This window comes from Raineyella sp. (assembly GCF_034933565.1).
Lineage (GTDB): Bacteria > Actinomycetota > Actinomycetes > Propionibacteriales > Propionibacteriaceae > Raineyella.
Map to the genome: position 1 here is coordinate 1 of NZ_JAYFNG010000019.1, position 55,886 is coordinate 55,886.

General features: G+C 71.5%; 53 protein-coding genes, 1 pseudogene and 1 riboswitch (1 of these 55 running past the window's edge). Of the genes and pseudogenes, 19 read left to right on the forward strand and 35 right to left on the reverse strand.

Features of this window, described 5'->3' with window-relative positions; all coding sequences use genetic code 11:
- Positions 1-150: 150 nt before the first annotated feature.
- From VB059_RS06065 to VB059_RS06080, 4 genes are all read right to left on the reverse strand, one after another.
- Positions 151-909, reverse strand: a complete 759-nt coding sequence (locus tag VB059_RS06065) for an SDR family NAD(P)-dependent oxidoreductase (RefSeq protein WP_323421129.1) — start codon at positions 907-909, stop codon at positions 151-153.
- 130 nt (positions 910-1,039) lie between these two features.
- Positions 1,040-2,110: a diacylglycerol/lipid kinase family protein gene (locus tag VB059_RS06070; protein ID WP_323421130.1), complete on the reverse strand. Its 1,071-nt coding sequence runs from the start codon at positions 2,108-2,110 to the stop codon at positions 1,040-1,042.
- Positions 2,031-2,465, reverse strand: a complete 435-nt coding sequence (locus VB059_RS06075) for a MarR family transcriptional regulator (protein ID WP_323421131.1) — start codon at positions 2,463-2,465, stop codon at positions 2,031-2,033. Before VB059_RS06075 ends, VB059_RS06070 begins: the two co-directional genes overlap by 80 nt.
- 72 nt (positions 2,466-2,537) lie before the next feature.
- Positions 2,538-3,344 (reverse strand): SDR family NAD(P)-dependent oxidoreductase, encoded by an 807-nt coding sequence (locus VB059_RS06080; protein ID WP_323421132.1) that lies wholly within the window; start codon positions 3,342-3,344, stop codon positions 2,538-2,540.
- A gap of 172 nt (positions 3,345-3,516) precedes the next feature.
- Here VB059_RS06080 and VB059_RS06085 point away from each other — a divergent pair, with 172 nt between their 5' ends.
- Complete coding sequence (locus tag VB059_RS06085; protein ID WP_323421133.1) at positions 3,517-4,314, forward strand: YoaK family protein; 798 nt, start codon at positions 3,517-3,519, stop codon at positions 4,312-4,314.
- 113 nt (positions 4,315-4,427) lie between these two features.
- Here the strand turns inward: VB059_RS06085 and VB059_RS06090 are convergent, their stop codons facing one another.
- Positions 4,428-5,282: a DNA-formamidopyrimidine glycosylase family protein gene (locus VB059_RS06090; protein ID WP_323421134.1), complete on the reverse strand. Its 855-nt coding sequence runs from the start codon at positions 5,280-5,282 to the stop codon at positions 4,428-4,430.
- A 188-nt stretch (positions 5,283-5,470) separates the two neighbouring features.
- Between VB059_RS06090 and VB059_RS06095 the strand changes: the two genes are divergently transcribed.
- Positions 5,471-6,052, forward strand: a complete 582-nt coding sequence (locus VB059_RS06095) for a protein-L-isoaspartate O-methyltransferase (protein WP_323421135.1) — start codon at positions 5,471-5,473, stop codon at positions 6,050-6,052.
- Positions 6,053-6,191: 139 nt separating this feature from the next.
- The gene (locus VB059_RS06100) at positions 6,192-6,773 is read left to right on the forward strand and encodes an isochorismatase family protein (RefSeq protein WP_323421136.1); all 582 of its coding nucleotides are present in this window, start codon (positions 6,192-6,194) and stop codon (positions 6,771-6,773) included.
- Here the strand turns inward: VB059_RS06100 and VB059_RS06105 are convergent.
- Complete coding sequence (locus VB059_RS06105) at positions 6,736-7,776, reverse strand: tellurite resistance/C4-dicarboxylate transporter family protein (protein ID WP_323421137.1); 1,041 nt, start codon at positions 7,774-7,776, stop codon at positions 6,736-6,738. The two genes, VB059_RS06100 and VB059_RS06105, sit on opposite strands and share 38 nt — an antisense overlap.
- Positions 7,777-8,092: 316 nt before the next feature.
- Between VB059_RS06105 and VB059_RS06110 the strand changes: the two genes are divergently transcribed.
- Complete coding sequence (locus VB059_RS06110; protein WP_323421138.1) at positions 8,093-8,947, forward strand: DUF542 domain-containing protein; 855 nt, start codon at positions 8,093-8,095, stop codon at positions 8,945-8,947.
- A 57-nt stretch (positions 8,948-9,004) separates the two neighbouring features.
- Here VB059_RS06110 and VB059_RS06115 read toward each other — a convergent pair whose 3' ends face one another.
- Positions 9,005-9,526, reverse strand: coding sequence for a flavin reductase family protein (locus VB059_RS06115; protein ID WP_323421139.1), 522 nt, complete (start codon positions 9,524-9,526; stop codon positions 9,005-9,007).
- A gap of 139 nt (positions 9,527-9,665) precedes the next feature.
- On the reverse strand, positions 9,666-10,304 hold the full coding sequence (locus VB059_RS06120; RefSeq protein ID WP_323421282.1) for a peptidyl-tRNA hydrolase: 639 nt from the start codon (positions 10,302-10,304) through the stop codon (positions 9,666-9,668).
- 105 nt (positions 10,305-10,409) lie between these two features.
- Between VB059_RS06120 and VB059_RS06125 the strand changes: the two genes are divergently transcribed.
- A complete protein-coding gene (locus VB059_RS06125) occupies positions 10,410-11,330 on the forward strand; it encodes an NUDIX domain-containing protein (protein ID WP_323421140.1) in 921 nt (306 codons plus the stop codon).
- Here the strand turns inward: VB059_RS06125 and VB059_RS06130 are convergent.
- A complete protein-coding gene (locus VB059_RS06130) occupies positions 11,289-13,973 on the reverse strand; it encodes an AAA family ATPase (protein ID WP_416339510.1) in 2,685 nt (894 codons plus the stop codon). The genes VB059_RS06125 and VB059_RS06130 overlap by 42 nt on opposite strands.
- A gap of 70 nt (positions 13,974-14,043) precedes the next feature.
- Here VB059_RS06130 and VB059_RS06135 point away from each other — a divergent pair, with 70 nt between their 5' ends.
- The gene (locus tag VB059_RS06135; protein WP_323421142.1) at positions 14,044-15,357 is read left to right on the forward strand and encodes a chloride channel protein; all 1,314 of its coding nucleotides are present in this window, start codon (positions 14,044-14,046) and stop codon (positions 15,355-15,357) included.
- 115 nt (positions 15,358-15,472) lie between these two features.
- Here the strand turns inward: VB059_RS06135 and VB059_RS06140 are convergent.
- A pseudogene (locus VB059_RS06140) lies at positions 15,473-15,792 on the reverse strand (HigA family addiction module antitoxin).
- On the reverse strand, positions 15,767-16,048 hold the full coding sequence (locus VB059_RS06145) for a type II toxin-antitoxin system RelE/ParE family toxin (protein ID WP_323421144.1): 282 nt from the start codon (positions 16,046-16,048) through the stop codon (positions 15,767-15,769). The pseudogene VB059_RS06140 and the gene VB059_RS06145 overlap by 26 nt, the downstream one beginning before the upstream one ends.
- Before the next feature lie 629 nt (positions 16,049-16,677).
- On the opposite strand from VB059_RS06145, the gene VB059_RS06150 reads away from it, so the two are divergent.
- Complete coding sequence (locus VB059_RS06150) at positions 16,678-18,015, forward strand: ATP-binding protein (protein WP_323421145.1); 1,338 nt, start codon at positions 16,678-16,680, stop codon at positions 18,013-18,015.
- Positions 18,016-18,017: 2 nt separating this feature from the next.
- Entirely contained in the window at positions 18,018-18,614 is a 597-nt protein-coding gene (locus tag VB059_RS06155) for an RloB family protein (RefSeq protein WP_323421146.1), read from the forward strand.
- Between the two features lie 292 nt (positions 18,615-18,906).
- Here the strand turns inward: VB059_RS06155 and ychF are convergent, their stop codons facing one another.
- The 4 genes from ychF to VB059_RS06175 form a co-directional block, all read right to left on the reverse strand.
- Entirely contained in the window at positions 18,907-19,980 is a 1,074-nt protein-coding gene (gene ychF, locus VB059_RS06160; RefSeq protein WP_323421147.1) for a redox-regulated ATPase YchF, read from the reverse strand.
- Between the two features lie 77 nt (positions 19,981-20,057).
- Positions 20,058-20,594 carry a DivIVA domain-containing protein gene (locus VB059_RS06165; RefSeq protein ID WP_323421148.1) on the reverse strand — a complete coding sequence of 179 codons (537 nt, stop codon included), beginning with the start codon at positions 20,592-20,594 and terminating at the stop codon, positions 20,058-20,060.
- 32 nt (positions 20,595-20,626) lie between these two features.
- The gene (locus VB059_RS06170) at positions 20,627-21,202 is read right to left on the reverse strand and encodes a YceI family protein (protein ID WP_323421149.1); all 576 of its coding nucleotides are present in this window, start codon (positions 21,200-21,202) and stop codon (positions 20,627-20,629) included.
- 118 nt (positions 21,203-21,320) lie between these two features.
- Positions 21,321-22,610 carry a M18 family aminopeptidase gene (locus tag VB059_RS06175; protein ID WP_323421150.1) on the reverse strand — a complete coding sequence of 430 codons (1,290 nt, stop codon included), beginning with the start codon at positions 22,608-22,610 and terminating at the stop codon, positions 21,321-21,323.
- Positions 22,611-22,704: 94 nt separating this feature from the next.
- On the opposite strand from VB059_RS06175, the gene VB059_RS06180 reads away from it, so the two are divergent.
- Complete coding sequence (locus VB059_RS06180) at positions 22,705-23,970, forward strand: DNA recombination protein RmuC (RefSeq protein ID WP_323421151.1); 1,266 nt, start codon at positions 22,705-22,707, stop codon at positions 23,968-23,970.
- A 21-nt stretch (positions 23,971-23,991) separates the two neighbouring features.
- Entirely contained in the window at positions 23,992-25,278 is a 1,287-nt protein-coding gene (ilvA, locus tag VB059_RS06185; protein WP_323421283.1) for a threonine ammonia-lyase IlvA, read from the forward strand.
- 170 nt (positions 25,279-25,448) lie between these two features.
- Here the strand turns inward: ilvA and VB059_RS06190 are convergent, their stop codons facing one another.
- Positions 25,449-26,402, reverse strand: a complete 954-nt coding sequence (locus VB059_RS06190; protein ID WP_323421152.1) for a pirin family protein — start codon at positions 26,400-26,402, stop codon at positions 25,449-25,451.
- Positions 26,403-26,604: 202 nt separating this feature from the next.
- Positions 26,605-27,609 carry a 4-hydroxy-3-methylbut-2-enyl diphosphate reductase gene (locus tag VB059_RS06195; RefSeq protein WP_323421153.1) on the reverse strand — a complete coding sequence of 335 codons (1,005 nt, stop codon included), beginning with the start codon at positions 27,607-27,609 and terminating at the stop codon, positions 26,605-26,607.
- 38 nt (positions 27,610-27,647) lie between these two features.
- On the opposite strand from VB059_RS06195, the gene xseA reads away from it, so the two are divergent.
- Together xseA and VB059_RS06205 are read left to right on the forward strand one after the other, a co-directional pair.
- Positions 27,648-28,919, forward strand: coding sequence for an exodeoxyribonuclease VII large subunit (xseA, locus tag VB059_RS06200; protein ID WP_323421154.1), 1,272 nt, complete (start codon positions 27,648-27,650; stop codon positions 28,917-28,919).
- Positions 28,912-29,148, forward strand: a complete 237-nt coding sequence (locus VB059_RS06205) for an exodeoxyribonuclease VII small subunit (protein WP_323421155.1) — start codon at positions 28,912-28,914, stop codon at positions 29,146-29,148. Before xseA ends, VB059_RS06205 begins: the two co-directional genes overlap by 8 nt.
- 3 nt (positions 29,149-29,151) lie before the next feature.
- On the opposite strand, the gene VB059_RS06210 is transcribed toward VB059_RS06205, so the two are convergent.
- The 5 genes from VB059_RS06210 to VB059_RS06230 all read right to left on the reverse strand — a co-directional run bounded on the left by VB059_RS06210 (position 29,152) and on the right by VB059_RS06230 (position 33,374).
- Positions 29,152-29,748 (reverse strand): DUF4245 domain-containing protein, encoded by a 597-nt coding sequence (locus VB059_RS06210; protein WP_323421156.1) that lies wholly within the window; start codon positions 29,746-29,748, stop codon positions 29,152-29,154.
- A gap of 132 nt (positions 29,749-29,880) precedes the next feature.
- A complete protein-coding gene (gene moeB / locus VB059_RS06215) occupies positions 29,881-31,029 on the reverse strand; it encodes a molybdopterin-synthase adenylyltransferase MoeB (RefSeq protein ID WP_323421157.1) in 1,149 nt (382 codons plus the stop codon).
- Positions 31,026-31,859, reverse strand: coding sequence for a thiazole synthase (locus tag VB059_RS06220; RefSeq protein ID WP_323421158.1), 834 nt, complete (start codon positions 31,857-31,859; stop codon positions 31,026-31,028). Before VB059_RS06220 ends, moeB begins: the two co-directional genes overlap by 4 nt.
- 7 nt (positions 31,860-31,866) lie before the next feature.
- On the reverse strand, positions 31,867-32,100 hold the full coding sequence (gene thiS, locus VB059_RS06225) for a sulfur carrier protein ThiS (RefSeq protein ID WP_323421159.1): 234 nt from the start codon (positions 32,098-32,100) through the stop codon (positions 31,867-31,869).
- Entirely contained in the window at positions 32,097-33,374 is a 1,278-nt protein-coding gene (locus tag VB059_RS06230; protein ID WP_323421160.1) for an FAD-dependent oxidoreductase, read from the reverse strand. Before VB059_RS06230 ends, thiS begins: the two co-directional genes overlap by 4 nt.
- Positions 33,368-33,473: riboswitch (TPP riboswitch) on the reverse strand. Its footprint overlaps the gene before it by 7 nt.
- 18 nt (positions 33,474-33,491) lie before the next feature.
- Between VB059_RS06230 and thiE the strand changes: the two genes are divergently transcribed.
- Entirely contained in the window at positions 33,492-34,172 is a 681-nt protein-coding gene (gene thiE / locus VB059_RS06235; RefSeq protein WP_323421284.1) for a thiamine phosphate synthase, read from the forward strand.
- A 26-nt stretch (positions 34,173-34,198) separates the two neighbouring features.
- On the opposite strand, the gene VB059_RS06240 is transcribed toward thiE, so the two are convergent.
- The 3 genes from VB059_RS06240 to VB059_RS06250 all read right to left on the reverse strand — a co-directional run bounded on the left by VB059_RS06240 (position 34,199) and on the right by VB059_RS06250 (position 37,513).
- Entirely contained in the window at positions 34,199-34,882 is a 684-nt protein-coding gene (locus tag VB059_RS06240) for a transglycosylase SLT domain-containing protein (RefSeq protein ID WP_323421161.1), read from the reverse strand.
- A 183-nt stretch (positions 34,883-35,065) separates the two neighbouring features.
- Entirely contained in the window at positions 35,066-36,376 is a 1,311-nt protein-coding gene (locus tag VB059_RS06245) for a PhoH family protein (RefSeq protein WP_323421162.1), read from the reverse strand.
- A 327-nt stretch (positions 36,377-36,703) separates the two neighbouring features.
- On the reverse strand, positions 36,704-37,513 hold the full coding sequence (locus tag VB059_RS06250; RefSeq protein ID WP_323421163.1) for an isoprenyl transferase: 810 nt from the start codon (positions 37,511-37,513) through the stop codon (positions 36,704-36,706).
- A gap of 115 nt (positions 37,514-37,628) precedes the next feature.
- Here VB059_RS06250 and trhA point away from each other — a divergent pair, with 115 nt between their 5' ends.
- On the forward strand, positions 37,629-38,306 hold the full coding sequence (gene trhA, locus VB059_RS06255; protein WP_323421164.1) for a PAQR family membrane homeostasis protein TrhA: 678 nt from the start codon (positions 37,629-37,631) through the stop codon (positions 38,304-38,306).
- A gap of 123 nt (positions 38,307-38,429) precedes the next feature.
- Here the strand turns inward: trhA and glgX are convergent, their stop codons facing one another.
- The 4 genes from glgX to VB059_RS06275 all read right to left on the reverse strand — a co-directional run bounded on the left by glgX (position 38,430) and on the right by VB059_RS06275 (position 44,855).
- Positions 38,430-40,634, reverse strand: a complete 2,205-nt coding sequence (gene glgX / locus VB059_RS06260; protein ID WP_323421165.1) for a glycogen debranching protein GlgX — start codon at positions 40,632-40,634, stop codon at positions 38,430-38,432.
- Between the two features lie 99 nt (positions 40,635-40,733).
- On the reverse strand, positions 40,734-42,551 hold the full coding sequence (locus VB059_RS06265) for a thioredoxin domain-containing protein (protein WP_323421166.1): 1,818 nt from the start codon (positions 42,549-42,551) through the stop codon (positions 40,734-40,736).
- A gap of 211 nt (positions 42,552-42,762) precedes the next feature.
- Positions 42,763-44,172: a DUF2786 domain-containing protein gene (locus VB059_RS06270; protein WP_323421167.1), complete on the reverse strand. Its 1,410-nt coding sequence runs from the start codon at positions 44,170-44,172 to the stop codon at positions 42,763-42,765.
- Positions 44,169-44,855 (reverse strand): hypothetical protein, encoded by a 687-nt coding sequence (locus tag VB059_RS06275; protein WP_323421168.1) that lies wholly within the window; start codon positions 44,853-44,855, stop codon positions 44,169-44,171. The genes VB059_RS06270 and VB059_RS06275 overlap by 4 nt, the downstream gene beginning before the upstream one ends.
- 178 nt (positions 44,856-45,033) lie before the next feature.
- On the opposite strand from VB059_RS06275, the gene VB059_RS06280 reads away from it, so the two are divergent.
- The gene (locus VB059_RS06280) at positions 45,034-45,921 is read left to right on the forward strand and encodes an alpha/beta hydrolase (protein ID WP_323421169.1); all 888 of its coding nucleotides are present in this window, start codon (positions 45,034-45,036) and stop codon (positions 45,919-45,921) included.
- A 122-nt stretch (positions 45,922-46,043) separates the two neighbouring features.
- Here VB059_RS06280 and VB059_RS06285 read toward each other — a convergent pair whose 3' ends face one another.
- Complete coding sequence (locus VB059_RS06285) at positions 46,044-46,784, reverse strand: amino acid ABC transporter ATP-binding protein (protein WP_323421285.1); 741 nt, start codon at positions 46,782-46,784, stop codon at positions 46,044-46,046.
- A gap of 77 nt (positions 46,785-46,861) precedes the next feature.
- The gene (locus VB059_RS06290; RefSeq protein WP_323421170.1) at positions 46,862-48,280 is read right to left on the reverse strand and encodes an ABC transporter substrate-binding protein/permease; all 1,419 of its coding nucleotides are present in this window, start codon (positions 48,278-48,280) and stop codon (positions 46,862-46,864) included.
- A gap of 280 nt (positions 48,281-48,560) precedes the next feature.
- On the opposite strand from VB059_RS06290, the gene VB059_RS06295 reads away from it, so the two are divergent.
- Entirely contained in the window at positions 48,561-49,298 is a 738-nt protein-coding gene (locus VB059_RS06295; protein WP_323421171.1) for a DUF72 domain-containing protein, read from the forward strand.
- Positions 49,299-49,324: 26 nt separating this feature from the next.
- Here the strand turns inward: VB059_RS06295 and VB059_RS06300 are convergent, their stop codons facing one another.
- Together VB059_RS06300 and mca are read right to left on the reverse strand one after the other, a co-directional pair.
- Entirely contained in the window at positions 49,325-49,618 is a 294-nt protein-coding gene (locus VB059_RS06300) for a hypothetical protein (RefSeq protein ID WP_323421172.1), read from the reverse strand.
- A gap of 10 nt (positions 49,619-49,628) precedes the next feature.
- Complete coding sequence (gene mca / locus VB059_RS06305) at positions 49,629-50,588, reverse strand: mycothiol conjugate amidase Mca (protein WP_323421173.1); 960 nt, start codon at positions 50,586-50,588, stop codon at positions 49,629-49,631.
- A gap of 301 nt (positions 50,589-50,889) precedes the next feature.
- Between mca and VB059_RS06310 the strand changes: the two genes are divergently transcribed.
- Entirely contained in the window at positions 50,890-51,321 is a 432-nt protein-coding gene (locus tag VB059_RS06310) for a DUF4307 domain-containing protein (protein ID WP_323421174.1), read from the forward strand.
- Between the two features lie 80 nt (positions 51,322-51,401).
- The gene (gene greA, locus VB059_RS06315) at positions 51,402-51,905 is read left to right on the forward strand and encodes a transcription elongation factor GreA (protein ID WP_323421175.1); all 504 of its coding nucleotides are present in this window, start codon (positions 51,402-51,404) and stop codon (positions 51,903-51,905) included.
- 103 nt (positions 51,906-52,008) lie between these two features.
- Here the strand turns inward: greA and VB059_RS06320 are convergent, their stop codons facing one another.
- Positions 52,009-53,172, reverse strand: a complete 1,164-nt coding sequence (locus VB059_RS06320) for a hypothetical protein (protein ID WP_323421176.1) — start codon at positions 53,170-53,172, stop codon at positions 52,009-52,011.
- 87 nt (positions 53,173-53,259) lie between these two features.
- On the reverse strand, positions 53,260-54,642 hold the full coding sequence (locus VB059_RS06325; protein ID WP_323421177.1) for an AI-2E family transporter: 1,383 nt from the start codon (positions 54,640-54,642) through the stop codon (positions 53,260-53,262).
- 236 nt (positions 54,643-54,878) lie between these two features.
- Here VB059_RS06325 and VB059_RS06330 point away from each other — a divergent pair, with 236 nt between their 5' ends.
- Positions 54,879-55,886 carry the 5' portion of an MFS transporter gene (locus VB059_RS06330; protein WP_323421178.1) on the forward strand. 222 nt of this gene lie beyond the right edge of the window, so the window shows 1,008 of its 1,230 coding nt (coding positions 1-1,008); its start codon is at positions 54,879-54,881; its stop codon lies beyond the right edge, outside the window.

The following is a 55,886-nucleotide window of genomic DNA, read 5'->3' on the forward strand; positions in this document are numbered from 1 at the left end:
CCCCCGGCGCCGTCCGTCGTTCTGTGGTCCGCGCTCCTGCGTCGTTCCCCGGCCCCTCCGCCGAACCGCTGTCGCCCGAGTTGTTCCGGCCATCGTCCGGCCGGCCTTCCGGCGTCGGTCCGGCTCAGGGTCGGTGGCGCCTCGGCCGGCTCAGATGACGCTCCAGCCGCCGTCACACATCAGCACGGTGCCGGTGATGTTGGAGGCATCGTCGCTCAGCAGGAAGGTGATGGCGGCCGCGAGTTGGTCGGCGGTCGCCGTCGGGGCCATCATCGCGCCGAGCAACGGAGCGATCACCTCGGTGAAGCCGGTCGTGTCCATCCGGGTCCGGATGTTGGTGGCGACACCGCCGGGCGCGACGCTGTTGCAGCGGATCCCCTTGCGTGCGTAGAAGAGCGAGGTGGACTTCGTCAGACCGATGACCGCGTGCTTCGAGGCGGTGTACGCGACGCCGGCGGCCGAGCCTCGGATGCCGGCCTCCGAGGAGATGTTGACGATGGCACCCGACCCGCGGGCCAGCATCACCGGGATCGCGGCGCGACTCATCCGCATCATCGAGGTCACGTTCACGTCGAAGACCCGCTGCCAGGTGTCGTCGTCGATCTCGGCGACGGTGAGGAAGTCGTCCATGATGCCGGCGTTGTTGACCAGCCCCCACAGTTCGGGGCCGGCCTCGGCGACCACCCGGTCGACGACCGCCTGGTCGGTGATCGATCCCACGACATAGCGGAACCCGGGGCTGCCGAGCTCCTCGGCGACGTCCTTGAGCCGCTCCTCGGACAGGTCGACCCCGACGACGTACGCCCCCTCGGCGACCGACCGGGTGGCGGTGGCCCTCCCGATGCCGGATCCGGCACCGGTCACGATGATGGTCCGACCGGCGAAGCGATCGGTGATGACGGCGGACATGACAACCTCCCGTGCGAATGTGAGCACGCTGCCCGACAACCACACGGCCGGTACGTCGTACCGCCTGCTGCGACCCGCTTGCGATGACCTGCCTGTGACGACCCGGCCGCGACGACGCACCGTCTGCTACTCAGTGTAGGACGCCGGTCTCCGTGGCGGACGCGATCCGCGGCACGCCGATGCCGTGCCGGACGGTCAGGGCTCCCGGCAGCAGACCGACCTCGAGATCGAGGACGTCGCGGACCACGTCACCGTCCAGCTGGACCGGCAGCGGCGCCGCCGACGTCACCCGGGCCCGGGCCGTCCGCCCGTACGTGAGGGCCGGGCCCCGGCACGGCCGGCCGGACAGCCCGCTGCGGGCCACCACCAGCCAGTCGAGCGGACTGCGCAACGGCAGCTCGAGGGTCTCCAGCATCCCGTCGTCGGGCACCGCCGCGGGGAACACCGCGATCCCGCCGGGGACCCGGGGCAGGTTGCCGAACAGGACGGTCCAGGTCCGCGCCTTGCGCGGGCAGCCGTCCAGGTCGACGGTGAGGGGCAGCGGGCGGCGCAGCACGTGCCGGATCCCGGCGGCGAAGTAGGCCAGCCAGCCCAGCCAGCGCTTGAGACGTACGCCGGTGGCGGCGACCGTCTGCGCGTCACGGCCGATCCCGGCCATCACCAGGAAGGCCGACTCGACCGGCCCCCTGTGTCCGGTACGCATCCGGGCCAGCCCGACGTCCATCCGCAGTTCCGCACCGGTCAGCGCGAGCGCGACGGCGCGCCGTACGTCCCGACGCGGCAGCGCCAGGTTGCGGGCGACGATGTTGGCGGTCCCGGTCGGGATGATGCCGAGCGGGACACCGGTGCCGGCCAGCACCCGGGCGACCTCACGGACCGTGCCGTCCCCACCCGCGACGACGACGAGGTCCACCTGCGCGGCGAGCAGCCGCCGGGCCTGGTCCGCCCCCGGGGAGTCGACGGTCGTGGTGAGGACGGTCGGGGCAGGCGCGTCCACGTCGGCGAGGGCAGCAGTGAGCTCCTGGCGGGCACGGGCCGCCCGGCGTCCGTGGGGATTGAGGACCAGCCCGACCCGTGGCGCGGCCCCCGGATCACCTGCCGGGCGCGTGGGCCCGGCCGGCTCAGTCACTCCGGGGCAGACCTGCGGCCAGGTTGTCGCACATCCGCCGCAGGGTGTCGACCGTGGTCCGGTAGTCCGCATCACTGATGTCGCGGCCGAGGTCCTCCCGGACCCGCTCGACGTGTCCGTGGACCTCGTCGTGCACCGACACCCCGGCCGGAGTGAGCGAGAGCAGGCCGCCGTCGTCGCCGATCCAGCCGCGGCCGTCGAGGGCCTCCAGGGCGTCCTCGAGGGAATCGTCCTCGTCGCAGCGGAAGGCCCCCAGGGTCTCGCGCAGACTCGCGACACTCCGGGCGCCCCAGGTCAGGGTGCTGAGCACCTGCCACTGTCGCCGGGTCACATCGTCGTCGTGAAGGGCCTGCTCGAACGCCTGGTTGATCAGGGAGTCGAGATGCTTGGCCCAGTAGCCGATCGGCCGCTCCTGCTGTTCCCGCATACCCTCACGGTAGTCGCCCGGACCGGTCGCCGACCATGACTTCGGCGTCGCGGTCGGATCCGCGCCGATCCGTCAGCGAGGCATCCGGCGCCACACCGCCCGGGGCACGTACGGTGCGACCGAGAACATCACCCGCAACTGCCAGGGGATCCACAGGTCCACCCCGCTCCCCCGGGCGAGGCGCGCGACGACCGCGTCGGCCACCCGGTCGGGGGTGCTGGCGAAGATCGCCGGGGCCATCCCGGCGGTCATCCGGCCGATCACGAAGCCCGGGCGGGCGATGACGAGGTGGACCCCGGTGCCGTGCAGCGCATCGGCCAGTCCGGAGGCGAAGCCGTCGAGACCGGCCTTGGCGGAGCCGTAGACGTAGTTGGCGCGGCGCACCCGGACCCCGGCGACGGACGAGAAGGCGACCAGGGCGCCGGACCGGCGCGCCCGCATCCGGTCGGCGAGCACGGTCAGCAGGCTCGCCTGGGCGACGAAGTCGGTGTGCAGGATCCGCACCACCTCGCCGGCGTCGGACTCGGCACGGGTCTGGTCGCCGAGGATCCCGAACGCCAGCACCGCGACCCCGATCGGACCGGCTTCGCGTTCGATCCGGTCGACCAGGCCCGGATGGGCGGCCGTGTCGTCGGCGTCGAAGTCGACGATCCGTACGTCGGCGGCACCGGCGTCCAGGCACTGCTGTCGTGGATCGCTCAGGTCGCCGGGCCGGGCGGCCAGCACGACCGTACGTCCCGGGGCGAGACGCCGGGCGACGGCCAGCCCGATCTCGCTGCGGCCGCCGAAGACGACCAGGCAGCCGGCCGGGACGGACGTGGCGGCCGGGACCGGTGTGCCGGCGGTGTCGGACGGGGGCTCGGTGTCGGCTCGATCCATCCGGGCAGCCTACGCCCGCGCTCTGCCACCCCGGTGGCACGCACGGCTGTTCCTGTCCGGGGCCGACCGACACAGTGCCGACCTCTGCCAGCCAGGTGGCACGCGGGACTGTTGCGACCGCGGTCCAGGGGCGAAGATGTCCTCGCACATCGGCATCGGGAGGAGGTCCCACGTGCGCACCAGAATGGCCGACTATCTGCTCGAGGTGGCCGGCGCCCGGCGGACCCCCGAGCTCAACCGCCACCTCGCCCTGCTGCTGGCGTTGGTGGCCGGCATCCTCAACTCGGTGGGCTTCGTGGCGGTCAGTGTCTACACCTCGCACATGACCGGGCTCACCGCCACGGTCGCCGACGCGATCGTGCTGTGGCGCCCGGCGGTGGTGCTGAGCGGTGTGATCGCCATCGCCTCGTTCGTGGCCGGGGCGATGGGCTGCGCGCTGATCTTCAACTGGGGCCGGCGCCGTGGGCTGCACAGCCGCTACGCGAATGTGCTGCTGGTCGAGGGCGGGATGATGCTGCTGTTCGGGCTGCTGGCCGAGGCGCTCACCTGGGAGTACCGCCACCTGGTGTTCATCGCGGTGCTCTGCTTCACGATGGGCCTGCAGAACGCCACCATCACCAAGATCTCCGGTGCCACGATCCGGACCACGCACGTCACCGGCATGGTCACCGACATCGGCATCGAACTCGGCAAGATGGCCTACCGCAACCGGCTCGCCGATGCGGATCCGGTCGTCGGGGACCGGACCAAGCTGACCATGCACGCCTCGCTGGTCGGGTTGTTCTTCCTCGGTGGGATGATCGGCGCAGCGGGCTACCTGTGGATCGGTTTCGTCTTCCTGGTGCCGACCGCGCTGGTGCTGCTGGTGGCGACGTACCGCCCGCTCGCCGACGACGTCCGGACCGCCCTCCTCGCCCGTCGCCGCGCCGGAGCAGCGGATCTGAGCAGCGGTCCTGATCGCCGCCGCTGATCAGCGGGGCGTGACCAGCGGTCCTGATCAGTGGACCCGGCTGCCGATCGGTCCTGAGCAGCGGACCCGACGTTCCTGTGCCGCCCCGGGGACTCCGCGGCCGGCGCCTCGGCTCACTTCAGCAGCCGGTCCATCCGCCGGTCGCTGAGCCGGCGTCCACCGGTCTGGCAGGACGGACAGTACTGCAGCGACTTCTCGGCGAACGACACCTCGGCGATGTCGGTGCCGCACACCGGGCAGGGCAGGCCGGTGCGGGCGTGCACCCGGTAGCCGGCGTGCTTGACGTCCTTGATCCGGTCCAGGCGCTGGCCCGCCAGCGCCGCCGCGGCGCGCCCGAGCACCTCGGCGATCGCCGCGTGCAGCCGGGTGACCTCCTCGGCGTCGAGGGTCCTGGCGGTGGCGTACGGGGACAGTCGCGCGGCATGCAGGATGTCGTCGGAGAACCCGTTGCCGAGGCCGGCCATCACCGACTGCTGGGTCAGCACGGTCTTCAGCCGCGACGAGGAGCCGGCCAGGATCGCGGCCAGGTCCTCGACGGACAGCCCACCCGCCTCCGGCCCGAGGGTCGCGATCTCGGGCAGTGACTCCGGGTCGGCGGTGACGTACGCGGCGACCCCCTTCTTGGTGCCGGCCTCGGTCACGTCGAACGACGCCCCGTCGTCCAGCACGACACGCAGGGCCAATGGGCTGCGGCCGGGCCGCACCGGGGTCTTCGGGTTCGTCGTGTGCCAGCGCAGCCAACCGGCCCGGGCGAGGTGCACCGCCAGGTGGAGGTCCTCGCAGCCGATCAGCAGGAACTTGCCGCGCCGGCCGACCTCGGTGATCCGCTTGCCGGCCAGGGCACTGAGCGGCGGCTCCGCCGTCTTCAGCACGGAGAACGAGGCGAGGTCGACGCGCTCGATCACCCGGCCCGCGGCGTGATCACGCAGTAAGGCGGCAGCGGCATCCAGCTCGGGAGCTTCCGGCATGCGGCCATTATGTCCCAGGGGATCGTGTCCCGGGCGTCACCGGAAGCCACCCCGGTCACCGGATGCCACCCCGGTCACGGCAGGCAGGTGGTGATCGGACGACCGGCTGTTGTCCGGCCCCGACAGTCGCCCGTACGCTGGTCGTGAGGACCCGGCGCCACGCCGGGCAACGACCCGGAGCGGATCTCGTGAGCAAGCCGGCAACGGTCTCCGACATCATGCGGGTGATGCGGGAACTCGGCCGCACCCCGTTCCTTCCCGAGGGTGCGCAACCGTACGCGGACGTCGACCTGCCGCTGCCGATCGGGCATGGCCAGACGAACTCCCAGCCGTCCACCGTGGTGGCGATGCTCGAGCTGCTGGAGGTCGGCGCCGGCATGCGGGTGCTCGATGTGGGGGCCGGTTCGGGCTGGACCACCGCGATCCTGGCCCGTCTGGTCGGCCCGGCCGGCCGGGTGCTCGGCGTGGAGCGGATCGCCGATCTCACCCGACGGGCCACCACGACCCTGGCGGGGCTGGATCTGCCCTGGGCCGAGATCCGTCAGGCGGTGCCCGGCGTCCTCGGCCTGCCCGACGAGGGACCGTACGACCGGATCCTCGTCTCGGCGGAGGCGTCGGAGATCCCCGGCGACCTGGTCGAGCAGCTGGCCCCGGGCGGCATCATGGTCATCCCCGTCCGCTCGGTGATGCACCGGGTGTGCCGCAGCCCGACCGGGACGGTCGAGGACTCCAGGCACGGGCTCTACTCCTTCGTACCGCTGATCCGGTAGTCGTCTCTCCGCACCACCGTTCCGGTAGCACCTCGCGCACCGCCGATCCGGTGGCACCCGCGCCGCTGATCCGCCAGCACCCCGCGTACCCAGATCCGGTGACGGCCTGCCATCCGGCGGCCCGACCTACACTCCAGGTATGTCAGCCACGGCGTTCCTCATCGTCGACGCCCAGAACGATTTCACCGAGGGCGGTTCCCTCGGCGTGGCCGGTGCCACGGCGGCGTACGAGCACATGCGGGCCCACCTGGCGGCGCATGCCGCCGACTATGCCGTCCTGGTCACCACCCAGGACTGGCACATCGACCCCGGCGCGCACTGGTCCACGACGCCCGACTACGTCGACAGCTGGCCGGTGCACTGCCGGGCCGACAGCCGGGGCGCGGAGCTGGCGCCGCTGGTCGAGAGCATGCTCGCCGAGCACCCCGACCTGCCGCGGCTGCAGGTCCGCAAGGGTCAGCACCGGGCGGCCTACTCCGGGTTCGAGGGCACCGTCCCCGGCACGGACCGACCGCTGGCCGCGGCCCTGCGGGAGCACGGCATCACCGACCTGACCGTGGTCGGGGTCGCCACCGACCACTGCGTCCGGGCCACCGTCCTCGACGCGCTGACCGAGGGGTTCGACGTCACCGTCCTGACCGACCAGATCGCCGCGGTCGACCCGACGCGCGGCAGCTCGGCCCTCAGCGAGATGGCACGGGCCGGCGCCGTACTGCGCTGACCCACGACGCCACCATCGCCACGAACGCGGCGCTCCACGCCGCGACGGCCACCCACATCCAGGTCGTGCCGATCCACTCCACGATCGGCAGCCGGTCGGCCCGGCCGAGGTACATCCCGGCCACCCCGTACATCCCGAGCGGGAAGACGATGCTCCACCAGGCGGGGGTGTAGTGCAGCGGGTCGCGGTGCACCACGTGGCGCCAGACGCCCGCCCCGACGAGGGCCGGGATCAGCCAGGTGGCGAAGCACCACATCAGCACCGCCAGCCCCGCGACCAGGCCACGGACCGCGTCCACCATCGGGGCGCTGTCCATCTCGACGATCCGTGCCCCGGCGACCACCGTGATGGCGACCGCCCCCATGGAGATCCAGTAGGCCGGATCCATCTCGTGCGGCTCCAGCGGGTAGACCAGCAGTCGCAGCGACAGGAACAGCGCGGTCGCCGCGTACAGCATGACGCCCACCGACCAGGACAGCACCGCCACGATCGCCAGCCACTGCCGGGCGGCGGGGAAGTGCGGTTCGAGGGTCGCGGACGCGACCGCGACCGACTGGCTGGCGACCACCCAGACCAGCCACGACCCATTGGCGGAGCGGATGATCGGCCGCTGCGGGTTGCCGAGCACGACCGCTGCGGGGACGGCGTAGCCGAGGATCGCCCAGACGGTCGCCGCCACCGCGAGCAGCACGGCCCCCGGCCCCACCGGACCGTGGCCGGCGATCGCGACGGCGAGCACATCGGTGGCGGCCACGAAGGTGAAGAACTGGAAACCGGTGCGCGGGTTGCGGACGTCCGCGGCCATCGCCGACCGGTGCCGGGCCAGCCGGACCAGATTGAGGGCCACCAGCGTCACGTACGCCACCGACGCGAGCCCCAGCAGCAGGAGCGAGGCGACCGCCCAGCCGCGCTGGGCACAGCCGACCGAGACGATGCCGCTGGCCATCACCAGGGCGAAGTACCCCGGTGAGAGATGCTCGAGCGGGGAGGCCTGGCCGGTCATCACGGCTCCTTCCGGGCGGAGGTGCGGACACTCCGGCGGCTGCTGGGCCGACCGGATGTGAGTCATCGTGGCACACCGGGACCGTGCCCATGGCCGAGCCCGGCGGCTGTGCCGTGTGGGCGTCGCGGACCGCGGCCGAATGGGCGTCACGGACCGCGGCCGAGTGGGCGTCACGGAGCACAGTCGGGGCACGACGAAGCGCGCTTGACGTACGTCAAGGACCACGACGGGGCAGGTCCGTACGGTCGAGGGTGTCCGGACGCCGATGATGCGGACCGGGCACCTCCCCCGACCTGATCGCAGAAACGGATGGACCATGACCGTCACCCGCACCACCGACCCCGACAGCCCTCGCACGACCCCCGCCGACAGTCACCCGGCCGCCGGGCCCGGACCGACGACCATCGCCCGGACCGGACCGGCCGCCGACCGGATCGATGTCCGGGCCACTCTGGCGGATCTCGTCACCGCCGACACCCGGCGGGCCCACGTGCTGGAAGAACTCGGCCTGGACTACTGCTGCCACGGGGGCCGTACGCTCGCCGGCGCGGTGAAGCAGGCCGGGCTGGACCTCGACGAGGTGACCGCCGCCCTGGCCTCCCCCTCCCCCGAGCCGGCATCGCCGGCGACCACACCCGGTGACACCGGTGACGGGGCGGCCGGCAGGCCCGATGCCCTGTCCGCGCTGGCCCAGGACATCGTCGACACCCACCACGCCTACCTGTGGGAGGAGCTGCCGCGGCTGCGTGCCCTGGCCGAGAAGGTCGCCCGGGTGCACCGCGAGCATCATCCCGAGCTGGCGCGGGTGCTGGAGCTCTACCGCGCCGCACAGGCGGACCTCGAGCCCCACCTGACCCGCGAGGAGCAGGTGATCTTCCCGGCGATCACCCGGCTGGAGCTGACCGGCGAGACGATGACGTCCCAGGGCCCGCTGGGTCCGCTGGTCAGGGCCCTGCTCAAGGAGCACAACGTGGTCGGGGGCATCTTCCAGGAGCTCCACGCGATCACCGGCGGCTACCGCACCCCGGCGGACGGGTGCGTCTCCTACGAGAAGCTGTACACGGGGCTGGCGGCGATGGAACGTGACCTGCACCTGCACATCCACCAGGAGAACAACGTGCTCCTGCCGGCCACACTCGAGCGGCTCGCCGCGGTCGGCGCGTCCGCCTGACCCCGCCGGGCCTGACCCCGCCGGGCCGCACCGATCACGCCCGGTCGCGTGGGCTGCTCAGCCCAGCCGGGTGTCCTCGCCGAGCCGGTGATAGGTCCGGTCGACGTACACCAACGGCCAGGTGTGCTGCCCCAGTCCGGCGGTGAGGGCCCGGACCACCACGAGGAGGCTGTTGCCGACGTGGACGCGCTGCTCGATCCGGCCCTGGACCCAGCCGGTGGAGCCGGTCAGCACCACGTCCCCGGTCGGCAGCACCCGGATCTCCGGGCCCGCGAACCGGTCCTGTGTCCGGGAGGCGAACCGGTCGGCCACGGCGGCCTGGTCGGCCGAGAGCACATTGACCACGACGCTGTCGGCGATCTCGATCACCGGCAGTGCCGAGGAGTGCGCGTTGACGGAGAAGGCCAGGTAGGCCGGGTCGACCGACAGCGAGATCACCGAGGTGGCGGTGAAGCCGATCGGGCCGTCCGGCCCGAGGGCGGTGACGACCGCGACCCCGCCCGCATGACGCCGGAAGACCGCCTTGAAGTCCTCGACGCTCACACCGTCGTCCCGCGCACCCTCCTCAAGACCTGTCACGGGTCGTTCCTTTCCTCGGTCGCGGCTGTCCCACCCTCGAGCAACGGTAGCGGTCACCTGTGACCGGGCGGCCGCTGGTCGTCGGCGCGCCTCCGCCCGCCCGGGCCAACAGGCCCAGTGGGCCCGGTCGAGGTCGGGGTCAGCGGGCCCAGTGGGCCCGGGTCGTCTCGGTCGGGCCGTCGAGCTCGGTGAATCCGGCGTCGACCACGCTGACGGGCCGGCGGGTGGCGGCCCAGGTGACGGCGTCGGGATGCTCCACCCGTACCCGGAAGCCGTCGCTGCGCCAGCGCTCCCGGGCCGACCGGTCCATCAGGTCCCAGGCCAGCTGGGCGGCATGACCGCACTGGGCGGTGAGTTTGCCGCTCGTCATCGCGATCAGCGGGCTGACCTCGATCGTCACGACGGCGGCGTCGCTGAGGCTCTCCCCCTCAGTCCCGAACTGCGTGCCGGACACCTGGAGCCGGGCCAGCAGCTTGGGCACTGTCCGCACCGGGGCCGGGACGTACGCCCGCACCGCGGCGGTGGCGAAGCCGTCCGGTCCCGGCTGGCAGACGGTCACCCCGTCGAGGGCCTGCGCGTCGTCCCAGCGCTTGCCGTCGGCGCGGCGGACCAGCTTGCGGATCCGGTCGTCGGACCAGTACGCGGTGGCGTCGTGCCAGGCTCCGCCGGGCTCACAGCGTTCATCGGCGAGCAGCGCCACGACGGCGCGGGCGCCGGCCTCGGCCACGTCGATCTCCCGCGTCGGCCGGTGCCGGTCGCGGCGTACGACGAGCTGCATGGCCCACGGATCGTCCTCGGGATCTGTCACGCCCGGCGAGCCTACCCGGCGCGAGCGGCCCGCCCCGACGGTTGACCCGGCTCGCCGGCCGACTAGGGTGCGCACATGTCCCCCGCTGTCCCCGACCCCGCCCGGGCCGGCCGAGCCGACCTCCCGCCCGATCTCCGTCGGCGTCGCCTGCCCGGGGACGGCTGGGTGCAGTGCGGCTGCGGTCAGAAGCACTGGGGCCTGTACGGCGCCGCCGGCCTGCTCGTCTGGCGCCGGACCGACGGCGGGCGCCAAATGGTGCTGCAGCACCGGGCGGACTGGACCCACCACGGCGGCACCTGGGGCATCCCGGGAGGGGCGCTCACCGGCACGGAGTCGGCGGTCGCCGGCGGCCTGCGCGAGGCGGTCGAGGAGGCCGGACTGGTGACCTCGGCGGTCCGGGTCCGCGCCGACCGGGTGCTGACCCACCCCGACTGGTCGTACACCACGGTGGTGGCCGAGGCGGTCGCGGCGTGGCAGCCCTCGGTGACCGACGCGGAGAGCCACGAACTGGCCTGGATCGACCTCGCCGCGGTGGACCGCTACCCGTTGTTGCCCGCCTTCGCGGCCGCCCTGCCGGAGCTGCGGACGATGCTGCGCCGGCTGGTCGTGGTGGTCGACGCCGCCAATGTGGTCGGCTCACGACCCGACGGATGGTGGCAGGACCGCCACGGCGCGACGGTCAGGCTGCGCGACCATCTCGCCGGTCTGGTCGGCAGCGGCCTTGCGGCCGAGGACCTCGACCTGCCCGGGGCGACCTGGTGTCCGGAGTTCGTCCTGGTCACCGAGGGCCGGGCCCGCACTGTCGAGGCGGCCGCCCCGGGCGTCCGGGTGGTCGCGGCGGAGGGCGCCGGGGACGACGCGATCGTGGCTGTCGTGGCCGGGCTCGCCGCCGATCCCGACATCGTGCTGCGGGTGGCCACCGCCGACCGGGAACTCGGCTCGCGGGTCGCCGTCTCAGGCGCGCGGACGATCTCCCCGCGGCTGGTCCGCCACTGACGCAGCTGCCCCCACAGGTCCGCCCAGATGCCGCGCCAGGTAGTGCCCGGTGATGCTGGCCGGGTGGTGGGCGACCTCGTCGGGGGTGCCGACCGCGACGATCCGCCCGCCGGCGTCGCCCCCGCCCGGGCCCATGTCGATCACGTAGTCGGCGTTGGCGATCAGGTCCAGGTCGTGCTCGATGACGATGACACTGGCGCCCCTGTCGGTGAGCCGCTGCAGCACCTCGAGCAGCGTCCGGACGTCCAGCGGGTGCAGCCCGACACTGGGCTCGTCGAGGACGAAGACCGCGCCGGACTGGTCGCGGTGCAGCTCGGTCGCGAGTTTGAGCCGCTGGGCCTCCCCGCCGGACAGCGCCGGGGTGCCCTCGCCCAGGGTCAGGTAGCCGAGCCCGAGGTCGGCCAGCGCGGTGAGTCGGCGATGCACCCGCGGGAGGTCGCCGACCGCCTCGAGGGCCTGCCGGACGGTGTGCCCGAGGAGGTCCGGCAGGGCGATCCCGCCACGGCGGATCTCGTACGCCCGCGGGGCGTAGCGCCTCCCGTCGCAGTCCGGGCACGGGATGTCGATGTCGGGCAGGAACTGCACGTCGAGCGAGACCTGTCCGGTGCCCTCGCAGCGCGGACAGGCCAGTGAGCCGGTGTTGTAGGAGAAGTCGGAGGCGGTCAGCCCGAGCCGGGCCGCGTCGTCTGTGGCGGCGTACGCCTTGCGCAGGTCGTCGTACGCCCCGCAGTAGGTGGCGACGGTGGAGCGTACGTTCGCCCCGATCGGGGTGGCATCGACGATGTGCACCCGCGAGACCCCCTCGGCCTCGAGCACCCTGACGTGCTGGGGCAGCCGGGCCCTCGCGCCATTGCCCCTCGCACCGCCGGGACCCACGACGCCGGGACCCGCCCCGCCGGCGCGCACCCGACGCGACCTCGGGCCGGTGAGCCTCGCGTTCCCCGGTCCGCCGGCCCGGGCGACGAGGGCGGGGACGAGCGACTCCAGCACCAGGGTGGTCTTGCCCGAGCCGGACACCCCGGTGACCGCGACCAGGCGTCCCCTCGGGATGTCCACCGTCAGCGGGTGGACGGTGTGCAGGGCCCCGGCCTCCAGGTGGATCCGTCCGGCCGCGAAGAGGTCCGTCTCGGCGGCGCGGGCCCGGGTGATCACCGGCTCGTCCCCGGTCAGGAAGCCCGCCAGCAGCGAGTCCGGCGACCGCTGCACCTCGGCGACCGGCCCCTGGGCCAGGATCGTGCCGCCCTCGGTCCCCGAGCCGGGGCCGATCTCCACCAGCCAGGACGCCTCGCGCAGGATCTGGACGTCGTGATCGACGAACACGACCGAGTTGCCGTCGGTGAGCAGGTCACCCATCACCCCGAGCAGACCGTCGACGTTGGCCGGATGCAGCCCGATCGACGGCTCGTCCAGCACGTACAGCACGCCCGTGGTCTCGTTGCGGACGGCGCGGGCCAGCTGGACCCGCTGCAGTTCTCCGGTGGAGAGCGTGCCGCCGGCCCGGTCGAGGGTGAGGTAGCCCAGCCCGAGCTGGATCAGCCGACGGGCCATCCCGAGCAGGGTGGCGACCAGGGCGTCGGCCATCGGCGCCATCCCGGCCGGGAGGGTGGCGGTCACGGTCGGTGCCCAGGCGACCACCTCGTCGAGGCTGAGGGCGGTGACCTCGGCGAGGTTGCGGCCGCCGATCGTGGGCGTCCGCGCCGCCACCGACAGCCGGGTGCCGTGGCAGTCGGGACAGGTGCCGGTGGTGAGGAACTTGTCGATCCGCTGCACGGCGCGCTCGTCCTTCGCGGTCCGCAGCGCCTCCTCGACGGTGAGCCGGGCGTTGCGGAGGGTGAAGTCGAGCTCGACGAAGCGGCCGGTCTTCGTGGTGACGGTGATGTGGCGCTTCTCCTCCGGCCCGTGCAGGACGATGTCGCGCTCCCGCGCGGTGAGCTCGTCGAACGGCACGTCGGTGCGCACCCCGAACTCGGCGACGACCTGGGGCATCACCTTGAAGCCGATCATCTGCCAGGAGGCGACCGCACCCTCGTCGATCGACTTCGTGGTGTCGGGCACCAGGGTGGCCTCGTCGACGGAGCGTACGACGCCGGTGCCGGTGCAGGAGGGGCAGGCGCCACCGGAGTTGAACGCCAGCGCCTCGGCCCCGGGAGGTGTCACCGTGGCGCCGCAGGTCGGGCAGGTGATCGGGGTCTCGGCCGCCACGTCGAGCGTGGGGGCGATCCGGTGCCCGTTGGGGCACCGGTGGGCGGCGAGCCGGGAGAACCTCAGCCGCAGCACGTTGAGCAGTTCGGTCGAGGTGCCGAAGGTGGAGCGGACCCCCGGGACGCCGGGGCGCTGGCGCAGCGCCAGCGCCGCGGGCACGTGCTGTACGGAGTCGACCGCGGCCCGCGGGGCGTGCGCCATCCGGCGGCGGGTGTAGGTCGACAGTGCCTCGATGTAGCGGCGCGACCCCTCGGCGTACAGCACCCCGAGGGCCAGCGACGACTTGCCGGAGCCGGAGACGCCGGCGATGCCGACGAGCTGTTGGAGTGGGATGTCGACATCGATCCCCTTGAGGTTGTGCACCCGCGCGCCGCGGACGGCGATGTGATCAGTGGCCCGGTTCACACCCAGCAGGCTAGTCCGCTGCACGGCGTCGCCCATCTGACCGCGGTGTCGCAGGAGACGTGGCTGCGCACCGTAACCTGGGTGACCGACTCAGGAGGAGGGGCCGATGGCCGAGACCCAAGGGGAGGCCGCAAGCGCAGGGATGAGCGGAGCAGCATACCTCCGGCTCGTCCTGCTGGGCGCGCTGATCGGGATACCGGCCGCGCTGGTGGCGGCGCTGTTCCTGGCGATGCTGCACGAACTCGAGCACTTACTGTGGGACGTGCTGCCGCAGGCTCTCGGCGCACCGTCACCCCCGTGGTACCTCGTGATCGGACTCCCGATCGTGGGCGCCGTACTGGTCTGGGCGGCACGCACATTGCTCCCCGGCGACGGCGGCCATCGGCCGCTCGAGGGTTTCGGCCGCGGCCCGACGCCGCTCGAGTTCGCGCCGGGCATCGTGCTGGCCGCCGTCGGCTCCCTTGCCTTCGGCGCCGTCCTCGGGCCGGAGGCGCCGCTGGTCGCGCTCGGGTCGGTCGTCGGCGTCGCGGTCACGCGACTGTTCAGGCTGAGGCAGCGAGAGGCGGCCGTGCTCGGCACGGCTGGTTCGTTCTCGGCGATCTCGGCGCTGTTCGGCGGGCCCCTGGTGGCGGGGATGCTCCTGCTGGAGAGCGGCCTGGCGATGGGCACCGCGCTGTTGCCGGCCCTCCTGCCGGGGTTGGTGGCGGCAGCGGTCGGCTACGTCCTGTTCATCGGGCTGGACGGCTGGGGCGGTCTCAGTGCGACGGCCCTTGACGTGCAGGGACTGCCGATGTACGCGGGGACGCACCTCCTCGACCTCGCCGTGGCGGTGGGCGTCGGCGTCGTCGCGGCGCTGATCGTCGCCGCGGTACGCCTCCTGGCGGCACGGCTCGAGGGCTTCGGACGCGGGCGCCACGGCATGGTGAGGTTGCTGCTGCTCGGCGGTCTGGCGATCGGGCTGTTGGCACAACTGGCCCAGGCACTCGGGGGCAATGTGCAGGATGTGCTGTTCTCGGGTCAGACGTCGGTGCCCGACATCATCAACCAGAGCTCCATCGGCGTCGTTGTCGGCGTCCTGGTCACCAAGGCGCTGGCCTATGCCGTCTGCCTCGGTTCCGGATTCCGCGGCGGCCCGGTCTTCCCGGCGATCTTCCTGGGTGTCGGGGTCGCGACGCTGGCCGTCATCGGGTTGGGCGTGTCCCCGACGCTCGCGGTCGCCGTCGGGACGGCCGCCGGGATGGCCGCCGGGACCCGGCTGCTGTTCTCCTCCGTGCTGCTGGCGGCGCTGCTCGTCGGACGCCAAGGGCTCGACGCCGTGCCCGCGGCCGTCCTCGCGGCAGCCGCCGCGTGGATCACGGTCGCAGCACTCGACCGTCGCAAGCCCTCCCCCGGAAGATCCGCCCAGCGCAAGCCACACTGACCGCGGTGACAGCTCGCGGCTCGATCAGCGTCAGCATGACGTCCGGGCCCCACCGGAGCCGATTCGCCTCGTCAGAGCCCGTCGGCACGATGCAGGAATCAACCGGCGTCGACGGTCATGCAGTCTGCAGCGGCGTGATTGCAGCGACCGCGTCCCGCAGAGCGCGGCGCTCAAGTCGCAGCTCGTGGTTCGACTGCAGATTCATCCAGAACTCCTCGGACGTGCCGAAGTACCGGGCCAGGCGGATCGCCGTGTCCGCCGTGATTCCCCGCTTGCCATGCACGATCTCGTTGATCCGTCGCGGCGGTACGCCGATCGACACCGCCAGCTTGTTCTGCGTGATCCCGAACCCCTCGATGAAGTCCTGCATCAGATCTCCCCGGGATGGATCGGCTCGATCAGGTCGGAATCAGTGATAATCGACGAGTCCGACATCTTCGGCACCTCCTTCTCTCCAGACGAAGCAGATCCGCCACTGCGCGTTCACCCGGACGCTGTGCTGGCCATGACGATCGCCGACCAGTCGCCCCAAGCGGTTCCCCGGCGGGACCCGGAGGTCCTCGACATCCCTCACCGCATGGATCAGCTCGAGCTTCCGTAGCGTCGCGCGCTGCACCGTCCGATCAACACCTTTGACGTACTGCTCATGCCAGATGCGTTCAGTGTCCTTGCTGCCGAACGATCCGATCACACGACCATCGCATAACGGAGTGCGTCAATAACGCCGGACGTTAAATCGGAAATCGACCGCATTATGGCGCGTAACAACGTCTGCGCCGCGGACTCCGCAGCACCCTCGGGGTATCCATCCATCACATGACCCTTTGCTTCCAGACTTGACAGACCTGCAAGGAGAGTATTGATGTCGAGGCGCAAGAAGCAGGGGGCCTCGAGCGGGGGCGCAGCGCTTGGCCCGGCAGCAGCCCTACGGATAGGGGCGCGGCGGAGGTCATCGATGTCGACTCGAGTGAGGATGTCGACGTCACGTCGCCCTGAGGGAGATCGTATCGACCCACAAACCAGTGCAGCTCGGTCTCACACAGGTGCGTGGCGACCAACCCTGTCTCGACACCACAGCAGGGCACCTACGTCCGAGCAGCCCACTGCACGAGGGAGCAGGGCGCTGCATGATGACGAGGAGTTGATCGTGCTGGACAGCAATCAGCACACAACACAGAACCCTGTGGACGCAGGTCTCTGGGGCTCGCTCCACGCATCAGCCTCAACTCGCAAAGCACCCAGCATCGCATTGCTTTCCCAACCTGCCAACTTGCTCGAAAAACGTAAGAACGACTGTATTGAGCATGCTAGGGTCGCCATATGCTTCTTCTTAGCTTCACGGTGCGCAACCACAAGAGCATCCGGGACGAGATCACGGTCGATCTCGCGCGGCCGTCGCTGCGGACCCTTCGACCACGAGACGACGACTGGGGTGCTGTGACGTACCCGATCGCGGGGATCTTCGGCGGCAACGCGACCGGCAAGTCCGCTGTTCTGGATGCGCTCCGCTACACTTTTACGGCGATCAGTCTGTCTGCCACGGCCTGGCAGGCGTCGAAGTCGATGCACCGGGCACCGTTCCTGCTCGACGGAACCGCGCGCACCTCGTCGAGCATCTACGAGCTCGACTTTATCCACGACGGACGCCGTCATCTGTACGGCTTTGAGGTTGACCACGACGGGGTCAAGCGCGAGTGGCTGCGCGACGTACCGAGCTCGAGGTGGCGAACGCTGCTGGATCGCAACCGGAACACGGGCAGGCTAACGTTCCACCAGAGCCTACGCGCAAAGATCGAGGTGACCGGGCGTGAACTCGTGCTCAGCCGGGCGCTATTGCTGCCTGACTCGCCCTTATACCCGGTGGCTCATGATCTGGCCTCCGGCTTCGACTGCGTCCTAGTGAAGGACTCCCATCGCGAGGCGCGCCTGTCGAGCATCGCGGACTCGCTTGCAGAGGGGACCATCACCTTCACTGACCTCGAAGCCCTCCTCCAAGTCGCCGACATTGGCGTCGCGAAGGTCAGCATCGAGGAGACCAACATCCCCGAGCGCGTGCGCCGTGCCCTCGGCCGACTCCTCCGCGACTTGCGCGAAGAGGAGGACACGCCCCGTGCCCCTGCCACCGACGAAGACGATGACGGACTCAGCGACCTGAACGACGACCTGCTCGCTCAGGTGGTACGGCATCTGGTCTTTACCCATCGCGGCACTGCCGACAAGTGCCCCGAGTTCTCCATCCAAGATGAGAGTGACGGGACGATCGCCTGGCTCGCCATCGCGGTGCCGGCATTGGAGGCGCTGCGCGAGGGAGGGCTGCTCCTTGTCGACGAGATTGACGCGAGCCTGCATCCCCATTTACTCGAGGTCCTGCTGGGCGCGTTCGCAGATCCGCTGGTCAACACCCGGCAGGCGCAGCTCATCTTCACAAGCCACGAATCTTACGTCCTCTCGCCACTGAGCGAGGTGAAGCTGGAGCCTGAGCAGGTCTGGCTCACTGACAAGACCTACGAAGGGGTCACCGAGCTGACCTGCCTCGCCGATTTCCCGAAGCACCCCGACGCGAATGTAGAGCGGCGGTATCTCACCGGCCGGTATGGCGGGACGCCGCGGCTCTCGCCGAGCACGCTGGCCGCGCTCGTTGGCTCCGAGGAGCACTGAGGGTGGCAGCACGCACGCAAAGCAGGCGCACCAGCAGGCCCAAGAGACAGCCCGCCCGGCGCATCCTCGTGGTCACCGAGGGAACGCGGACGGAACCCCAGTACGTCGAGGGCCTGAATCGCTATCTGCGCAACGCGGGCGCGACAGCTGTCGTGAAAGCGGTCGCCGTGGGCAAGGACCCCATGAAGGTCGTCCGGAAGTGCATCGAGATCCGCGACAAGGCGGCGAGCAACGAGAAAGATTACGACGTCTGCGTCTGCCTCGTCGATGTCGACCAGCACGATGCGTTGCCGGCTGCCTGCCAGCTCGCCGCCCGCGAGTCGATCCTGCTGCTCGTGTCGAACCTCAAATTCGAAGCATGGCTGCGGTGGCACGTCGAGGACAAGCGCTCTACGCTGAGCACCACGCAGCTTGACGAGCTCACCGAGAAGCTGGGGCTGGTGACAAAGAAGATGCTCGCACCGACCTTCCCATTCCACGCCGTACACAGCGCATGTGAGATCGCTCGCCGAGCCGACCCCGAACTGGAATCCGGGAGGATAGGACCCGATCCCTCCTCGGCTATGCCGATCCTCGTGGATCTCATGCTGGGGCGGTGAGGGTGAGAAGATCATTGAGGCCGCGCCGTAGAACCTGAGCTTGCCTCGACCGGTGACCCTTTCCTGAGAACCCCGTTGCCTTGCCACCGGGAATCGATCCTGGCCCGTGTGACGCACGTCCGGCATCTCGCAGGAGCTGCCCTGCAGAGCCCGTCGTCGACAACCTGAACCGCTCGTCGGCGAATGTCACGATTAGAGACAGTCCGAATTGCGAATCAGCGCCGCGGCCTGACGGGTCCCTTACAGGTCAGCTTCTACCCAAGGCACAAAATACCGAGTCGGACGGGGTCTACTACACATTAAATCTAAATTCAACGACATCGCCGTCCTGCATGATGTAGTCCTTGCCCTCCAGGCGGAGCTTGCCGTGGGCCTTGGCCTCGGCCTCGGAGCCGTACGCCACCAGGTCGTCGAACGAGACGATCTGGGCCTTGATGAAGCCCTTCTCGAAGTCGGTGTGGATGACGCCGGCGGCCTGCGGCGCGGTCCAGCCCTGGTGGATGGTCCACGCGCGGGCCTCCTTGGGTCCGACGGTCAGGTAGGACTGCAGGCCGAGGGTGGCGAAGCCGACGCGGGCCAGCACGTCCAGGCCGGGCTCCACGACCCCCATCTCGGCGAGGAACTCGCGGGCCTCGTCCTCGTCCATCTCGACCAGTTCGGACTCGAACTTGGCGTCGAGGAAGATAGCCTCGGCCGGGGCCACCAGCGCCCGCATCCTGGTCTTCATGTCCTCGTCGCCCAGCTCGTCCTGGTCGCAGTTGAAGACATAGATGAACGGCTTGGCGGTGAGCAGGAAGAGTTCGCGCAGCGGCTCGAGGTCGAGCCCGGCGGCGTACACGCCCTGGCCCTCGGACAGCGTCTCGTAGGCCTTCTGCCAGGCCTCGTACCTGGGCTTGGACTCCTTCTTGATCCGCGCCTCCTTCTCGAGGCGCGGCAGGGCCTTCTCCAGCGTCTGGAGGTCGGCGAGGATCAGCTCGGTGGTGATCGTGTCGATGTCGTTGCCGGGGTTGATCGCTCCGTCGACGTGGGTGACGTCCGGGTCGTCGAACACCCGGGTCACCTGGCAGATCGCGTCCGCCTCACGGATGTTGGCGAGGAACGCGTTGCCCATCCCCTCACCCTGTGAGGCGCCCTTCACGATGCCCGCGATGTCGACGAAGGAGACGGTCGCCGGCAGGATCCGCTCGGAGCCGTACATGTCGGCGAGGACCTTCAGCCGCGGGTCCGGCACCCCCACCACACCGACGTTCGGCTCGATCGTCGCGAACGGGTAGTTCGCGGCGAGGACGTTGTTGCGGGTCAGCGCGTTGAACAGCGTTGACTTGCCCGCGTTGGGAAGACCGACGATTCCGATGGTGAGTGCCACGAGAGGTCAGTCTAGCCGAGAGGCATCGCGCCCTCGGCCGCCCGGAACCGGGCGGCCGGGTCACCCCTCGGAGCCGGTCAGTCGCGGCTCGCGGCGTCCCAGGCAGCCCCGTGCGCGTCGCGGCTGGCCAGGTCGTGCAGCCGGTCGAGCTGGCTGTTGAGCTGGTCCAGGACGCCCTTCATCTGGTCGTGCGTCACCCGGGCGTACGTCCGTACATAGTCGACCAGGTCGACGTCGGCCGCGTCGGCGACCCGCTGGCGGGCCTCCACCTCCGCGTCGGCCATCAGCTGGTCGGCCATCTGCTGGGCCTGGGTGAGGATGGCCTCGGCCTGGCCACCCGCCGGCGCGCTCGGCTCGACGACCGGAGCCGGGGCGTACGTGACCACCGGGGCGGGCGCGAATCCCTCCGGCGGCATCCCGCGGGTGGACTCGAGCTCGGCGCGCAGGTCGCGGTTGGTCTGCACCAGCCGGGCGTTCTCGTCCTGCAGGTCCTCGATCAGGTCGGCGAGATCGGCGAGGTAGTCGCTCACCTCGGTCGTCTCGAAGCCCCGCATCCGGACGCTGAATTCCTTGCGGCGGATGTTCTGCGGTGCCAGGTTTTCGCTGGTGGCCATCGTCTCCTCCTTCGCTGATCAGCTCGGCGTGGTCACTGATCGGCGCCCGCGGCGGGCCCGCTCTTGATGGCGCTGATCTCGAAATCGAGCTCGATCTTCTCCGAGACGAGCACACCACCGGTGTCGAGCGGCATGTTCCACTCCAGCCCGAAGTCACGGCGGTTCATCCGGCGCCTGCCGGCGAACCCGGCGCGGGTGCCGGCGCCGAAGGGATCCTCGGCGACGCCGATGACGTCGACCGGGACCACCACCGTCTTGGTGATGTCGCGGATGGTCAGCTCGCCGGTGACCATGAACGCCATGTCGTCGACCTCCTCCATGGAGGTGCTGACGAAGGTGATGTACGGGTACTTCTCGACATCGAAGAAATCAGCGCTGCGCAGATGCTCGTCACGCTGCGCGTTGCGGGTGTTCACGCTGGCCACGCCGATCCGTACCGCCACGGACGACAGCTCGGGACGATCCGCGTCGGCGTGGATCTTCACCTCGATGTCGTCGAACGCCCCACTGACCTTCGCCACCATGGCGTGGCGCGCCGTGAAACGGATCGTGGAGTGGGCGGGATCTGCCTCCCAATCGCCGCTCCAGGACGGATCGTAGTCGCTCATGCACACTCCAGATCGATGGTCACGGAGCCCCTCTGCGTACTCCCGGGGGCCGGGTGAGGCGAGACTAGCATGAGGGGTTCCCACCGCCCGTCCTTGCCCGGTGCAGCCTGATCACGTGTCAGGCGCCGGCCCAGTAGGCCGCCAGCACCCGTCGCAGCGCGTACGGATCGGCCGCACCACACATCTCCCGGGCGGAGTGCATCGACAGGATCGGCGCCCCGACGTCGACGGTGAGGATGCCCAGCCGCGTCGCCGTGATCGGCCCGATCGTCGACCCGCACGGCACCCCGTTGTGGGAGACGAAGACCTGCCCCTTCACCCCGGCGGCGCGGCACGCCCGACTCCACAGCGCCGCCCCCACCGCATCGGTGGAGTAGCGCTGGGCGGCGTTGACCTTCAGCAACGGGCCACCGTTGAGCACCGGCAGGTGGGCCGGGTCGTGCCGATCGGCGTAGTTCGGGTGGACCGCATGTCCCCCGTCGCTCGACATCACGCTGGAGCGGGCGTACATCCGGTGCAGACCGTCGACGTCGGCGCCCAGGGCGTGGCCGGTCCGGACCAGCACGTCCTCGAGGATCGGCCCGGCGGCGCCGGACCGGGTGTCCGACCCGACCTCCTCGTGGTCGAAGCAGGCCAGCACCTGGACATCGCCGGACGCCGACGGGACGTCGAGCAGGGCGGTGACCCCGGCGTGGACGCTGAGCAGATTGTCCATCCGGCCGCAGGCGTAGAACTCCCCCTCCGCACCGAACGCCGCAGGCGGTTGCACGTCGAACGTACGCAGGTCGAAGCCGGCGATCTCGTACGCCGCCAGCCCCGCCAGCCCGGCGACGTGACCGAGCACCGAGGCCCCCGGCCGACCGACCGACCAGACCGGGCGCAGATGCTGCTGCGGGTCGAGGACCAGCCCGTCATTGACCTTGCGGTCCAGATGGATGGCGAGCTGCGGGATCCGCATCAGCGGCCCGGTCCGCACCAGCCGCTCCTCGCCGGCCACCGTCACCAGCCGTCCGGCCAGGCCCAGCTCGCGGTCCAGCCAGGAGTTGCGCAGCATGCCGCCGTACACCTCGACGTTGACCAGCTGGTAATCCAGCACCGCGCTGTCGGGCGCCGGCTTGACCTGGAAGGCCGGGGAGTCGGTGTGTGCCCCGACGATCCGGAACCCGCAGTCCGGCCCGGCCCCCGCGGGGACCCGCCAGGCCACGACGGCCCCGCCGCGGACCAGGTAATGGCCTCCGGGCGTCACGTCCCAGGCCTCGGTCTCGTCCTGCCGGGCGAATCCCGCCACATCGAGCCGGCGCACCACCTCGGCCACGGCATGGAACGGGCCGGGCGCCGCCTGCACGAAGTGACCGAAGTCGTCGAGGTGGGCAAGCGCGTGCGCGTCGGGGAGCAGGGTCGTCGGCATGGACCCCATTCAACCCCTCCGGTGTGACAGCCCGATCGGGCCCCTCCAGGGCTGTCCCCGGGGTGATGTCAGTGGGCCCGATCAGACTGGTGCCATGATCACGACGGGCCCCGACCCCACTTCCCTCGTCCTCGGCATCGTCATCGGCATGCTGGCCGGTGTCCTGCTCACCCTGGCCGCTGGTCGGCTGTTCTCCCGCCGGGCACCGCACCACGGCGATGACGACGTGCTGTTCCAACGGTTCCGGGCGATGTCCGCCGATGCGCTGGAGCGCCAGGCGCTGAGCGCCGACCGGGCCGCCGACCAACGGATGTCCGCGACCGTCGAGGTCCTCCAGCCGCTCGAGCAGTCGCTGCACCGGCTGGAGCAGCGCCTCACCGATGTCGAGAAGGAACGCGTCGCGATGACCACCGACCTGCGCCACCAGGTGTCGGAGGTCCGCCTGACCGGGGAGCAGCTGCGTCGGGAGACCGCGGCGCTGGCCACCGCGCTGCGCAAGCCGCAGGTCCGCGGCGCCTGGGGAGAGACCCAACTGCAGCGGATCGTCGAGATCAGCGGGATGGTCGAGCACTGCGACGTCGACCTGCAGGTCTCTATCCCCACCAAGGACGGCACCCTGCGGCCCGACATGCGGGTCAACCTCGCCGGCGGACGCAACGTCTTCGTCGACTCGAAGGTGCCGCTGGCGGCGTTCCTCGACGCGATGGAGACCGACGACGAGGACGGCCGCGACGATCTGCTCGGCACCTTCGCCCGCCACGTCCGGACCCACATCGACCAGCTGGGCGCCAAGCGGTACTGGCGGTTGGCCGGTCTCAGCCCGGAGTTCGTCGTGCTGTTCCTACCCTCCGACGCGTTCCTCGCCGCCGCCCTGCAGCACGCCCCCGACCTGCACGAGTACGCCGCCGCCCGCGACGTCGTGCTCGCCACCCCGGCGACACTGATCGCGATGCTGAGGACCATCCAGCACAGCTGGCGCCAGGTCGCCCTGGCCGCCTCGACCGCGGAGGTGTACGCGATCGCCCGCGAACTGTACGAGCGGCTGGCGACGTTCGGTGATCACGTGGACCGGATCGGCCGTGGGCTGGGCAACGCGGTGCGCTCGTACAACGCGGCGGTCGGCTCACTGGAGAGCCGGGTGCTGGTGAGCGCCCGCCGGATGCGTGACCTGCAGGTGTCGCGGGACGAGCTGTCCGCCCCCTCGGTGGTGGACGACCCGTTGCGCGCGCCCAGTGCGGCGGAGCTGCTGAACGGGTCGAGGGCCGATGCGGTCGGGGCCCGGGCGGCGGACTCCGGGGCCGACCGGCAGCCCGACCCGTACGGAACAGCTACGGACCTGCTGAACGACGAGGCGAGCTGAGGGCAGAATGGCCCGGTGACCATGGAGATACCGCCGGCCTTCCAGTGGAACGGCGTCCGCGTCGCCGCTGACGCGGTGGAAGAGGCCAGCAAGCGGCTGAGCGGTGTCGTCCGCCGCACCCCGCTGCAGCGCAACGAGCGGCTCAGCAACCGCACCGGTGCCGATGTGTGGGTGAAGCGTGAGGACCTGCAACCGGTCCGCTCCTACAAGCTGCGCGGGGCGTACTACCTGATCAGCGGGCTGAGTGAGGCCGAACGGGCCGCCGGGGTGATCTGTGCCAGTGCGGGCAACCACGGCCAAGGAGTCGCGTTCGCCTGTCGGGCCCTCGGCATCCGGGGCCGGATCGTCTGCCCGACCGGCACGCCACGCCAGAAGCGCGACCGGATGGCGGAGATCGGCGGCGACATGGTCGACGTCGTGCTCACCGGGCGGACGTACGACGAGGCGGCCGCCTTCGCCACCGCGGAGGCGGCCCGGACCGGCGCCACCCTCGTGCCCGCTTTCGACGACCCGCGGACAGTGATCGGCCAGGGCACCGTGGCCCAGGAGATCGTCGAACAACTCGGCTCGGCCCCCGACATCCTGCTCGTCCCCGTCGGGGGCGGCGGACTGCTCGCCGGGATCCTCACCTGGATGCGGGAGCGCGCACCGCACACCCGGGTGATCGCCGTCGAGCCGACCGGCGCGGCGAGTCTGGCGGCCGCCCTCGCAGCCGGCGGGCCGGTCGACCTGGAGCACCTCGACACGTTCGTCGACGGCACCGCGGTCCGCCGGGTCGGTGACTGCCCGTACGCGGTCGCAGCACGGCAGCGCCCGATGACGGTCAACGTGCCGGAGGGCGCGGTCTGCTCGGAGATGCTGGAGATGTACCAGGTGGACGGCATCATCGCCGAGCCTGCCGGGGCACTGGCGACCGCCGCCCTGCGCACCGGTGTGATGGTGGGCCAGGACCAGACCGTGGTCGCCATCGTGTCCGGCGGCAACAATGACGTCTCCCGCTACGCCGAGGTGATCGAGCGCTCCCTGGTCTGGGAGGGACGCAAGCACTACTTCCTGGTCAACTTCTCCCAGGAGCCCGGGGCGCTGCGGTCGTTCCTCGATGAGGTGCTCGGCCCGGACGATGACATCGTGCTGTTCGAGTACGTCAAGCGCAACGACCGTGAGCTGGGGCCTGCCCTGGTGGGCATCGAGCTCAGCGAGCCGACCGACCTGGCGGCCCTGCTGGCCCGGATGGACGCTTCCCCGGTCGAGTGCGAACGGCTCACCGCGAACAGCCCGGCCTACCGCTTCCTGGTCGCCGGCGGCTGATACCGGGCCGGCGGGGAGATACCGGGCCGCCGGGGAGACACCGCGCCGCCGGGGCCGTGCGGCCACCGAACGGAACGAATCTGCGGCGCCGACACCCACCGGTTACGGCTCGACCCCCGTCGCGGCTCGATCGCCGCCGTGTCGCGGCCCCGTCAGGGCCCCGCTACCGCTCAGCCGCGGGGGCGCAGGTGGACCGGCGGCAGCAGGGGCGCCGGGATCGGCGACTCCCGGTCGGTGAGCGCCGTGACCGGGCCGTACTGGCGCGGGTTGGTGCCCTCTCCGTCGCTGTGCCCGATCGCCGCCTGCCAGTTCGCCCGGTAGTTGGCGATCTCGGCGTGGGTGCGGCCGAGGAAGTTCCACCACATGATGATCTGCTCCCCGAACGGCGCCCCGCCGATCAGCACGATGCGGGTCGGCCGCGGGCCGGGCTCCTCCCGACGCAGCACGATCCGGGCACGTCCCGGCGCCAGGTAACCCAGCTCGTCGACGTCGATCCGCTCGCCGTCGACGCTGATCGCACCGGAGTCGGCGAGCAGCCCGTACTCCCAGTCGGGGTCGAGGTCGAGCGCCAGCTCACCCTCACCGAGGACGATCTCGGCGCCGACCAGCGGGCTGAACGTGCCGACGGGTGAGGACGCACCGGCCAGCCGCCCGAGGAAGACACTCAGCCGGTGGCCGTCGACCTCGACCGGGTCGGGCTCGTAGTGGTCGAACCGCGGGGCGGTCAAGCGGTCCGCGGCCGGCAGCGCCGTCCACAGCTGCACGCCGTGCAGCTCCGGGCTGTCCTGCGTCGAGTACTCCGAGTGGTTGATCCCCCGCCCTGCGGTCATCAGGTTGAGCTGTCCGGGACGGACCACCATCCGCGTCCCGAGCGAGTCGCGATGCTCGACCTTACCGGAGAACAGCCAGGTGACGGTCTGCAGCGCCGTGTGCGGGTGCGGGGCCACGCGCATCCCGCCGTGCTCGGCCGGATCCTCCGGGCCGAAGTGGTCCAGGAAGCACCACGCGCCGATCAGCGACCGGTGTCGGTCCGGCAACGTCCGCCGGACCCGCAGTCCGCCGGTGGGGGCCAGCACCGCGTCACGAGGACGGACGATCTGGACCGGTGCGGGCTCCACTGTCATGGCCACTCCCTGGGCTGTGCGATCGACGGGGATCCGGTGGCACCGCTGCCGATGAACCGGTCGCACCGAAGATCCGGTGCGACCGGCGACGGTGATCGGGCCGTTCCGGTGGCGTACGCACCGCCGGCCGGGGCCCGCGGTGCAGCTCCGGCGTCAGGTGCGGCTCCGACACTACCGGGATCCGCGGGCCCCGGGTGTGGACTCAGCCGCGGGTGCCGCGGCGCGACGTCCGCAGCTCGTGGGGCAGCGCGAAGGTGAGGTTCTCCTCGACCAGTTGCTCCTGCTCGGCCGGCGGGAAGCCCTGCTCCTGCAGGTAGGCCAGCACACCCTCGACCAGGCTCTCCGGCACCGAGGCGCCCGAGGTCACGCCGACCGACGACACCCCCGCCAGCCAGGCGGGATCGATCTCTTCGGCCTGGTCGATCCGGTGGGCCGACGTCGCGCCCGCTTCCAGGGCGACCTCGACGAGCCGGACCGAGTTGGAGGAGTTGGCCGAGCCGACGACGATGACGAGGTCGGAGTGGGCGGCGATCTGCTTCACCGCCGACTGCCGGTTCTGGGTGGCGTAGCAGATGTCGTCACTGGGCGGGTCGATCAGGTGCGGGAACTTGGCCCGCAGCCGGTCCACCGTCTCCATCGTCTCGTCGACGCTCAGGGTCGTCTGGGACAGCCAGGCGACCCGGTCCGGGTCGGCCACGGCGAGCTCGTCGACGTCGGCGGGGTGCTCGACCAGGGTGATGTGGTCGGGCGCCTCGCCCGAGGTGCCCTCGACCTCCTCGTGGCCGCTGTGGCCGATGAGCAGGATCTGGACGCCCTGGTTCGCGAACCGCTTCGCCTCGTGATGCACCTTCGTCACCAGCGGGCAGGTCGCGTCGATGGTCCGCAGCCCTCTCGCCTCGGCCTCCGCTTTCACCACCGGGGACACCCCGTGCGCGGAGAAGATCACCAGCGAGCCGTCGGGCACCTCGTCGAGCTCGTCGACGAACACCGCGCCGCGCTCCGACAGCGTCTCGACGACATGCTTGTTGTGGACGATCTGCTTGCGGACGTAGATCGGGGCCCCGTGGATGTCCAGCGCCTTCTCCACCGTCTGGACCGCACGATCGACGCCGGCGCAATAGCCGCGCGGCGCCGCCACCACGACCCGCTTCACCGCCGCCGGCTGCGAAGCGGCGCTGGTGGGATCGGATCCGGAGGGAGTCGTCATGGCAGCCAGTGTAGGCGGGCCGTCGTAGGGTGAGCCTCGTGCCTGCCGACCGGAAGATCACCTCCACCCCGGAGAACCCGCAGCCCCTGCGCGCCATCGCGCAGGCCGTACGGAACTGGGTGGAGCGGTTGGGCGAGGTGTGGGTCGAGGCCCAGGTGATCGAGCTCAACCGACACCGCAACGGCACCGTCTATCTGACCCTGCGCGACCTCACCGAGGAGGTCTCGGTGCAGGCCAGCTGCCCGGTGCGGACGCTGGACATCGCCGGGCCGGTCACCGCCAACACCACCGTCGTGACCCGGGTCCGGCCCCGCTACTGGTACAAGAACGGCCGCCTCACGTACGAGCTGCTCGAGATCCGCCCGTCCGGGGAGGGCCGGCTGCTCGCCCACCTCGAACAGTTGAAGCGGCTGCTGCAGGCCGAGGGGCTGTTCGACCCGGTCCACAAGCGGCCGTTGCCGTTCCTGCCCCATTGCGTCGGGCTGGTCACCGGCGCCGACTCGGCTGCCGAGCGCGACGTCCTGGAGAACATGCGCCGCCGGTGGCCCGCGGTCGAGGTGGCCGTGCGTCACACCCCGGTGCAGGGACCCCAGGCCGCCACCGCCGTGATCGGTGCGCTCGCCGACCTGGACGCCGACCCTGCCGTCGACGTGATCATCATCGCCCGCGGCGGCGGCTCGCTGGAGGACCTGCTGCCGTTCAGCGACGAAGGGCTGGTGCGCGCCGTCGCCCGGGCCCGTACGCCCGTGGTCAGCGCCATCGGGCACGAGCCCGACCAGCCCATCCTCGACCTGGTCGCCGACCTACGCGCCTCCACCCCCACCGACGCCGCCAAGCGGGTGGTGCCCGACGCCGCGACCGAGCTGGGGCACCTGCACACCGTGCGCGGCCGGCTGGACCGGGCGATGGAACGTACGGTCGCGACCCGCGCCGACGAACTGGCAGCACTGCGGTCCCGCCCGGTGCTGCGAGCCCCGACCGGCACCCTCGACCTGCACGCGGAGCGTCTCATCGCGCTGCGCCACCGGGCGCTGCGCGCGGTCGACAACCGGCTGCGCGCCGAGGAGAACGGCCTGCGCGCGGCCCGCGAGCACGGGCGTGCACTGTCGCCGCGCTCGACACTGGAGCGCGGATACGCCATCCTGCTCGACGCCGACGACCGGCCCGTCACCTCGACGCGCGAGGTCGACGAGGGGGACGGCCTGGTGGCCCGGTTGGCGGACGGCAGCATGGTGGTCCAGGTCGTCGAGATCGACGGCCGCCAGGACGGTTTCGAGGACGGGTACAAGGAGGGAGGCTTCGATGAGTGAGGCCCGGACGGGTGACCAGCAGGGTCATGGACTGAGCTACGAACAGGCGCGCGACCAGCTGGTCGAGATCGTGCAGAAGCTGGAGTCCGGCGGCGCCTCGCTGTCGGAGTCGCTCGCCCTCTGGGAGCGCGGCGAGCAGCTGGCCGACATCTGCCAGTCGTGGCTGGACGGCGCACGCTCGAGGATCGAGGCCGCCCGCGACCGCCGGACACCGCCTCCCGGGCAGTAGCGGTCAGTGCGTGCCGAGGGAGGAGGCCATCGCCTCCAGCCCCTCGTACGGCGCATCCGCGGTCACCGCGAGGATGTAGCCGTTCTCACGGAGCGCCAGTACGCGGGTGCGACCGTCGGGTGAGACCCACCGCTCCCACTGCTTGCCCTCGACCGTCGAGGTGCCGTCCGGGCTGCCGTCGCGGCTGAGACGGCGGATCACCCGGCCGGGATCATCGTCGGACTCGTTCACCGCGTAGTAGGTCTTCGACTGGTCGAGGCCGCCCCACAACCATTCGTCGGTCGACGAGGCCCCGTCGCCGGAGCGCGAGGAGGCGCCCTTGGGCACCCAGGACGCCTGGGTGACGACCCAGCCGCCCTCGCCGGTGGGCAGGTTGACCGGGGCGTAGACCGGGTACGGGGCCTCGGCCCGGGCCTGGGCGATCATCGGGGTGGGGTCGACCGGCTGGACCGGGTAATCGGACAGGTTGTTCGTGTAGAGCCAGGTGATCAGCAGGATCGGCACCATGACCACGCCCAGCGAGAGGAGCATGTCGCGCATCGTCCGGGACTTCCTGGTCTTCTGCACGCGCAGCTGCGGGGTGACGGTGGGATCAGCCATGCGCCCCATCATCACAGATCACCCAAGAGGCGCCACAGTCGTCCGGCGCCGTGTGCCGTCATGCGCGCCGCCCGCCACACACCGCAGCGCCCGCTCCGCCGCAGCGCTCCGCCGCAGCGCCGGGGTCACCGGTCAGTAGACCGGCCCGCCGTGCTCGCGGCTCCAGGCCAACACGCCCCCGGTGAGGTTGCGCAGCCGCACCCCGTCCGGGGCATCCTGCTGCAGCAGCGCGACCGCCTCGGCGGACCGGCGACCCGACTTGCAGTAGACGACCACGTCCTGCGCCCCGTCGAGCAGGTCGGCCACCGCCTCCCAACCGCCGGCGCGCACCTCGGCGAGGGGCATCCAGACGTCGTCGGGCACGGTGACGACCTGGCGTTCCCAGTCGTCGCGGACATCGAGCAGGACCGGTGCGGTCCCCTCGGCCCGGGCGGCGGCGAGCTCGGTGACGGTGGTGGAGTCCACCCGCGGACAGGCCGTGTCGGCGCACGCCTCGACCGCCTCGGCCAGCGAGGTGACCGGCGGGCGGTCCGGATCAGGCACCAGCCGCAGGGTGTGCTGGTCGGCCCGCAGGGCGTCATGGACGAGCACCCGGCCGACCAGCGGCTCCCCCAGACCACAGATCAGCTTGATCGCCTCGGTGGCCATCGCCGACCCGATCGATCCGCACAACGCGCCGAAGACGCCGCCCTCGGCACAGGACGGCACCGAGCCGGCCGGCGGGATGTCGGGGAACAGGTCGCGCAGCATCGGCCCCTCGCCGGGCCAGAACACGCTGACCTGTCCCTGGAACCGGAAGATCGTCCCCCAGACCAACGGAGTGCCGGTGAGTTCGGCGGCGTCGTTGGACAGGTAGCGGGTGGCGAAGTTGTCCGCCCCGTCGAGGACCAGGTCGTACGCCCCGAACAGCTCAACAGCGTTGTCGCCGTCGAGCCGGTCCACGTACGCCTCGACACGCAGTGCCGGGTCGAGGCGGAGCAGGGCGTCGCGGGCGGACTCGGCCTTGGGCCGGCCGAGGTCCTCGGTGCGGTGCAGCACCTGGCGCTGCAGGTTGGACAGATCGACGACGTCGTCGTCGATCACGCCGAGCGTCCCGACACCGGCGGCGGCCAGGTAGAGCAGGGTCGGCGCACCGAGCCCGCCGGCGCCGATCACCAGCACCCGGGCCGCCCGCAGCCGACGCTGCCCCTCGACCCCGACGCCGGGCAGGGTGAGGTGGCGGGCGTAGCGGCCCGCCTCGGCCGCCGTCAGTGGTGCGCCCGGCTCGACCAGTGGCCTCACAACGCGTCCTCCTCGCGGGCTCCGGTGATCATCCCCTCCAGCGGACTGGAGGCCAGCGCCAGCGTACGTCGCGGGATCCGCCCGGCCAATCGGGCCCGCAGGCCGGCGTCGACGGCCGACCGCATCGCCCTCGCCATTCCCACCGCATCCTGGGCCCGGGTGACCGCGGTGGCGAGCAGCACCGCGTCACAGCCCAGTTCCATCGCCAGGCAGGCGTCGGAGGCCGTGCCGATGCCGGCGTCCAGGACGACGGGCACCTGTGCCCGGGAGACGATCAGGGCGATGTTGTGCGGGTTGAGGATGCCCAGGCCGGTGCCGATCGGCGCCCCGGCCGGCATCACTGCAGCCACCCCGACGTCCTCCAGACGGCGGGCCAGCACCGGGTCGTCATTGGTGTAGGCGAGCACCACGAACCCGCGACCGACGAGGTCCTCCGCGGCGCGGGCGAGCTCGACCGGGTCGGGCAGCAGGGTGTCCTCGTCGGCGATGACCTCGAGCTTGACCCAGTCGGTCTCCAGCGCCTCGCGGGCGAGTTCGGCGGTCAGGACGGCGTCGCGGGCGGTGTAGCAGCCGGCGGTGTTGGGCAGCGCGCGGATGCCGAGCCGGTCGAGCAGCGCGAAGACGGACTCCCGCCCCTGCGGCCCGTAGCGGCGCATCGCGACGGTGGTGAGCTCGGTGCCGGAGGCGACCAGGGCCTTCTCCAGGGTGGCCAGGGAGGTGGCGCCGCCGGTGCCCATCACCAGCCGGGAGCCGAACGACGTGCCGGCGATGACGAGCGGGGCGGGCTGGGCGGTGGAACCGCCGGCAGGACTGCTGGTCGGGATGCTCATGGTGCTCCTAGCCGCCCTGGACGGCGGTGACGATGTCGATCCGGTCGCCCTCGGTGACCGGGGTGGCGGCCCAGCGGCCACGCGGCAGGACGGCCAGATCGACCGCCACGGCCATGCCGAGCCGGCCCCCGTCGAGCGGGCGGCCGTCCGGACCGAGCGGGCGGCCGGTGCGGGTGGCGACGAGGTCGAGAACGGTCTCCCCCGCCGCGGGTGCGTACGGCTCGCCGTTGACGGTGGTCATCGGGCCATCACCCGGGCGAAGCGGCGCGGATCCACCGCGGCGGCGGTCTCGGGCTCGATCTCCCGGCCGGCGACCAGATCCGCGCCGAGGCGGGCACCGAGGGCACTCAGCAGGATGCCGTGCCGGAAGTAGCCGGTGGACACGGTCAGGCCGGGGGCGACCCGGCCGATCAGCGGGACATCGTCGGGGGTGCCGGGGCGGGCCCGGGCAGTGACCTCCAGCACCTCGCACTCGAGCACCCCGGGGACGAGACGCTGGGCGTCGCGGAGCAACTGGTGCACCCCGCCGACGCTGGGGCCGGCCAGCCCGTCCTCCCGCGAGGTCGCCCCGATGACCAGGGTGCCGTCCTCGCGAGGCACCAGGTACACCGGGACTCCGTGGACCAGCCCGCGGACCGTACGGGTGACCAGCGGCCGGAGGCGCTCGGGCACGCGGACCCGCAGGATGTCCCCCCAGACCGGGCGCAACGGCAGGTCGAGCCCCTCGGGCAACCCGTCGAGCCCACCGGAGGCCAGCCCGGCGGCGACGAGGACCTCGTCGGCGGCCAGGGTGGTGCCGTCGGCGAGGCGTACGCCGACCACGCGCCGACCGTCCCGGGCTTCCCCGGCATCCGCGTTGTCCCTGGCGTCTGCACTGTCCGGAGCATCTGCACTGTCTCGGGCTTCCCCGCTCCGGCGCAGGCCGCTGACCTGCTGGCGGACCACCGTGCCGCGCTGCTCGAGCACCTCGAGGATGGCGGCCATGATCCGGCGGGGGTCGACCTGGTGGTCGTCGGGGATCCGGACCGCCCCGACCACTCCCGGTCCGAGTGCCGGCTCGAGCTGCCGGGCGGTGGCCGAGGAGATCTCCTCGAGGTCCATGCCCAGGCGTCGCTGCAACCCCGTGAGGTCGGCGAGCGCGCGCCGGTCGGCGGCGTCCCCGGCGCAGACCAGCGTCTCGGTGGTGAGATGACCGACCGGACGGCCCACGCCGGCCGCGACCCGGCCGGCGAGCAGCGGCCACAGCTGGGCGGCCGACACCATCAATCCGTAGAGCGTCGGCTGGTCCCAGACCACCTCGGACGCGGGGGCCAGCATGCCGGCGGCGGCGAAGCTCGCCCCCGACATCGGCTCGGGGTCACAGACGGTGACGTCCCAGCCGGCCTCGAGGAGTTCCCACGCGGTGGTCAGGCCGATGATGCCGGCGCCCACGATGATCACGGAGCCCGGCCGGTGTCCCGGGCCCGGCTGGGGTGCCGGGCCCGACCGGGGCCCGGAGATACGCTGCTCGACCACGAGCATTCCTTTCCTACGGCGGCATGATCCGCATCAGGTGCAGCGGTCGGCACGAAGCCCTCTCAGCCCTCACCTCGTGGGGCTCCCGCAGAATTGCTCTCCTACTATAGGCGCGTGATGCCGACGCGGACCCCCTCCCCCCTGCCCGAGCCGACGGTCCGGGCCCACCGGCTGGCGGCCCTGGACGCCGCACGGCTCTACCTGTGCACCGACGCCCGCTCCGAGCAGGGCGACCTGGAGACGTTCCTGCACGCTGCCTACGACGGTGGGGTGGACATCATCCAGCTGCGGGACAAGCGCCTCGAGGCGCGTGACGAGATCGCGGCCCTGGAGCTGCTCGGCCGGGTCGCCGCCGAGCACGACAGGCTGTTCGCGGTGAACGACCGGGCCGACATCGCACTGCTCGTCGGCGCCGACGTGCTCCACGTCGGACAGGGCGACCTCACCACCGAGCAGGCCCGGACGGTGCTGGGGCCGGAGGTGCTGATCGGACGCTCGACGCACACCCTCGACCAGGCCCGGGAGGCGGCCGGAGATGCCGGGCTGGACTACTTCTGTGTCGGCCCGGTGTGGGCGACCCCCACGAAGCCGGGCCGTACGGCGGTCGGGCTCGACCTGGTCGCCGATGCGGCCGGGATCGGCGACAAACCGTGGTTCGCGATCGGCGGGATCGACCTCGAGCGGGTGCCGCAGGTACGGGCCGCCGGGGCGGAGCGGATCGTCGTGGTCCGCGCCATCACGCAGGCCCCGCGGCCGCGGGAGGCGGCGACGCTGCTGCGGAACGCCCTGTTGGGGTGACCGACGACGTTGGGGTGACCGTCGACTCAGTACCAGCCGTGGGAGGACTTGAACGACCAGGCCTGGCACGGGGTGCCGTAGCGCTCCTTGACGTAGCCCAGTCCCCAGCGGATCTGGGTGACGGGATTGGTGCGCCAGTCGGAGCCGGCGGAGGCCATCTTGGAGCCGGGCAGGGCCTGCGGGATGCCGTACGCCCCCGATGACGGGTTGGTGGCCGACGGGTTCCACTCCGACTCGCGCATGATGATCTGGTCGTAGCACTGCCACTGGGCCGCTCCCCAGCCGAACTCCGCCTGGGCGATCTGCTGGGCGACGGCGCGGGGTGCCCCGGAGTACGATCCGCTCCCGGACGAGGCCTGCTGGGCTGCCTTGTCCGCCGCCGCCTTGTCGGCGGCAGCCCTGGCCGCGTCGCTCAGGGTCTGCTGGTTGGCACTGATCGCGGCAGCCAGTTGCTGTTGCTGCTGGGCCCGGTCCCCGGCGATCTGGTCGAGGGCGGGCCGCTCGAGGTCACGGGAGACCTGGTCGACGCGGGCCGCGAGATCCTCGGCCGACGGGGTCGCGGCAGTGCTGGCTGCGACGCTGGCCGCCGGGGCGGGCTCGGCCTCGAGCGAGGCCTGGCGGTGGAGCACCAGGGGTGTCACGGCGACGGCCAGGGCCAGGACACCGGACGTGGCGGTGGTCATCAGCAGGGGGACACGACGTACGTTCATCGTGATCATCCTGTGACATTTACCCAACCGTTATCAAATCGGCGTGGCTCCGTACGGCACCCAGGGGCCCAGCCGCCCCGGCCTCGGCCCGACCCCGGCCCCGGCCCCGACCCCGACCCCGACCACCCTGTCCGATCGCCCCGCGGACCGGTCCCCGACCGGCTCCGGCCCGGGTTCAGCGCCTCACAGCAACGGATCCTCGAGCAGGTCGGTGACCAGCGCGGCGATCGGCGATCGCTCCGAGCGGGTCAGCCGGACGTGGGCGAACAACGGGTGGCCCTTGAGCTTCTCCACCACCGCCACGATCCCGTCATGGCGCCCGACCCGGAGGTTGTCGCGCTGGGCCACGTCGTGGGTGAGGACGACCCGGGAGTTCTGCCCGACCCGGCTCAGCACGGTGAGCAGGACGTTGCGCTCCAGCGACTGGGCCTCGTCGACGATGACGAAGGCATCGTGCAGTGAGCGGCCGCGGATATGGGTCAGCGGGAGCACCTCCAGCAGGCCGCGGTCGAGCACCTCGTCGATGACATGCCGGTGGGCCACGGCACCGAGGGTGTCGAAGACGGCCTGGGCCCAGGGCGCCATCTTCTCGCCCTCGGCGCCCGGCAGGTAGCCCAGTTCCTGCCCGCCCACCGCGTACAGGGGACGGAAGACGATCACCTTCTCGTGCTGCTCGCGCTCCAGCACCGCCTCCAGGCCGGCACCGAGGGCCAAGGCCGACTTGCCGGTGCCGGCGCGCCCACCGAGTGAGACGATCCCCACACTCGGGTCGAGGAGCAGGTCGAGGGCGATCTTCTGCTCGGCGGAGCGGCCGTGGATGCCGAACGCCTGCACCTCCGAGCGGACCAGGCGGACCTGCTTGCCGGCGGTGACCCGGCCGAGCGCCGACGAGCCGGCGCCCGACAGCACCAGCCCGGTGTGGCACGGCAGATCACGGGCGGCGTCCAGGTCGATGACACCCTCCGCGTAGAGCCGCGACAGGTCGCCGGCGCCGACCGCCAGCTCGGCCATCCCGGTCCAGCCGGTGTCGGTGACCAGCTCGTTGCGGTACTCGTCGGCCTCCAGGCCCACCGCCGAGGCCTTGACCCGCAGCGGGATGTCCTTGGTGACCAGGGCGACGTCGGCCCCCTCGGCCTGGTAGTTGATCGCGACGGCCAGGATCCGTGAGTCGTTGTCGCCGAGCTGGAACCCGACCGGCAGGCGCGCCGGGTCGGTGTGGTTGAGCTCGACGTGGAGCGTGCCGCCCCGGTCGTTGATCGGCACCGGGGCGTTGAGATGACCGTGCATCACCCGCAGGTCGTCCAGGAAGCGCAGCGCCGCCCGGGCGAAGTAGCCGAGTTCGGGGTGGTGGCGTTTGGCCTCCAGTTCGGTGATCACCACGATCGGCACGACGACGTTGTGCTCGTCGAAACGGGAGAGAGCCCGCGGATCACTGAGCAGCACCGAGGTGTCGATCACGTACGTACGACGCCCGGTAGAAGTCTTCTCCTGCACGATGCTTCCTTCCGGCACGACCGCGCGTCAGCGACGCCCGGCCATGCGCGCTACGTGGATGGCCGGAATGCGGCGGTGCCTTCGGAAAGGTCCCGCATCGATGGTCCGCAGGGGGTCATCAATGTTCCTTCCGGACGGGTGGCTTCTCCTCCACCCGTGACCCCAACCTAGCCACGCCGAGCAAGCTCGACAGCATGTCGACGGCACGTCACGAGGAATTCACCCGGTGGCGGGCCGGCGCCCACCCACGCGTCACCTGCCCCTCGTCGAACCGGGGTGCAGGCCGCGACCCGAGGCGACGATCAACGATCGGGACGGACGGCCCGATCAGCGGCCGTAGCGGCGTTCACGCTGGGCGTACGACCGCAGTGCGCGGATGAAGTCGACCTTGCGGAAGTCGGGCCACAGGGCTTCGCAGAAGTAGAACTCGCTGTGCGCCGACTGCCACATCAGGAAGCCGGACAGGCGCTGCTCACCCGAGGTGCGGATGATCAGGTCGGGGTCGGGCTGGCCCGCGGTGTAGAGGTGCTCGGCGATCTCATCGATGTCCAGGGTCTCGGCGACCTCCTCGATGGTGTGCCCCTGGCCGGCCTTCTCCCGGAGCAGGTCCCGGACCGCGTCGAGCAGCTCGTGGCGCCCGCCGTACGACACCGCCACGTTGATGTGCATCCCGTCGGAGTCGCGGGTCGCCTGCTCCGCGGCCCGCAGCCGCTCGGCGACCCTCGCCGGCAGCAGATCGAGCGCTCCCACCGGCTGCACCCGCCAGCGTCCGGTGGCCGCCATGTCCTCCACCAGGTCGGCGATCACCTCCAGCAGCGGTTCCAGCTCGCCGGCGTCCGCGCGCCGCAGGTTGTCGGTCGACAGCACCCAGAGGGTGACGATCGAGATGCCGAGCTCGTCACACCACTCGACGAATTCCTTCAGCTTGGCGGCGCCCGCCCGGTAGCCGGTGACCAGCGGCTGCCCCGGCGCGTTGGCCCGGGCCCATCGGCGGTTGCCGTCGGCGAGGACAGCGACATGCTGGGGTAGGGCAGTCGGATCGAGCTCCGCAGTCAGCCGGTGCTCATAGGTCGAGTACAGCAGAGTGGCGGGGTGCAGTCGATCGACGAGCTCGCGGAGGCTGTCGAGTCGGGACATGGGTCAAGACTAACGACGTCCGCCGGGCCGGCTGCTTCGCCATCACCCACCCGCCGACTAGAGTAACTTACGGATCCGTAGCCTACGGTTCCGTCACCTTCGCGAAAGGCCCCTGATGGCTGGACCACAACTCACCCGGCCCGTCGACTTCGACGGCCCGGTGAAGCCTCGGGTGCGCGGCTGGATCCACACCGTGATGGCGCCGGTGATGCTGCTGACCGGGATCGGACTGCTGATCTGGGCACCCACCGTGCCGCTGCGGGCCGCCGTGGCCGTGTACACCTTCTCGGCCCTCGAACTGTTCGGCTGCTCGGCGCTCTACCACCGGTTCTACTGGAGCCCGGGCGCCACCGCGACGCTGCGCCGGCTGGACCACTCCAACATCTTCGTCTTCATCGCCGGCACGTACACCCCCCTCGGCGTGGCCATGCTGCACGGCACCGACCGGATCGTGCTGCTCTGCCTGGTCTGGGGTACGGCTGTGCTCGGGGTGCTGTTCCGGGTGTTCTGGCTCGGTGCGCCGCGCTGGCTCTACACCGTGCTGTACATCGCGATGGGCTGGGTCGCGGTGTGGTGGCTGCCGACGTTCTGGCGGGTCGGCGGTCCCGGGGTGGTCGTGATGCTGCTGGCCGGCGGTCTGGTCTACACCGCCGGTGCGGTGGTGTACGCCCGCAAGCGCCCCGATCCGAGCCCGGAGTGGTTCGGCTACCACGAGATCTTCCACGCCGCCACGGCCGTCGCCGCGATCTGCCACGCGGTGGCGATCGGGCTCGCCATCGGCGCGAGCGTCTGACCGCAGCGCGGGGAACACCTGACGGCAGCACAGGGAACACCTGACCGCAGCGCGGGGCAAGCGCCCGGCCACGCCCGGGACGGGCGCCGGACGGCCCCGGTGCGCCCGGCCACCGTCCGCTGACTACTCGGTGACGTCGCGCGGCCGACGGAGCACCACCACGGACCTGCCCGTCACGGTGAACTCGTCGCCCGGCCCCATGGTCACCCGCTCCCCCGCGACTCCGCCGCCGATGCGAGTGCTGACGTCGCGGGTGCCACCGGTGTGGATGCTGACGTCGCGGCCGATGGTGTCGGCACCGGTGAGGTCGCGACTGGTGTCGAGCTCTACCACCCAGCCGTCGCGGTGCCCCTCGGGCAGGGTGAAGGCGATGTCCTCGTCGTGGGCGTTGAAGGCGACCAGGAAGGAGTCATCGATCACCTGCCGGCCCTGCCGGTCCGGCTCCGGGATCGCCTCACCGTTCAGCGACACCATCACCGACCGGGCGTGCTCCTTGTCCCAGTCCTCGTCGGCCATGTGCTCACCGGTGGGGCGGTACCAGGCGATCTCGCCGAGCGCCCCCTCCCGGTGCCCGCCGCTGCCGAGGAACCGCCGGCGGTGGAAGACCGGGTGGTCGCGGCGGAGGGCGACCACCCGCCGGGTGAAGGTGAGCAGCTCCTTGCGCAGGTCGCTCGGGGCCCAGTCCACCCAGCTGATCTCGTTGTCCTGGCAGTAGACGTTGTTGTTGCCCTCCTGGGTGCGGCCCAGTTCGTCGCCGTGGGCGATCATCGGCACCCCCTGGGACAGCAGCAGGGTGGTGAGGAAGTTGCGCTCCTGGCGGGTGCGCAGGGCCCGGATGGCGGGGTCGTCCGTAGGCCCCTCCACCCCGCAGTTCCACGATCGGTTGTGGCTCTCGCCGTCGGCGCCACCCTCGCCGTTGGCCTCGTTGTGCTTGTGGTCGTACGTGACGAGGTCGCGAAGGGTGAACCCGTCGTGGGCGACGACGAAGTTGATCGAGGCGATCGGCTTGCGCCCGGAGAGCTCGTACAGATCGGAGGAGCCGGTCAGCCGGGAGGCGAACTCCGCCAGGGTCGCCGGCTCCCCGCGCCAGAAGTCGCGGACAGTGTCACGGTACTTGCCGTTCCACTCGGTCCACAGCGGCGGGAAGTTGCCGACCTGGTAGCCCCCGTCGCCGACGTCCCACGGCTCGGCGATCAGCTTCACCTGGCTGACGATCGGGTCCTGCTGGACCAGGTCGAAGAAGGCCGACAGGCGCGAGACCTCGTGGAACTGCCTGGCCAGCGAGGAGGCGAGGTCGAACCGGAACCCGTCGACGTGCATCTCGGTGACCCAGTAGCGCAGCGAGTCCATGATCAGCTGCAGCACGTGCGGCTCGCGCATCAGCAGGCTGTTGCCGGTGCCGGTGGTGTCGAAGTAGTAGCGCATGTCGTTGTCGACGAGCCGGTAGTAGTTCTTGTTGTCGATGCCGCGCAGGCACAGGGTCGGGCCGAGATGGTTGCCCTCGGCGGTGTGGTTGTAGACCACGTCGAGGATCACCTCGATGTTCGCGGCGTGCAGGGCACGCACCATCACCTTGAACTCCTGCACCTGCTGGCCGCGCTGCCCGGTCGAGGCGTACGCGTTGTGCGGGGCGAAGAACCCGATGGTGTTGTAGCCCCAGTAGTTCGACAGCCCGCGCTCGACCAGGTGCGGGTCCTGGACGAACTGGTGCACCGGCATCAGCTCGATGGCGGTCACCCCCAGGGCGGTGAGATGCTCGATCATCACCGGGTGGGCGATCGCGGCGTACGTGCCGCGGATCTCCTCGGGGATGCCCGGGTGGGTGCGGGTGAGGCCCCGGACGTGGGCCTCGTAGATGACGGTGTCGTGGTACTCCGTGTTCGGGTGGCGATCGTTGGCCCAGTCGAAGAACGGATTGGTGACGACCGACAGCATGGTGTGGCCGAGCGAGTCGTCGTCGTTGAACGATTCCGGGTCGTCGAACCGGTAGGAGAACAGCGACTCGTCCCCGTCGATCTGGCCGACGATCGCCTTGGCGTACGGGTCGAGCAGCAGCTTGGCCGGGTTGCACCGGTGCCCTGCCGCCGGGTCGTACGGGCCGTGCACCCGGAAGCCGTAGAGCTGGCCGGGCTGGAGGCGCGGGATGTAGAGGTGGTGGACGTAGCCGTCCGACTCGGGCATCGGGATCCGCGTCTCGGCGCCGTCGTCGTCGATCAGGCACAGCTCGACCTGGCCGGGCTCGGCCACCTGGGAGAAGATCGCGAAGTTCACCCCCGCACCGTCGTACGTCGCTCCCAGCGGATAGCTGTGACCTGGCCAGACCTGCATGGGGACCTCCTGGTGGTGTCCGGCTCTCGATGTCGGCGCCCGGTGGTGACCGGGGCGGGTCCGGTGGTGACCGGAGCGGGCGATGGGTGGCCAGGCGGGTCAGACCAGCCGACTCACCGTGTCGGCCAGCGCCATGCCGGCGAACCGGGGGGCGCTGCGCAGCAGCGGGCCCTGGGTCCGCGCCGCACGGTCCGCGCGGGCGTCGTACGACTCCTCCCCGGTCACCCGGGTGAGCTGGCGCAGCGCCGCCACCATCGCGGCCACGCCGGACGGGGTGGCGTTGTCGTCGAGGGCGCGCGGGCGCATCCACAGGCCGGCGGCGTCGTCCGCGGTGTCCCACCAGCCGCCGTCGCCGGCGGCGAAGTGTTCCTCGGCAATCGCCACCAGGGCCCGGGCCCGGTCGGTCCAGACCGGCTCGCCGGTGACCTCGGCGAGCAGCCCGCAGGCCTCCGCCAGGGCGCCGTGGTCATCGAGGGTGGCGGGGGCCTCGGAGACCACCCCGTCGCGGCTCACCCGGCGCAGCCGGCCGTCGACGAGGTGGACGTCCCAGACCACCTCTGCGGCCCGGCGCGCGGCCTGCAACCAGGCCGGCCGGTCCAGCCACCGGGAGGCCCGGACGAGCCCGGAGACCATCCAGCCGTTCCAGCAGGCGACGACCTTGTCGTCGCGCGCGGGTGCGGCCCGGTGCTCCCGCACCTCGCCCAGCACCGCCCGGGCCCGGTGGTAGAGCCGGACGCCGCCAGGACCGAGCTCCTGGGGATCGGCCCGCAGTTGCAGGGTCGAGGCGTAGCCCTCGAAGCTGCCGGGGTCGGTGACCCGGAACATCGTCAGCACGTCGCGGAACTCGGCGTCGCCAATCACCTGCTGGATCTGCGCCGGGTTCCAGATGTAGTACTCGCCCTCGCTGGACTGGCCGAGGGGGTCGGGTGAATCCGCGTCCAGGGCGGCCGCGAAGGCACCGTCGGGGGTGGTCATCTCCCGCACCAGCCAGTCGACCAGGTCGTCGGCCACCCGGGTGAACAGTGCCGCCCGGGGCCCCTCGGTGAGCGTGGCGGCATGGGCGTACGCGGGCAGCAGCAGCGCATTGTCGTAGAGCATCTTCTCGAAGTGCGGCACGACCCACTGGGCGTCGACGCTGTAGCGGTGGAAGCCGCCGCCGATCTGGTCGCACAGGCCACCCCGGGCCATCGCCTCCAACGAGTCGAGGGCCATGTCGGCCGCCTGTTCGCGGACGTGGGAGGGCAGCGAGCCGGCCTGCGAGATCCGCAGCAATGCCTCGAGCACCATCGCCGTGGGGAATTTCGGGGCCCGGCCGAATCCGCCGTCGATCGGGTCGTAGTCGGGCAGCAGTCGCTCCCAGGCCACGTCGACGTCCTCGGCCCCGAGGGTCGCGGGGATCATCGCCGGGGTCAGGACGGTGCTGCTCTCGACGTGGTCGACCACCTCGTGGGCCGCCTCGATGATGGTGTCGCGCTGCTCGGTCCAGGCCCTGGCCACGGCGTCCAGCAGCTGGCGCAGACTCGGCTGGCCCTGACGTGGCTCCGGCGGGTAGTACGTGCCGGCCTGGAACGGCTCGCCGTCGGGGGTACAGAAGACCGTCATCGGCCAGCCACCCTGCCCGCTGAGTGCCTGGGTGGCGTTCATGTAGACGGCGTCGACGTCGGGACGTTCCTCACGGTCGACCTTGATCGCGACGAAGTGCTCGTTGATCAGCCGCGCGGTGACCTGGTCCTCGAAGGATTCGTGGGCCATCACGTGGCACCAGTGACAGGAGGCGTACCCGACCGACAGCAGGATCGGTACGTCACGGCGCCGGGCCTCCTCGAAAGCCTCCGCACCCCACGGCCACCAGTCCACCGGGTTGGTCGAGTGCTGCACCAGGTACGGGCTGATCGCGCCGGCCAGTCTGTTCGCCATGCCACCCAGCCTACTGGCGGTCCGCCAACTGGCGGTCCAGCTGCTCGGCGGTACAGCTACGGGCGACTTGACTCCCGGCGGCCCGGCTCCGGGCAACTTGACCCCCGGCGGCCCGGCTACGGCGATCCGGCTCCCGGCAGCCCAGCGACTGGCGGGTCCAGGGGCTGGCCGGCCCGGCAGCAGTTGCGACGTCCCGGCCGGCCCGGGTGCCCTATCGGGACAACTCGCCATGTGCCCTCCCGACGGCGGCCCGCCGGCCCGCTTCCCGACCGGCCCGGGCACCACCCTCCGACCAGGTGGTCGGCCCGCGGTCGCCGCCGCGCCACCTCCCGGGCCGAAGCCGGTCACAGACCTGCTGGTGGAAGGCCCGCACCTGCTCGCGCTTGGCCGCCAGGACCACCGCGGTGCTGTGCAGATCCTTACCCGGACCGGGGCCGGTCGGATCCGGACCGGGCCCGGTCGAGCGGGTGCCGGCGTCGGTTGCCCGGCCGGCCGCTGTGGCGGTCGGGGCGGTGGCGCTTTCTTCGGCGCGGCGCCGGGAATCCTGGAGCCGTTCGGCGATCGAGCTGATGAACCCCTCGTAGAAGGAGGTCTTCGCGGTCGACCAGTGCACCGGTTGCTCGTCGAGGCGGTGGCCGTCCCAGCGGTCGGTGGTCTCCCGCTTCCAGTCCCCGGTGGCCATCCACCGGGTCGCGGAGGCGACCATCTGGGCCCGCAGCGACTCGTACAGGGCGATCGTCATGGCGATGTCGGACGGCATCCCGTGGGCGTACATCCGGGTGGAGTTGCCGGCGAGCAGGAACTCGACGTCGTTGGCCCGGGCGACCGCCATGAACAGGGTGCAGTAGTGCCGCAGCCAGCGCTGACCGGGCCGGCCGATCACGACGCTCTGCTCCTCGGGGAGCTCGGCGCCCGCCGCCACCCCGTCGGCACGGTCGCGGGCCTGCAGCAGGGCGATGTCGATCGCGTGCCGGGTGGCGAGCTCCTGGGCCCGGCTGATGAACGTCTCGGCTTCCGCCCGGTGCGTCGTCGTCTCCGCCTGGCGCAGGATCGCCGCGATCCGGTCGCGCCAGACGGCCTGTTCGGGGGCGGCACGGTCGGTCGCCAGCGCAAGACCGAACAGGCGGGCCTGGACGGGGAATCCCAGCAGATCGAGGGCATGGGTCAGTCGCAGCCGGAACGATGCCCCGTGCGGGCCACCCTCCCGCCTGCCGCCCACGGCGACGAGGTGGTGCGCCAGCTCGTGGACGACGACGATGCCACGCAGCGCCCAGGCCCCGCCGATCTCAGCAGTCGGCACCGCGATCTCCATCAGCGTCGCCCGGTACTCCGCCTGCTTGGGTCCCTGACGGGCCCGGACCCCGACGCGCGGCACCCCGAGACGATCACAGGCGGCGTCGCAGAACCGGGCCACCTCCTTGACGTCGCGGAACAGCGGATCGCGCTCCGGCAGCCAGGTCGTCCCCTCGAGCCGTACGCTCCCGTCCTCCACCCAGCGGATCAGCCGGTCCTCAGCGGCGTACAGCGCAGTGGTCTCCTCGGCCCACTCCGGCGGCTCGGGGCCGGCCTGCTGCAGGCTCCGGAGGAGCGTGTCCGGGCCTGTCATCGATCCCGTGCTCATCGTTCGATCCCCCTGTGTCGCCATCGGGCCCAGGCTCCCCAGACCCGTTCCAGACCGGCCGGGACCCCCGGCACCGGTTCGTCGTCCCGCCACGACCCGTCCGGGTCGACCTCGGGCAGCTGCGCGACCAGGTCCCGGGCCCGGTCCAGGGTCGCCAGGTACGGCCCCCGATCGAAGACCAGCCGATCGGGCAGGCCCCGGACCGGCTCGGCCCGCCCGGTCCCGCCGTTCTCCCACCGGAAGTCGGTCCAGGTGATCGTACGGTCCGCCACGCCCACCCGGGCGGTGAGCCAGCCGCAGGCGATGTCGTCGTCGTACGGACAGACCAGCAGCGGCACCCGCCCGGGCGCCAGGTAGCGGATCGGGGCGAACCCGTCGGGCAGCCGCAGGTCCTCGGTCCGGCCGGCCAACTCGTCCAGCACGGGCGAGGTGCGCAGCAGCCACCAGGCCTGCAGCGGAGTGACCAGCCCGGCGCCGTGGGCGACCACCTCGTCCAGCGGGTGACCGTCCACCAGCAGCGCGACGTAGTGCGCGATCGCCACCTCCCGCCCGGCGCCGCGGCGCCTGCTCCACCCTCCGGAGCGGGGCGGGTCACCGCCGGCCCGGCGCGCGGTGCGACCGGTGTCGCAGCCGGCCGGGCGCACCGTGCGGACGGCGGGGCGGAGGGTCAGGGAGTTCGTCACGCACGCCATTGTGCCGGGCGGCTCTGACATCGCCCGCCGGACGGACCTGGGACCGACCCGGGGAGACGTCCCGGGGAGGCGTGCCTGGGAGACGGACCTGGGAAACGGTCCCAGGAGATGCCTCGGGAGACGGCCCGGGAAGGCTCCCGAGAGCGGTCCGCGGAGTAGCGTCGGGGCCATGAGCCAGCTGCCGTTGTGGGACGGGCCGGTGCACGACATCCCCGAGGGGATCGACACCCTGGTCGAGTCGATGAACGGGACCCGGCTGTGCCTCCAGGTGTTCGGCACCCCCGATGCCCCGCTCCAGGTGCAGTTGGAGGGCCGCGGCGCCCAATTGGTCAGCCTGTCGCGGCAGTTCTGCGTGGACCTGGCGGCCCGCGGGTTCCGGGTGGTCCGGGTCGACAACCGGGATGCCGGGCGGTCACAGAAGTTCCCGGACCGCCCGTACGATCTGACCGCGATGGCCGACGACGTGGCCGGGCTGATCGAGGTCTTCGGCGGGGAACCCGCAACGGTCTGCGGCCGGTCCCTCGGTGGGATGGTCGCCCAGCTCGTGGCGCTGGCCCATCCGGCCCTCACCGGGGCACTCGGCCTGTTCTACACCGCGCCGCGCAGTGACCGGACGGTGTCGGCGGGTGAGCCGGCCGCAGCACCCGGGGAGGCGGAGTGGGTGGAGGACTTCGTCAACGCGGTGCTGCCGCTGGCCGGCTCGTTGTACCCGTACGACCCGCGGGAGCTGATCCGGCTCGGTCACCGGCTCTACGCCCGCGACCACGACCCGCTCGGCGAGCACCGGCAGAACCTGGCGATGGCCCGCACACCGGACTGGTCCGCTCGACTGGCCGAGGTCGCCGTCCCCACCGCAATCCTGCACGGCGACGAGGACGAGGTGATCCCGCTGTCCGCGGCCGAGGACCTGCATCGGCTGATCCCCCGCAGCACGTTGCGGGTGCTGTGGGGGATGGGCCACGGCCAGCCGCCGCAGCTCGACGGGGTGTTCGTCGACACCTGCGAGTCACTCGGCCGGCACGCGACCCGGCCGACGGACACCCCCGGCGGCCCCTGACCGCCCGCGCCCGGGCGCGGTGACCGCCGGGGACGCGACGGCGTCACGGGTGAATGAGCAAGCGCCACCGGACCCCCGGCCCGGCGGCGCTTGACTCTGTCCATGACAGGAAGACCTACGTATCAGAGCACCTTGCTGAGGAAGTCCTGCGTACGGGGGTCCTGGGGCCGGTCGAAGATCTCCTCCGGCGAGCCCTGCTCCTTGATCACCCCGTCGGCCATGAACACGACCCGGTCGGCCACTTCGCGGGCGAAGCCCATCTCGTGGGTGACCAGCACCATCGTCATGCCCTGGTCGGCGAGGGTACGGATGACCTCGAGCACCTCCCCGACCATCTCCGGATCGAGCGCGCTGGTGGCCTCGTCGAAGAGCATGATCTCGGGCTTCATCGCCAGGGCCCGGGCGATCGCGACCCGCTGCTTCTGGCCGCCGGACAGCTGGGCGGGACGGGCGTCGGCCTTCTCCTCGAGCCCGACCCGGGCCAGCAGTGCCATCGCCTGGCGGCGGATCTCGTCCTTCGGGCCGCGGCGCAGCTCGACCGGGGCCAGCATCACGTTCTCCAGCACCGACATGTGCGGGAAGAGGTTGAAGTGCTGGAACACCATGCCGATGTCCTGGCGGACCGCGTCGAGGTCGGTTTCCTTCGAGGTCAGGTCGTGGCCGTTGACGACGACGTGGCCGGAGGTGACGTCCTCCAGCTTGTTCAGGCAGCGCAGGAAGGTCGATTTGCCCGCCCCCGAGGGGCCGATGATCGCCACGACCTCGCCCTCCTTGATGGTCAGGTCGACATCGCGCAGGACCCGGTTGTCACCGAAGGATTTCGCCAGGTCGGTGACGACGATGATGTCCGGGCGCTGCGCCATCGGGACGCGGCCGGCAGCTGCTCCACCGGCCGGTTGCTGGGCGTCGGGTTGCTGGGCGTCGGGTTGCTGGGCTGTGGTCACTTGTTGAACCTCCTGTCGACCGCGTTGGACGCGAGGGTGAGCAGCCCGATGACGATGAAGTAGATGACGCCGATGATCAGCCACATCTCGAACGAGCGGAAGTTGCGCGCGATGATCTGCTGGCCCATGTAGGTCAGCTCGGCCAGGCCGATCACGGCGAGCAGTGAGGTGTCCTTCAGCGTGATGATGAACTGATTGATGAAGGACGGCGTCATGATCTTGATGGCCTGTGGCAGCACCACCTTGCTCATCGACTTCATGTACGGCAGGCCGAGCGAGCGGGCGGCCTCCATCTGGCCCTGGTCGACCCCCTGGATGCCGCCGCGGACGATCTCGGTCATGTACGCGCCGGCGTTGAGGCTGAGGGTGAGCACACCGGCGGTGAGCGCGGTCAGCGTCAGCCCGGTGACCGCCGGGATGCCGAAGTAGAAGAAGAACACCTGGACCAGCACCGGGGTGCCGCGGAAGATCCACACATACACCGAGGCGATGCCGTTGAGCACCGGGTTGCCGGAGACCTTGAGGAAGCCGAACGCGACGCCGAGCACCATGGCGATCGCGATGGACAGCGCGGCAGCGGCGACGGTGATCGCCAGGCCCTTCAGCAGCGTCGGGAGGGTGTTGGCGAGCAAGGCGAAGAAGCCCTCGCGCTGGGTCGTGCCCTGCTGGCCGAGGTACTTGGCGAGGATCTGGTCGTACTGGCCGTTGGCCCGGACGTTCGCCAGCCCCTGGTCGAAGGCCTCGATCAGCTCCGGGTCGGTGCCCTTGTTGACGGCCACGCCGTAGGAGCCGGCGGGTGCCTTCTCGCCGATCAGCTTCATCGGCGCGCCCTGCTGGATCGAGTAGGCCACCACCGGATAGTCGTCGACGTACGCGGCGGAGCTGCCGGCCGTCACGTCGTTGACCATGTCGGCGGTCTGGGAGAACGCCACCGTGGTGAAGCCGTACTGCGCCTTGACCGAGTCGGCGTAGTCGGCGCCGGCGGTGCCGGTCTTCACCGCGACCCGCTTGCCGCGCAGGTCCGCCAGGGAGGTGACCGAGGAGGTCTTCGGTGCGGCGAACTGCACACCCGAGTCGTAGTACGCGTTGGAGAAGTCGAAGACCTTCTTGCGGGCGTCGGTGATGGACATGCCGGCTATCACCGCGTCCACCTGCTTGGACTGCAGCGCCTGCACCGCGGCGTCGAACCCCAGGGACCGGATGTCCACGGTGAAGCCCTGGTCCTTCGCGATGGCACGGAGCAGGTCCATGTCGATGCCGACCATCTCGCCGCTGTCGGAGCGGAACTCGAAGGGCGCGAAGGTGGTGTCGGTGCCGACGACGTAGTGCTTGCCCTGGGCCGGCTTGTTGCTGGCGTTCGGCGCGGGCGTCGCAGCCCGGGCGAACGGCGCGGCGAGCAGGAGCAGCAGTGTCACGAGGACCACTGCGGCGGGGCCCCGGCGTTGCCGATCGAGGAGGTGTCGCATGAATCTCCCATCTGGTTCGTACCACTTGGGTGGCAGCCCCACGTTACGCTGGGGCGTATCGGCCAGGGAAGTCGACCGCCGGACGACAGCCGGCCTGACGCCGGACGAGGGCTCGCCTGAGCCGGCCCCAGGGGCGGCCTGAGCCGGGGCGGACTGCGCCGGGCGCAGGGCGGCCTGAGCCGGGCCCGGACGGACCCAGGGGTGGCCGCGAGCGGGACGGAAGGTCGAGATGGCACGGATCGGCACCTCCGGGTGGAGCTACGACGACTGGACCGAGGTGCTCTACCCGCCGGGCACGCCGGCCGGCCGCCGCCTCGAGGCGTACGCGGCGGTCTTCGACACCGTCGAGCTCAACGCGAGCTTCTACCACTGGCCGCCCGACCGGACCTTCGCCGCCTGGCGGGACCGCCTGCCGGCCGGGTTCGCGATGACGGTCAAGGCGCCCCGGGGCCTCACCCATGCGAAGCGTCTGGCACAGCCGGAGGCGTGGATCGACCGGATCGCCGGCGGGCTGGGGGAGCTCGGCGACCGGGCCGGGCAGCTGCTGGTGCAGCTGGCTCCGGATCACGCCCGCGACGACGACCGGCTCGACCGGTTCCTCGGGCTGCTGCCGGACCGCTGGCCGACCGCGGTCGAGCTCCGCCATCCGTCGTGGCTGGTCGACGACGTGTTCGAGATCCTGACCCGGCACCGGGCCGCCTACGTGGTGATGAGCGGCGCCGAGCTGCCGGTCGTGCCCCGGGTCACCTGCGATCGGGTCTACGTACGGTTCCACGGTCCCGATCCGCACCGGCTCTACGCGGGTTCGTACGGCGAGGAGGAGCTGGCCCGCTGGGCCGAGCGGATCCGGGCCTGGGAGGCGGACGGCCACCGGGTCTGGGCCTACTTCAACAACGACGGGCAGGGAAATGCCGTGCGCAATGCCCGCACCCTGCTGGCGATGCTGCGCTCACCCACATCCGGCTGACGCGCACCGCGCAGGGTCGGCGGGCCTCAGGAACGGTCGTCGGGGCCCGGTGTCACGTCGGGCCCGCCCGCGGGGTCGGTGCCGGGTCGTCCGTCCTCGCTCGCGGCCGAGGACGTGTCGTCGCCGCCGGCCTCGTCCGCCTCGACACTGTCGCCTTGCACGCCCTGCCCCTGCACGTCAGCGGCGTACGGCACGTCGATCTTCTTCAGGGAGCGGAACAGCAGCACCCCGATCGCGACGATGACGAGGGCGAGGATGCCGATCACGAGCACCTCGGTCCCACTGCTCGCCGCACCACCGTTGACCTCCAGCAGAACCATGGCCCCGACCCTAGCGGACGGGCGGGCGAGGCATCGCGATGCCCGCGAACAGGTCGTCCTCCGGCACGGTGGCGTCGGTGTGGTTGATCACCAGCTCGTAGTCCTCGGTCGGCCAGGCCTCCTTCTCGATCGCCAGCGGGCAGGCGAACCAGGCCCCCTCCGGGTCGATCTGGGTGGCATGGGCCAGGAGCGCCCGGTTGCGGACCTCGAAGTAGTCCGCGCAGGGCACCCGGGTGGTGATCCGGCGCTGGTAGGCCTCGTCCACCGGGTGGTGGGCCAGCCGTTCGTCGTACGCCCCGTCGAGGCCGCGGGCCTTCATCGCCTCATTGAGGCCGTGCCAGCGCCCGGCGGTCAGGGTCATCTGGTAGTACACCTTCGGCACCTGCCAGGCAGGCCCCAGCTCCGGGGCGATCGCCGGGTCGGCCGCCTGGCGCACCGCCTCCATCGTCACCCGATGGGTCTGGATGTGGTCGGGATGCGGGTAGCCGCCCCGCTCGTCGTACGTCGTCACCACATGCGGGCGCAGCCTGCGGATGATCTTCACCAGTGGATGGGCCGCCTCGGCCGGGTCCAGGGTCGCGAAGGACCCCTCCGGCAGCGGCGGCAGCGGGTCACCCTCGGGCAGCCCCGAGTCGTGGTACCCGAGCCAGATCTGGTCGATGCCGAGAATGTCGCGGGCCATGTCCATCTCGCGGCGCCGGACCTCGGGCAGGTTCGCGACGACCTCGGGCCGGTCCATCGCCGGGTTCAGGACGTCACCCAGCTCGCCACCGGTGCAGGTCACCACCACGACGTCGACGCCCTCCGCCTCGTACCGCGCGGTGGTCGCGGCACCCTTGCTGGATTCGTCGTCGGGGTGGGCATGGACATGCAGCAACCGCAGCCGTTGGCCGAGGGCGTCCACTCGCAGCGCGGGGGACCACCCCCCAACGCTCGGATGGTCCTCGCGAGGCTCTTGCGGCGTGTTCATCGCCCACTCCTTCCCGTGACAGCCCGGACACCGGTGTGAATCCTGCCACGGTGGGGCAACCGATGCGGCCCCGCCGCTCCGTCCGTGCCGATCGAGGATCGCCCCGGCCACGCCGACCGCACCGTACGGACGCTGCCCCCACCCCGTACGGACGCTACCCATCCTGCCGACCGCGAGGACGACCGGGACACGCCGACCCTTGGGCCCGGCACCGGCCGGCCCCACCACGGGGTCGCCCGGCGGACCGCCCTGGGTGGACCGGCGGACGGCCCGGGGCGATGGCGCGAGGCAGAATGGCCCCGTGGCAGCTACGAAGATCCGGGCACTGAGCGACGACCCCGCCGACATCGACCGGATCGCCCGGCGCTATCCCGGCGGAGCGGCGCGGTCCACGCTCCTGCGGGTCGCCATCGCCGTCGCCGTCACCCTCGCCCTGGGCTGGTACCTGCAGGTGGCGTTCCGCAACTCGCAACGCCCGCCGGTGGAGGCCACGCTGACCGCGCACTGGGTGGTCGACGACCAGCGCGCCGGCTACACCCTCCAGATCGCCCGGACCGATCCGAGCCGCGCCGCGGTGTGTACCGTACGCGCCCAGGCCCAGAACTACGAGCACATCGGCGACGCCGACGTCAACGTCCCGCCCTCGGACCAGCAGGTGGTCACCATCAGTGGCACGCTGCGGACGGTGCGCCGGGCCGACGCCGTGTACGTCGAGGGCTGCCACCTGGTGTAGCCGGCGCGTACCGTCCGGGGCACCGACGCCTGCCGTACGGCGCCACAGGGGCCCTTCGGGGGGTGGGCTAGACTGCGTGGATGGCAGAGAACGTTACTGACACCGTGTTCCTGACTCAGGCGGCCCATGACAGGCTCATCGCCGACCTGGAGGCATTGAAGGGCAACCGGGAAGCGATCTCCCGGAAGATCGCCCAGGCCCGCGAGGAGGGCGACCTCTCCGAGAACGCCGGTTACCACGCCGCACGCGAGGAGCAGGGGCAGCAGGAGGCGAAGATCACCGAGATCGAGCACATCCTGCGCACCGCCCAGGTCGGCGAGGGCCCGGCGGACACGGACGTCGTCGGCGTCGGCACAGTGGTGACGGTGGCCTGGGACGGGGACGAGGACGACAGCGAGTCGTTCTTCCTCGGTTCGCGCGAGAACGCGCTGCTCGACGCCTCGCTGGCCGAGACCGACGTGTACAGCCCGCAGTCCCCGATCGGCCAAGCCGTCCTGGGCGCGCGGATCGGCCAGGCGGTCGAGTTCGACACGCCGACGGGGGCCACCGCGAGCGTGACCATCCTCAACATCGAAGCACACTGACACCCTCGGGGCCCCACCACATGGTCGGGGCCCCGATGTCCTCAGGGCGTACGGCCCGGTGCCTGTCATCACCGGTGCGTACGCCCTGAGTCGCGTGCGGGCTTCAGGCCTCCGGTTCCGGGTCGTCGCCGACCCTGACCCCGGCGTGGCCCATCACCACGCCGACGTCGAGCCGGGCGGACCCGTTACCCATCACGACCTGGTCCCCGGCGCCGGTGTGGCGCCCCGACCAGCTGACCCGGCCCAGCTGGGCGTCGGCGACGACGGTCACGTTCGACTCATCGCCCAGCCGCAGCGACAGTTGTCCCGATTCGACGCGGATCCGCGACCGGCCCGACCGGACCGTCCCGCTCATCTGCACGATGGCGGCCTGGAGCAGCGCGTCCTCGACCATCTCGAAGCCCTCGATGGTCGCCGCGCCGGCGGTGAGCCGGACCCGGCCGAGCCGCGGCACATTGGAGAGGTGCAGGTTGCCACCGGTCACCTCGACGTCCAGCAGGAGCGCCGGGTTCATCCGGATCAGCAGTTCGCCACCGCGGCCCTTCAGCAGCTGGTCGAAGCCGCGCGGCGGGGGCAACAGCTTCACGCCGCCCAGGTGTGGCCGGAAGTCGCCCTCGGCGCTGATCTCGATCACGTCGGCGTTGCGCCGCAGGACATGCTCCCCGGTGACGTGGCAGGTGGTCACCGATGGGTCGACGACGATCCGGACCCGTTTGCCGGTGACCCGCACCGAGACCCGCTCGACGCCGCTCGTCCGACCCGCCTGGCCGCCCGGTGTGGCCTGTCCGCCGGTGGCGGCGGCGGTCCGGGGATGGCCGCCTGCCGCCCCGGCCGCGGCGTCGGCGGCCTTCACCGCCGCCTGCCGGGCGCTGCGGAAGACGTCGCGCAGATAGTCGCCGGCGGCCTGCGCCGCGCTGGCGGTCTGGGCCCAGGTCTCAGAACTGGACGGGCCGCTGTCCTCGGTCGGCTCCTCGGCGGCTGCCTCGGTCCCGGCGTCACCCGTCCCGGCTGCCGCGGCCTCGGGGGACTCGGGTGCCTCGGGCGCAGCGGCGCCGCCTGTGCCCGGTCCGGCCGCGCCGCCCTCGACCGGCTGCCCGGGCGCGCTGGCCTCGTCGGGGGCACCAGCCGTACGATCATCCGCCCCGGCGCCCTCCGGCTGCGGGGGCGTGCCGCCCTGGAGCTCCTCGATCAGGCGACTTGCCTCTGCGGTGTCGATCCTGCCGGCGGCGAGGTCTGCCAGGATCCGGGTCAGGTCAGGCGTGTCCATGCGTCAACCTTAGGAGCGGACCCTGACCCACCCCACCCCGGCTCGGGTCGAATCAGGGCCGGGTCAGGGTCCGGTTCCGGTGCGGAGTCAGACCTCCCGTACCCGGCGCCGTCGGCGCGGCTCCAGGTCGGCGGTCGTCAGGCGGTCCGGGTCGAGCTGCAGGGCCAGTGTCTCCTCGGTCCCACCGCCGAGCGCATTGCTCGCCACCACGTCGGCAGGGGTGAGGCGCAGGTCGCCGGCCGGTGCCAGGTGGAGCCAGTCGCGGCCCCCGACGGAATCGGTGAAGGCCTTGAGGAAGGCCAGCACGGGCACGGCCACGACCGCCCCGGCGATCCCGCCGAGGGTGACACCGATGCTGATGCCGAGCAGGATCGCGAGCGGATGCAGCGACACGGCCTTGCCCATCAGGAACGGCTGCAGGACATTGCCCTCGAGCTGCTGCACCAGCACCACCACACCGAGCAGGATGAGCGCGGCGACCCAGCCCTTGGTGACCAGCGCGATCAGGACGCCCACCGCGCCGGCGACGACGGCACCGACGATCGGGACGAACGCGGCCAGGAAGGTCAGCGCGCCGATCGCGCCCGCCATCGGCACCTGCAGGGCGAGGGCCCCGATCATGATGCCGAGGGCGTCCACCGCGGCGACCACGACGGTGGATCGTACGTAGTCCATCAGCGCCTTCCAGCCCAGCGTGGCGCCACGGTCAATGGCGGGACGGGCCCGCTTGGGCACGATCCGCAGGCACGAGGACCAGAGGAACCGGCCGCTGTAGAGGAAGAAGAACAGCGCGAAGAGCGCGGTGAAGGCGCCGGCGAAGAAGCTCGCCACCGACGAGCCCACACCGGCGGCGACACCGAGGATCTGCCCCGCCCAGGACTGCAGCTTGTCGGGGATCTGCCCGGTCAGGTGACCGATCGCCCCCTGCACCTGATCGGGTGCGAGCTGCAGCGGGCCGTTGCTCAACCAGGCGATGAGCTGCATGATGCCGGCCTGGGAGGAGCTCACCAGCGTGGGCCCCTGGGTGGCGACCTGCAGGATGATCCCGGACAGCACGCCCAGGACGACCACCAGTCCGACGACCAGGCTGAGTCCGGCGGCGGCCGCCCGAGCGACCCCGTGGCGCACCAGCCAGGCCTTCGGCGGGGTGAGCAGGGCCGCCAGCAGGATGGCGACCGCCAGCGGGACGGTGAGACCCGAGAAGTAGCGCAGTACGTTGCCCAGGGCGACGACCCCGACGCCGATCAGCAACACCCGCCAGGTCCAGGAGGCGGCCACCCGGACCGGAGCCGGGACCGAGGCGGCCGGGACCGATGCCGCCGCCGAAGCCATGGCCGGGCCCGACTGCCCGGCCTGGGGCTCCGCCGGCCCGTGCCGGACGGGGTCGGACGGGGCCGGTGCGGGCACGCCGGCTGCGGCGGTGGGCTCCGGAGGCTCGGCAGCGGCCCCCCGATCGGTGTTGTGATCCACGCGGTCACTCCTGGAACGTCGCTGGGTGTGGCACTCCCAAACCTACCGGCATCCCGGCCGGCCCACTCCGCCATGACGGGAGCGGCGCCGAGCCGCGCGGCGGCCGGACTCCCCTGTCCTGCGCAGCGGCCCGATGCGCACTGCGGCGCGGCGGCCGGGCTGCCATCCTGCGCGGCGGCCCGAAGCGCCATCCCGCAGCAGCTACCCGGGCCCCGCTGCGCACTAGACTGCCCCCGGTGATCCGTCCCGCACTCCCCCGGCGCCCCCGCGCCGACCGCCTCCCGGCAGACGTGTACGTGCTCGGGGTCATCTCCTTCTTCGTGGCCGTCGGCTTCGGCGTCGTCATCCCGGTGCTGCCGGTCTTCGCCCGGTCGTTCGGGGTGGGCCAGCTCGAGACCGGACTGGTCATCTCCGCGTTCGCCGTGATGCGACTGGTCACCAGCCCACTGACCGGGCCACTGATCGACCGGTCCGGCGAGCGGGTCGTCCTCACCCTCGGGATCCTCATCGTCGCGGCCTCCAGCGCGGCCATGGGGCTGGCCCACACGTACGGGCAGCTGCTCGTCTTCCGGGCCGCCGGGGGCATCGGGTCGTCGATGTTCAGTGTCTCGGCGATGACCCTGCTGATCCGGTCGGTGCCGGACTCGCACCGTGGCCGGGCCACCGGGACGTTCCAGACCGGCTTCCTGATCGGCAACATGACCGGCCCGGCGGTCGGCGGGCTGCTCGCGGCGGTCTCGATCCGGGCGCCGTTCTTCTTCTACGCCATCACCCTGGTCGCGGCCGCGGCCGTCGGGCTGGTCCGACTGGGCGGCACCCGGGCGGTGACCGCCGACGCCGAGCGCCCGGCACCGGCGCAGCCGGCCCGCCGCTTGCGGAGCTTCCTCGCCGACTCCCGCTATCAGGCCGCGCTGGCCTGCAACTTCGCCAACGGCTGGGCCTCGTACGGCATCCGCAGCTCGCTCACCCCCGTGCTGGTCGTCGAGGTGCTGCACCGTGACCCGGTCTGGACCGGTCTGGCGATCGCGATCGCATCGGTGGTGCAGACCATCGCGCTGCGACCGGCCGGGCTGTTCGTCGACCGGGTGGGCCGCCGGCCCGCGATGATCATCGGCAGCCTGGTCGGGGGCGCCGCGATGCTGGCGGTCGCGTTCGTCCCGGACATCTGGAGCCTGATCGGCGTGCTGTGCGTGTACGCCCTGGCCGTGTCGCTGATGGGCACCGCCCCCGCGGCGACCGTCGGC

Bases quoted from the DNA above. Each gene is read 5' to 3' on its own strand.
- VB059_RS06065 (WP_323421129.1), bottom strand. From the start codon at position 909: ATGTCCGCCGTCATCACCGATCGCTTCGCCGGTCGGACCATCATCGTG.
- VB059_RS06070 (WP_323421130.1), bottom strand. From the start codon at position 2,110: ATGCGGACTACCGGACCACGGTCGACACCCTGCGGCGGATGTGCGACA.
- VB059_RS06075 (WP_323421131.1), bottom strand. From the start codon at position 2,465: ATGCGGGAACAGCAGGAGCGGCCGATCGGCTACTGGGCCAAGCATCTC.
- VB059_RS06080 (WP_323421132.1), bottom strand. From the start codon at position 3,344: ATGGATCGAGCCGACACCGAGCCCCCGTCCGACACCGCCGGCACACCG.
- VB059_RS06090 (WP_323421134.1), bottom strand. From the start codon at position 5,282: ATGCCGGAAGCTCCCGAGCTGGATGCCGCTGCCGCCTTACTGCGTGAT.
- VB059_RS06100 (WP_323421136.1), top strand. From the start codon at position 6,192: ATGTCAGCCACGGCGTTCCTCATCGTCGACGCCCAGAACGATTTCACC.
- VB059_RS06105 (WP_323421137.1), bottom strand. From the start codon at position 7,776: ATGACCGGCCAGGCCTCCCCGCTCGAGCATCTCTCACCGGGGTACTTC.
- VB059_RS06110 (WP_323421138.1), top strand. From the start codon at position 8,093: ATGACCGTCACCCGCACCACCGACCCCGACAGCCCTCGCACGACCCCC.
- VB059_RS06120 (WP_323421282.1), bottom strand. From the start codon at position 10,304: ATGCAGCTCGTCGTACGCCGCGACCGGCACCGGCCGACGCGGGAGATC.
- VB059_RS06125 (WP_323421140.1), top strand. From the start codon at position 10,410: ATGTCCCCCGCTGTCCCCGACCCCGCCCGGGCCGGCCGAGCCGACCTC.
- VB059_RS06130 (WP_416339510.1), bottom strand. From the start codon at position 13,973: ATGGGCGACGCCGTGCAGCGGACTAGCCTGCTGGGTGTGAACCGGGCC.
- VB059_RS06135 (WP_323421142.1), top strand. From the start codon at position 14,044: ATGGCCGAGACCCAAGGGGAGGCCGCAAGCGCAGGGATGAGCGGAGCA.
- VB059_RS06150 (WP_323421145.1), top strand. From the start codon at position 16,678: ATGCTTCTTCTTAGCTTCACGGTGCGCAACCACAAGAGCATCCGGGAC.
- VB059_RS06165 (WP_323421148.1), bottom strand. From the start codon at position 20,594: ATGGCCACCAGCGAAAACCTGGCACCGCAGAACATCCGCCGCAAGGAA.
- VB059_RS06170 (WP_323421149.1), bottom strand. From the start codon at position 21,202: ATGAGCGACTACGATCCGTCCTGGAGCGGCGATTGGGAGGCAGATCCC.
- VB059_RS06175 (WP_323421150.1), bottom strand. From the start codon at position 22,610: ATGCCGACGACCCTGCTCCCCGACGCGCACGCGCTTGCCCACCTCGAC.
- VB059_RS06180 (WP_323421151.1), top strand. From the start codon at position 22,705: ATGATCACGACGGGCCCCGACCCCACTTCCCTCGTCCTCGGCATCGTC.
- ilvA (WP_323421283.1), top strand. From the start codon at position 23,992: ATGGAGATACCGCCGGCCTTCCAGTGGAACGGCGTCCGCGTCGCCGCT.
- VB059_RS06190 (WP_323421152.1), bottom strand. From the start codon at position 26,402: ATGACAGTGGAGCCCGCACCGGTCCAGATCGTCCGTCCTCGTGACGCG.
- VB059_RS06195 (WP_323421153.1), bottom strand. From the start codon at position 27,609: ATGACGACTCCCTCCGGATCCGATCCCACCAGCGCCGCTTCGCAGCCG.
- VB059_RS06205 (WP_323421155.1), top strand. From the start codon at position 28,912: ATGAGTGAGGCCCGGACGGGTGACCAGCAGGGTCATGGACTGAGCTAC.
- VB059_RS06210 (WP_323421156.1), bottom strand. From the start codon at position 29,748: ATGGCTGATCCCACCGTCACCCCGCAGCTGCGCGTGCAGAAGACCAGG.
- VB059_RS06220 (WP_323421158.1), bottom strand. From the start codon at position 31,859: ATGAGCATCCCGACCAGCAGTCCTGCCGGCGGTTCCACCGCCCAGCCC.
- thiS (WP_323421159.1), bottom strand. From the start codon at position 32,100: ATGACCACCGTCAACGGCGAGCCGTACGCACCCGCGGCGGGGGAGACC.
- thiE (WP_323421284.1), top strand. From the start codon at position 33,492: ATGCCGACGCGGACCCCCTCCCCCCTGCCCGAGCCGACGGTCCGGGCC.
- VB059_RS06240 (WP_323421161.1), bottom strand. From the start codon at position 34,882: ATGAACGTACGTCGTGTCCCCCTGCTGATGACCACCGCCACGTCCGGT.
- VB059_RS06250 (WP_323421163.1), bottom strand. From the start codon at position 37,513: ATGTCCCGACTCGACAGCCTCCGCGAGCTCGTCGATCGACTGCACCCC.
- trhA (WP_323421164.1), top strand. From the start codon at position 37,629: ATGGCTGGACCACAACTCACCCGGCCCGTCGACTTCGACGGCCCGGTG.
- glgX (WP_323421165.1), bottom strand. From the start codon at position 40,634: ATGCAGGTCTGGCCAGGTCACAGCTATCCGCTGGGAGCGACGTACGAC.
- VB059_RS06265 (WP_323421166.1), bottom strand. From the start codon at position 42,551: ATGGCGAACAGACTGGCCGGCGCGATCAGCCCGTACCTGGTGCAGCAC.
- VB059_RS06270 (WP_323421167.1), bottom strand. From the start codon at position 44,172: ATGAGCACGGGATCGATGACAGGCCCGGACACGCTCCTCCGGAGCCTG.
- VB059_RS06280 (WP_323421169.1), top strand. From the start codon at position 45,034: ATGAGCCAGCTGCCGTTGTGGGACGGGCCGGTGCACGACATCCCCGAG.
- VB059_RS06285 (WP_323421285.1), bottom strand. From the start codon at position 46,784: ATGGCGCAGCGCCCGGACATCATCGTCGTCACCGACCTGGCGAAATCC.
- VB059_RS06295 (WP_323421171.1), top strand. From the start codon at position 48,561: ATGGCACGGATCGGCACCTCCGGGTGGAGCTACGACGACTGGACCGAG.
- VB059_RS06300 (WP_323421172.1), bottom strand. From the start codon at position 49,618: ATGGTTCTGCTGGAGGTCAACGGTGGTGCGGCGAGCAGTGGGACCGAG.
- mca (WP_323421173.1), bottom strand. From the start codon at position 50,588: ATGAACACGCCGCAAGAGCCTCGCGAGGACCATCCGAGCGTTGGGGGG.
- greA (WP_323421175.1), top strand. From the start codon at position 51,402: ATGGCAGAGAACGTTACTGACACCGTGTTCCTGACTCAGGCGGCCCAT.
- VB059_RS06320 (WP_323421176.1), bottom strand. From the start codon at position 53,172: ATGGACACGCCTGACCTGACCCGGATCCTGGCAGACCTCGCCGCCGGC.